Origin of the sequence: Halosimplex rarum (assembly GCF_047715405.1) — an archaeon.
In the GTDB taxonomy this organism is placed as follows: Archaea; Halobacteriota; Halobacteria; order Halobacteriales; family Haloarculaceae; genus Halosimplex; species Halosimplex rarum.
On record NZ_CP180412.1, the window covers coordinates 3,296,398 to 3,354,068 of the forward strand.

Sequence of the window (57,671 nt, forward strand, 5' to 3'; positions counted from 1 at the left end):
GCCGCTCGTGGGGGGGACGGCGGTCGGAGGTACCGGGGCAGTTAAGGGGGACTCGAATCGCGGTCACACCGCAGTCGCATCGGCGGGCAACCCCGCCGCGACCGAAACGGACTCCGGGACCGCGTCGGTGAACCTGACGATACGGGACGGGGCCGTCCGGCAGCCGTACGACAATTCGACGTACGTCTGGCAGCAGTCGGCGGTGACGCTGGTGGCCGAGACGAACGCGCGCAACCATCGGAGTTTCAGCGTCTGTCTCACCGTCGCCGGTGAGAACGTGACCGACGGTTGCCGGTCTCACTCGCTCATCACCGACGACTACACCGTCACCGACGAGTACGCGTTCGACCACTGGCCGACGAACCGGACCGGGGAGCAGACGGTGACGGTCACCGTCGAGAACGAGACCGGCGGCGCCGTCATCTCGTCCGTCAACCGCACTGTCGTCGTGATACGGCCCGAGGGGGACTTCGACTCCGACCGCCTGACGAACGAAGAGGAGGTCAAGCACGGCACTGGACTCAACCGGACGGACACCGACAAGGACGGACTGGAGGACGGGTCGGAGGTCATGGAGTACGGGACGGACCCGCTCGACAACGACACCGACGACGACGGACTCACCGATGCGACCGAGGTCAACGGCAAGACGAACGCCACGGACCCCGACACCGACGGCGACGGGCTCGAAGACGGGGCCGAAATCGACGAGTACGACACCGATCCGCTCGACAACGACACCGACGACGACGGCCTCTCGGACGCAGTCGAGGTCGACGGACCGACCGACCCGACGCTGGCCGACTCCGACGACGACGGCCTCTCCGACGAACGCGAGGTCGACGGGCCGACCAACGCGACCGTGCCAGACACCGACGACGACGGCCTCTCCGACGGCGCGGAGGTACACACCTACGGCACCGACCCGACCGAAGCCGACACCGACGGCGACGGCCTCTCCGACGCGACCGAGGTCTCCATCGGGACGAACCCGACCAGTCCGCTGACCACCGTCTTCATCGTCATCGGCGTGATCGCCGTCCTCGCGGTGCTCCGCCTGATCCAGCGGAAGATGCTTCCGGACGTGTCTTCGATCGGGCGCGAACCCGATCCGCCGGCGAACGACGCTGCCGACGGGGGCGAAACGCTCGACGCCCCCCCGGATCCCGTCCCTCCGCGAATACTGAGCGACGAGGACCGCGTCCTCCAGTTGCTCCGCGAGGCGGACGGCCGACTGCCCCAGAACGAGATCACGGAGAAGACCGACTGGTCGAAGTCGAAGGTGAGCCGCCTCCTCTCGAAGATGGAAGACAGCGGCGAGATCGAGAAGATAAACGTCGGCCGGCAGAACATCATCGCGCTCGAGACCGCCGTGCCCGACAGCGCGCGGTCGCCGTTCGAAAACGCCGCGCCCGGGGACGACACCTGACACGGCCGCCGATCCCGACAGTTGTCCCCAGTTGCGGCCGTTACTTCGGCGCTAACTCGATCGTTACTATCTGGATAGTAAACTCCGCTCCGCGAGTAGACGGTGCTATGCGACGAGTACGAAACTCTCGAACCGACGGACTCCTCCGCACCACCGGACTCTCCCGACGCGCGACCGGGCGGTCGTCCCCGCTCCGAGGGGTGTCCGGATAGATGTGCGGCATCATCGCGCGGATCGGTGAGGGAGGGACGGTCGACGACCTCGTCACCGGGCTCGAGAACCTGGAGTACCGCGGGTACGACTCGGCCGGCGTCGCCGTCCAGAACGGCGACGGGATCGCCGTCCGCAAGCGCTCCGGACAGGTCGACGAGCTCCGCCGCGCGGTCCGGCGACGGCGCCTCCACGGCGAGGTCGGGATCGGCCACACCCGCTGGAGCACCCACGGGCCGCCGACCGACGAGAACGCGCACCCCCACACCGACGAGTCGGGGGAGGTCGCCGTCGTCCACAACGGCGTCATCGAGAACTACGACGACCTCCGCGCGGACCTGCGCGCCGACGGCGTCACGTTCTCCAGCGACACCGACACCGAAGTCGTCCCGCACCTGATCGAGCGGAAGCTGGACGAGGGGCTCGCGCCCGAAGCGGCGTTCCGCGCGGCCGTCGACGCGCTGGAGGGGAACTACGCGATCGCCGCGCTCGTGGAGGACGACGAGACGCTGTACGCGGCCCGCGACGGGTCCCCGCTCGTGCTCGGCGTCGCCGCCGACGGCTACTACCTCGCCAGCGACGTGCCCGCGTTCGTGGAGTTCACCGACCGGGTGATGTACCTCGAAGACGGCGACGTCGTCGTCGCCCAGCGGGACGAACTCCGCGTGACCGACACGGAAGGGCGGCCCGTCGACCGCGCGGTCGAGGCCGTCGACTGGAGCGCGGACGAGACCGGGCGGGGGTCCTACGACCACTTCATGCTCAAGGAGATCCACACCCAGCCGGGCGCCCTCGCCAACACGATCGAGGGGCGGATCGACGCCGAGCGCGGGACGGTCTCCCTCGAGGACTTTCCGTCGGGAGCCTTCGAGGACGTGCGGCGCGTCCAGCTCGTCGGCTGCGGCACCTCCTATCACGCCGCCATGTTCGGCGAGACCATGCTGAAGCGGGCGGGCGTCCGCGCCGAGGCGATTCGGGCCAACGAGTACGGCGTGGCCGCCGGACCGGCCGACGAGGAGACGCTCGTGATCGCCGTCACGCAGAGCGGTGAGACGGCCGACACGCTCGCCGCGATCGAGGACGCGGCCGAGCGGGGTGCGCGGACGCTCGCGGTGACGAACGTCGTCGGATCGTCGGTGACCCGCGCCGCCGACGACTCGCTGTTCATCCGCGCCGGCCCGGAGATCGGCGTCGCCGCGACGAAGACCTACTCCTCGCAGACGGTCACGCTCGGGCTGCTCGCCCTGCGCCTCGTCGACGACGTCCCGGCGGCCGACCCGCACTTCGACCGCCGCGAGCTGCTCTCGGCGCTCCGGGACCTGCCCGACCAGGTGGAGTCCGTCCTGCAGACGAACGAGGCCGAGTCCCTGGCGCGCACCTACAGCGACCACGACTCCTACTTCTTCATCGGTCGCGGGCAGGCCAACTCGGTCGCCAAGGAGGGCGCGCTGAAGTTCAAGGAGATCACCTATGAGCACGCCGAGGGGTTCGCCGCGGGCGAGCTGAAACACGGCCCGCTCGCGCTCGTGACGCCGAACACGCCGCTGTTCGCCGTCTGTTCCGGCGACGAGGAGCAAGACGAGAAGACGCTCACGAACGCGACCGAGGCGCAGGCCCGCGGCGCGCCCGTCGTCGTCGTCGGCCCGGACCAGTCCGACGACGTCGCCGACGCCCGCCTGCCGGTCCCCGACACCCATCCCGTGTGGGCGACGCTGCTCGCGAACGTCCAGCTCCAGCTCGTGTCCTACCACGCCGCGGTCCAGCTCGACCGAGCCATCGACAAGCCCCGGAACCTGGCCAAGAGCGTCACCGTCGAGTGAGGCGGCGGCGCGGGCGGCTTCTCCACGCGCGGCTTCCCAGAGTGTCGACCTGATTTTCGCCACCGACAGTGCGGCCGACGATAGACCCGAGCGGGATCCGCGGACTCCGAGCGGCCGCCGTCAGCGAGCGCGCTCCCCAGAACCGCGCCCCAGTGACCGCGCGTCGACGGACCCGTCGAGACCGTGAGCGGGGCCGTCGCTCCAGGCCGCTTGCGGGGCACCGGGAACGTCGACGCTCCCGAGATTGCGGGGAGGAGAACTGATGCGAGCGAGGACGACGTCGCGGGCGAGTGGCGACGACCGGGGGGAGACTCGACCGCAGAACGACGTCGGTCGTCTACAGGAAGAAGTTCGCGAGCGAGGGGAACAGGCCGCCGTCATCGTCGTCGTCCGTCGGCGTTGCCGTCGACGTCCCGGTCGGCGTTGCGGTCGACGTCTCGGTCGGCGTTGCCGTCGGGGACGGGGTTTCCGTCGGCGTCTCGGTCGGCGTTTCCGTCGGCGTCTCTGTCGGCGTTTCCGTCGGCGTCTCTGTCGGCGTTTCCGTCGGGAATGGGGTTTCAGTCGGTGTCTCCGTCGACGTCTCGGTCGGGGACGGGGTTTCCGTCGGCGTTTCGGTGGGCGTTTCAGTATCGTCCCACGCGTCCGTCGGGGTCGGGGTCTCGATTTGTCCCCACCCATCCGTCGGCGTGGCCGTCGCGGTCGGCGTGGCGGTCGGCGTCGAAGTCGGCGTCGCGGTCGGCGTCGACGACGCGGTCGGCGTCGAAGTCGGCGTCGGAGCGCCAGTCGCTGTGGATGACCTGTCTGTGGGTGACGTGGTGGCCGTTCCGGCGGCGCTCGTTCCGGGCGGGTCCGCCGACGCGCTCGTCGCCGTGGACGGGTCGGCCGGCGACTCCGTCTCGTTCGCGGCGCCGAATCCGGGAGACCCGCCGACCGTGTCCCCGGCGATCGCGAACCCGATCCCGGAGAGAAAGAGGAGGACGCCGACGCCGGCGAGGACGATCTGGAGCCTGTCGGCGAATCGTGCGCGGCGTTCTTGCCGGTCCGGTCCGCGCCGGGCGGCTCCCGCGCGGGCTGGGCTGGCTGTCACGAGTCGCACCTCCGGTGCGGACGGCGACGGCGGTCGGTTCTGCCCGGTCGGTCGGGACTGACGGGTTCCATGGGTAGGACACCGTAGACCGCCCGGACGGTTTATTATCGACACGGTAAGTCGACCGCCGCGGCGACGCCCGGTCGAACGACCCTGCGACGGCGTTTACCATCCGCATAATAAACCCGCTGGCCGCCGTTCGTCCAGTCGGCCGGTCGGTACCGCGGGCCATCCGACGGGCCGTTCGTCACTCCACCCACCCCCGTCCGCCTTCATTTTTCGCAGTTCGGACGAGATAGTGGGCCCGTTAATCGCGGCAACGATCGCGACGGTATATACTGGTCGTCACCCACTGATGGTGCATGAGAACGATACACGAACTCCGCGGCTTCCAGCGAGACCTGCTGTTCGTCATCAGCGGCCTCACCGACCCGAACGGGCAGGATATCATGGCCGAGATGGAGCGGTCGGTCGACGACGAGATCCAGCACGGCCGCCTGTACTCGAACCTGAACGAGCTCGTCGAACTCGAACTCGTCGAGAAGACGGCGAAGAACGGGCGCACGAACCGGTACACGCTCACCACCGCGGGCTGGCAGGTGCTAGAGTCCAGACACGAGTGGGAGAGCCACTACCTCGAAGCCGGGTCGCCCTGAGCGGAGCGGGCCGCCCGGTGGCTGGCGCCGCAGGCGGGACGCGCCGCGACGAGGGCGGTGGCGAACCGAGCGAACGACTGTCGGTACCGACCGCTGTGGCTGCGAGACGGCCGTTTCTGCGACGGAGTCCGCCATGGGGGTTTGAGTGTCAGCCCGACAGCGCTCGGCGGCGCGTGCGGGAGAAGAACTGGCTCCGACGGCGTCAGCGGCGGCGGTCACTCGAGGTATCCGAGGTCGGCGAGGCGGCCCTCAACGCCGGCTTCGATGTCGGCGGCTTCTCCCTCGTAGGGCGGGTATTTCCTGGACGGAACGGTGTCGGTAACGGGTAGCACGTCGCCGTCCATCCGGTCGCTCGGTTCGATCCCCATGCTCGCGAGGATGGTCGGTGCGACGTCGAACAGGTGCGGGTCGACGGCCGCGGTCTCGTCGATCCCGTCGCCGCAGGCGACGAAGACGCCGTCGCGCTTGTGGTTCCACTGGGTCTTGCGCTCGCCGAAGGGGTCGCCCGCGAGCTGGTCCGAGAGGAAGTGCTGGAAGTCGTTGGGGACGACGACCACGTCGACCGCCTGTTCGAGCTCCGGCCCGTGGAAGTACTCCTCGCGGGGACCGACCTCCTCGAAGACCGGCTCGCCGCCGGGCGCGGTGACCGATCGCAGCGCCTCGATGAGGTCCGCGCGGACGGCGTCGTACTCCGCGGGCGAGACGACGCCGTCGGGCTCGCGGCCGGCGAGGTTGATGCGGACGCCCAGCTCCGTCCGGGCGCGCAGGTACGCCGTCGACGCCGCGAAGTCCACCTGCTCGGTGGCCGTCCGGGAGACGTTCGCGGAGAGGTGCTGGCTGACCGTGTCCGCGAGGTTGACCCGTTCGAGCGCCGAGCGGACGCGGTCGGCGGTGAGGCCGACGGCGGCCGCGCTCGCGGCGGCCCGCTCGACCAGCGACGGTTCCCACGACTCCGTCGTCTCGCCGTGGCGGAGCCTGTCGCGGATCGGCGACCAGCCGGGCATCCCCTTGCCGCCGCGCGTGCCGACGACGTGGCCCTCCTCGCGGAGGAAGTCGTTGACACGGAACTGCGGGCGCTCGTAGGGACCCATCCCGTGGTCGCTGGCGAGGAAGACGCGGTCGGGGTCGCAGTCGTCGAGCACCCGACCGATGACCTCGTCGGTGGCCTCGTACACCCGGCGGACGGCGTCCCAGTTCCCGTCGAACTCGTGGAAGACGGTGTCCGGGCGCTGGAACTGGACGAATCCGAAGTCGGGGTCGTAGCGGTCGGCGAGGTAGCGAAAGGCGTCGCCCCGCATGCGCACGAGGTCGGCGTACTCGCCCGTCTTCTCGTCGACGGTGTAGGAGTCGTCGTCGGTGTGGTACGCGGGGTAGATGCGGTACTCCCCGATCTCTTCCCGGACGTCTTCCAGGAGGCCGGGCGGGTGACAGTCGGGGTCTTCCGGGCCCATGAAGCCGGGGATCACGGCGCCGTCGATGGCCGGCGGCGGGGCCGTCACCGGTCCGTTGACGACGACGCTGGTCTTGTCGTGCCGGTCGAGCAGTTCCCAGAGCGTGAACTCCCTGACGTCGCCGGCGGTGACGACGCGCCAGTCGTATCCCTCGTAGGTGACGAAGCCGTAGACGCCGTGTTTGCCGGGGTTGACGCCGGTGTACAGCGACGGCCACGCGCTCGGCGTCCACGGCGGGATCTGCGACTCCATCGGCGCGGCGACTCCGTCCGAACAGAGCGACTCGAGGGCCGGGAGGCGCCCCTCGTCGAACAGCCGTCGGAAGACCGGCAGACAGCCGGCGTCGATGCCGATGAGGAGCGTGTCCACGTTCGCGCCCGTCACGGCAGATCACCCGACGGGAGCCGTGGTGACCGGCGACTGGCGCCAATCCGGTCGCTCGAAATCTGTCGGACCGTCAGTGCTCGCAAACTCATGAAACCGGGTTGCGGTGCCGTCCATTTCGTTATGAATCAGGTAAACGACGGCGGAATCGACGGCCGGGCCGCGCCGCGAGGACCTACTCCGTCGCGGCCGTATCCGCCGATTCCGTCGTCGTGTCGTCTTCGGTTCCGTCACCGAATTCGGAGTCGCTCTCGGTGTCCGTTCCGGCCTCGGTGTCGTTTCCGGCGTCGTCACCCACGCCGACTTCGGTGTCGTTTCCGGCGTCGTCACCCACGCCGGCTTCGGTGTCGTTGGCCGCGCCGGCCTCGGCGTCCGTCTCTTCGTCCATCAGATCGTCGTCCTCGCTGGTCTCGGTCTGCTCGTCGACCGGTTCGTCCTCGTCCGGGCTGTCGGTGGCATCACCGAACGGGGCGTCCGTGGCCGTGCCCGCGTCGATGCCTCCGTCGTCCATCGGCTCTGTGCTCGTGCCTGCTCCCGGGCCCGGGCTCGAACAGCCCGCGAAGACCAAGAGCAGTGCTAGCAGCGGAACCAGTAGCAGTTTGGGCTTCATGCGGCGAGTTCGGCTGGCACTCGGCCGATGATAAACCGGCTCGGCCGTCCCGTTCGTTTCCCACAGTTCCGGTCATTTCCAACGGTCGCAGCGCCGTGCCCTCGTCGCGCCCGACTGCCGATTTCCCCACAGAGAACCGGTGGTCCGCCGACTAGCACACCGCTAAACGGTAGCCCGACGCCGCTCGTCCCGGCCGCTCCCCATCGCCGCCGGGACTGCGGCAGACGTGCGTCGAACAAGGAGACGGGCGCCGTCTCCGAGCGCGTGCAGGCGGGCGACTACCGGTGCGCGCGCCGGAAGTCGCGAGGGGTTCGATAGCCGGACCACTCGAATCGTCGATGCGGGTGGAAGAACGGGGATGGGCGCGGGAGACGTATCGACTCGCTCGGGACGCAGCGGGCCCGCTGGCGCGATCAGAACGCGCCGAGGTTGTGGGCGACGAGCTTCCCGGTGGCAGTCCGGAGGCGCTGAGAGATGGCCGACGGCGAGACGTCGAACATGCTCGCGAGGTCGTGCTGGGAGATGCCGCGGGGCGTCTCGAAGTAGCCGTGGTCGATGGCCGCGGACAGCAGTTCCCGCTGGCCCTCGCTGAGGACGACGTCGTCCACGTCGTCGACGGCGCCGAGTCGGGAGAGCCGGGCGAAGTCGAACGACAGGTCCTCGGCCCGGAACCGGTCGGTCAGCGTCGCGAGCACCGACCGAGAGGAGAGGTACGCGCGGGTCGACCAGCCGTCGCGGGTGGAGCGGACCTCCCGGACGACGGCGTCGACCGCGTCGAACGCCGGCATGAGTCGCGTCGCATCGGGTGAGACGGTCACGCGGTAGAGTCGCTCCGTGTCGAAGGCCGCGACCGTGCGGTAGTCGGCGACGGTCGCGTCGTCGTCGAGCGCCGTGTCTATCCCGTCGAGCGCTCCGCCCGAGGCGGTGACGAACACCTCGTCGGTGCCGGTTCCTGCCCAGGAGTGGACGTCGAAGCTGAACGAGACCGGCGGGAGGGAGGTTATCGTCGGCGTCAAAACGAGGTCGGATCGTGAGAGGCGGATCTCCGCGTCGATGTCGTACGTGTCGGCTCCGCTCCCGTCCGCCGGCGCCGAGCGAGAGGTGGCGACGCCGGACGGCGTAGAAATCGACGAATCGTCGGCAGCACGCATTGCCGCGTCGTACACCCGACGGGTGGAAGGGTCTGTTCGCTATTATCAGTGGGATCCGCGACCGGCCGGGTGCTAGATGGCTAGTGCAGGCCGCGACGGGGTCGCGCGGACCAGCGCGCAGTCCCGCGAATCTGGTGACTTCGGACCGGTCGTCGAACGGGGAGACGCGCCACCAGTGCTCACGGCGTGTCGTCGGGGCCGTCGCGCGTGGCGAGCCACGCCGACCGACAGACCGCGCGACAGAACGGATATACCCGGTCGCCGTCCGGCGGAACCGCGGCCGAGTGCCAGGCCCCCAGCGCGATCCCAGTCCCGCAGTTCGCACACCGGGCGCGCCGGTACGAGCGCACCGGTTCGGGCTGACCGTCGGCCCCCGGGCGGTGAGCGGCACTGTCGACCGACGGACAGTCCATAGGCATTCGTCGGTGCGGACTCACATCTCATCACTCGTTCACATCTGGCCCGCTTAAGTGAGCGCTCGGGAGCCCGTCGGGACGGGCGACGCGGTCGTCGACGTCCGGATCGGCGAGGCGGGCAGGGTCGACGGGCGGTCGCTCGGAGAGAATCAGCGACGAAGAACGAGGGGTCGACGGCCCCGTGGACGGAACCGAGTCGCTCAGGACTGGCGGGACTCGTCCGGGTGGAACACGTCCGGTTCGGTGCCGTCCGCCGGTTCGGCCTGGTACCGGCCGCTCGATTTGATGATGGAGAGGGCGGTCATGATGTCGGTCCGGGTGAGGAGACCGACGAACTCCCCGTCGTCCATGACGAGCAGGCGACCGACGGCGTGCTCGTCGAGTTCCTCCAGCGCCGTCATCACGTCCGTGTCGGGCGCGACGGTGAACAGCTCCGTCGACATGATCTCCTCGACGCGGTATGCGTCGCGCTCGACCTCCCGCACCGCGCGGGCGTCCTCCAGGGCGACGAGGCCGACGATCTCGCCGTCGCGCTCGACCGGGTAGCCCGTGTGGCGCTCGCGGAACATCGTCTCGATGAGGTCGGCGACGGACTGGTCGGCGTCGACGGCCGTGACGCGGTCGGCCGGCGTCATCACGTCCTCGACGACCACGCCCTCGAAGGCAGCCCGCATCACCGTCTGCTGGGCCTCCGAGGCCGCGCCGATGTAGATGAAGAAGGCGATGGCCACGAGGAAGAGGCCGCCCCCGCCGAACAGCCCGAACAGGCCGAGGGCGATCGCGAACAGCTTGCCGACTTCGGCGGCGATCTCGGTCGCCCGCGCGTAGGGCCGGGTGCGGTTGAGCAGCGCCCGGAGGACCCTCCCGCCGTCCATCGGGAAGCCCGGGAGCATGTTGAACGCCGCGAGGACGACGTTCATCAGGGCGAGGTAGCCGAGGACGAACTTCGCGGCGGCGACGGCGAGCGAGCCGCCCGCGGGCACCGCGAGGAAGGCGACGTAGGAGATCACGCCGAGCGCCACGCTGACGACGGGGCCGGCGATAGCGATCGCGAACTCCTGTCGCCAGTCCTCGGGCATCTCTTCCATCTGGGCGATGCCGCCGAAGATCCACAGCGTGATCGACCCGATGGGAAAGCCGTAGCGCATCGCCACCAGCGAGTGGCCCAGTTCGTGGAGGACGACGCCGACGAACAGCCCGAGCGCAGCGGCCAGTCCCAGCCCCAGCGACAGCTCCGTCGAGGAGGTGAGCAGGTCGATGGAGATCGACGAGCCGAACAGCTCGTTGACGATCCCGACGTACCGGCCGAGCTGTGACCCGATCGCCCACGCGAACAGCGGCAACACCAGGAGAAAGGTGAGATCGACGTTTATCGGGATGCCGAAGGCGCTCCCGATTCGAAATCGTCGCATACCGGATATTGTGCGGGCACGCCCTTAAGCCCGTGCGTGAGTGGGGCACGGTCGGCCCTAGGAACCGGGGTGCGTGCCGGCCCGCGCGTCCGGGAGTGACTTCACGGGTCCGTTCGTACGCGCTCGTATGAGTGATACCGACGCGACAGCCGACCCGCAGGTCCCACTGATTCGCCGCGCCGGAGACGTCGAGTACGAGGAAGTCGACGCCGCCGAGGGCCTCCAGAAGGGCGTCCTCGTCGGTGAGGAACACGGCGCGCCGAACCTCGCCATCCGCCGGTTCACCCTCGCTCCAGGCGCCGAAGTGCCGAAACACACCAACGAGGTCGAACACGAGCAGTACGTGCTCGCGGGCGAGTACGTGGTCGGGATCGACGGTGAGGAGCACACCGTCCGCGGCGGCGACTCGCTGCACATCCCCGCCGGCGCGGTCCACTGGTATCGCAACGAACGGGACATCGAGGGCGCGTTCCTCTGTGCCGTCCCCACAGGCGACGACTCGATCGATCTGATCGAGGAGTAGCGGCGTCCCCCGAGTGCGCAACGGAGGCGACTCACAGACACTCCCGGAATCCCCATATCCGTCGCCCACCTACTGCCACACATGAGCACGCAGGAACCGGAAGACGACCGCGCCGAACCCGTGGCGACCAGGATCGAACTGTCCTTCCCGGCGGACATCGGGAAACACGGCCGCAAGCGGATCAGCTCCGAGTACTACAAGACCTATCTCAAGAAGGTCCACGACAGCGCAGCGGTCGGGGACGAGTGGGACGAGTTCACCGACGTCGGCTGCTGCGGCAGTCAGATGGACGTGCCGCTGGTCGTCGAGGGCGTGGAAGGTGGCGCCCGGATCGATTCCGACACCGAGATCGAGTACACCGAGCGCGAGGCCTGCGGCGTCAACCCCGGCTGGTCGGTCCAGCACGACGAGCCCGAGGCGCTCGACGACTGAGTCGAGTTTGCCGTTCGGTATCGAGTGCCACGACAGTCCGAATCGCTGATATACCTCGATGGCGGAGAGAGACGTGTGTCACAGCAGGTCGGCGAGGTCGGGACGCTGTTCCTCCACGAGTACGGCGACGACGTGCGGGTCGCCGTCGTCAAGGACGGGGAGCGGCGTCTCCACGCGGTGCTGGAACTCAAAGAGACCGACGCCGGGCCGCGACCGGCGCGGCTCCGCGTCAAACGCGGCTCCAGCGAGGAGCCCCGCCCGCCCGACCTGTTCCTCGAACTCGCCCGCTCGGCGACGCGGATCCGCATCTCCGAGCAGACCTCGTCGGCGACTCGCCGGCGCATCCTCGACCTCCTCGACGCCTACCAGCTGGAGGCGAAGGCGGTCCGGACCTGTCGGTACTGCGCCAGCGACGGCCACTACTCGCCGATCACCTCGGAGACGGCCATCGCGGCCGACGGCGAGTACATCTGCGTCGACTGCGCGAAGGCCGAACTCGACCGCGAGCTCGCCTACAAGGGCGAGATCACCAGCGGCGCGCGCGACCGGCTCTACGACCTCCTGCTGGAGGTCCAGGACCTCGAACGCGTCTCCAATCTCCTCAAGGGCAACCTGGACCCCGACCTGACGAAGTTCGACGAGATCTCCGCGACCGTCGACGAGGTCGACCCCGTCCGCGTCGACTCGCTGAACCTCCACCCGGGGATGCAAGAGCACCTCGAAGGCCGGTTCGACACGCTCCTGCCCGTCCAGAGCCTCGCCGTCGAGCACGGCGCGACCGAGGGCGAGGACCAGCTGGTCGTCAGCGCGACCGCGACGGGGAAGACGCTCGTCGGTGAGATGGCCGGCATCGACCGCGTGCTCAACGGTGAGGGGAAGATGCTCTTCCTCGTCCCGCTCGTCGCGCTCGCCAACCAGAAACACGAGTCCTTCGAGGAGCGCTACGGCGACATGGTCGACGTGTCCCTGCGCGTCGGCGCCAGCCGCATCAACGACGGCGGCGGCCGCTTCGACCCCGGCGCCGACGTCATCGTCGGTACCTACGAGGGCATCGACCACGCGCTCCGGACCGGCAAGGACCTGGGGAACATCGGGACGGTCGTCATCGACGAGGTCCACACCCTCGGCGAGGACGAACGGGGCCACCGCCTCGACGGACTCATCTCCCGGCTCAAGTACTACTGCGGGGAACTGGCCGACAACCGGAGCACCCACGGCACCCAGTGGATCTACCTGTCGGCGACGGTCGGCAACCCGGAGGACCTGGCGCGCAAGCTCCGCGCGAAGCTCATCGAGTTCGAGGAGCGACCGGTCCCCATCGAGCGCCACGTCACCTTCGCGGACGGTCGCGAGAAACGGCAGATCGAGAACAAGCTAGTCAAGCGGGCCTTCGACACGAAGTCGTCGAAGGGCTACCGCGGCCAGACCATCATCTTCACCAACTCCCGGCGGCGCTGTCACGAGATCTCCCGGAAGTTGCAGTACGACTCCGCGCCGTACCACGCCGGGCTCGACCACGGTCGGCGGAAGAAAGTCGAGCGGATGTTCGCCGATCAGGACCTGGCCGCGGTCGTCACGACGGCTGCGCTCGCGGCGGGCGTGGACTTCCCGGCCTCGCAGGTCATCTTCGATTCGCTCGCGATGGGCATCGAGTGGCTCACCGTCCAGGAGTTCCACCAGATGCTCGGCCGCGCCGGTCGCCCGGACTACCACGACAAGGGGACCGTCTACGTCCTCGTCGAACCGGACGGCCACTACCACAACAGCCAAGAGATGAGCGAGGACGAGGTCGCGTTCAAGCTCCTCAAGGGCGAGATGGACGCCGTGATCACGCGCTACGACGAGGGCGCGGCCGTCGAGGAGACCCTCGCCAACGTCACCGTCGCCGGCAAACACGCAAAGCGGCTCAACGACCGGATGATCGGCGAGGTCCCGACCAAGCACGCGCTGGGCAAGCTCCTGGAGTACGAGTTCATCGACGGGCTGAAGCCGACGCCGCTCGGCAGGGCGGTCACCTCCCACTTCCTCTCGCCAGACGACGCGTTCCTCCTGCTCGACGGCATCCGAAAAGGGAACGACCCCTACGAGATCGTCGCGACGATGGAGCTACGCGACGAAGAACGGTAATCGGGTCGGCCGCACGGCCTATTCTCTCCGACCGTACGCGACGCCGGAGTACCACAGCGTAGCGAAGCCGCCGAGATACCCGAGCGAACGGACGGCGCCCACAGACCAGCCCGGTAGCACCCGCTTGAGGGGGTTGGTCTCGCGGTCGTCGACGCTCCGCTGGCGCAACTGATAGAACTCGCCGTCGTGTTCGAGGTAGGTCCGTGGCAGTTTGTCGGTCGTGGTCCCGGTCCCGTTCTCGATGGCGTTCACGGCCGCGGGAAACTCGGCGGCATCGGTCGCGAGTTCGTGCTGGACCGTCTCGAACGAGACCCGCTCCATCCCGAGGACGACGGTGTGGTTCTCGACGGTCGAGACCGGGCGGTAGTACCCGTCCGGAACGGCGACGAACTCGTGCTCCGAGGCGAGGCGCTCGGAGACGCCCGTCTCGCTCCCGAAAGTGATCGTGTTGCCGTCGGTCAGATGGCGGGCGATCGCACACTCGCGGGACTGCATCGGGTGCCAGCCACACTGGGCGAACTGGGAACTGTCGGGTTCGCCCGCAGTCTCCGCTTCGTAGGTGTAGACGCGTTCGGTCGTGTCTCCGGCGGGGACTGCCAGCGGCGCCCCGGCGAGAAGGGCCACGCCGAGTATCGCGAGCAGCGTCACGCGACGATCGGGCATCAGTCGACAGTTCAGCTACCTCGGTAAGTGCTTGATGGTCCCCCCGGCGACCGGCATCACATCCGCCGACGGCGACCCGCAGCACATCCGCCGACGGCGACCGATATCACATCCGTCGCGGCGTCGGACCGACGCCGCGGACAGCACCGTTCGACCCGATTCTCACCGCGGAGAACTCATCGCGCCAGTTATGCCGGTCGGCGATCTGCTAGGTGCAATGACCGCCGCGACCGGGTCGGACCCGACCCGAACGATCACCCTGGACGCGCACGTCCACACCGACGCCTCCCACGACTGTTCTGCGACGCCCGACGCCGTCGTCGCCGCCGCCGTCGCCGCCGGCCTCGACGCGATCGCGATCACCGACCACGACGCCGCCGGCGGCGCCCGCCGAGCCGTCGCCGCCGCAGAGGGGACGGACCTGCTGGTCGTCCCCGGCGTCGAGGTGTCGACCGCCGACGGCCACCTCCTCGCGCTCGGCGTGGCGGAGACCCCCGACCCCGGACTCCCGCTCGCGACGACGACCGAACTCGTCAGGGACGACGGCGGGGTGGCCATCGTCCCGCATCCCTTTCAGGTCAGCCGCCACGGCGTCCGACGGGCGGCGCTGGCCGATTGCGAACCGGACGCCGTCGAGACGCTGAACGCGGTCGCCGTCACCGGCGCGCAGAACCGTCGCGCCCGTCGGTTCGCGGCCGCAGCGGGATACCCAGCAGTCGGCGGCAGCGACGCGCACAGGCCCGACTTGATCGGGCGAGCGTTCACGAGCGTCGAGCTCCCCGCGGGCGTCGACTGGACGACGATGACCGCCGCAGACGTGCTCGACGGGATCCGCTCCGGTGCCGCGACCGCACAGGGGACCGTCACGACGCCCGTCGAGTTCGCGCAGACCTACGCCTGGCACGCCCGCGATACCGCGGCGACGGCGCTCGGTTCGGCCGGTACCGCGGCCGCGACCGGCCGGGAGGCGATCGGGTCGCCGACGGCGGTCGGTCGTCTCCCCGACCGATTCACGGCGCGACCGAGATAACCGGCCGGCCTTCTCGGGCGGCGGATCGACGAGTCAGACCGGAGCGCAGCGATGAGTGACTTTTTTCTCGCCCCCACCAGTCGAGTTGGACGTGCCATTCGGGATCTCAGCGGCGACGGCGTTCGTCTTCCTCGTGATCCTCGCCGCGCTGATCCTCTTCGCCACCGAACCGGTCCCCGTCGATATCACGGCCATCGGCATCCTGATCGCCCTCCTGCTCGTCGAGCCGCTGTCGGCGGTCGCGGCCGATCTCGGCCTGCTCGCCGAGGGCCTCGTCGTGCTCTCGAACCCCGCCGAGGGCCTCTCGGCGACCGACAACGGTCTCTCCGGGTTCGCCAGTTCCGCGACGCTGACCGTGCTCGCGATGTTCATCCTCTCGGACGGCGTCCAGCGGACCGGCGTCGTCCAGATCCTCGGATCGAAGATAGCCGGGTTCACCCGCGAGAGCGAGGGCCGACAGCTGAGCGCGATCATCGGCCTCGTCAGCCCTATCTCCGGGTTCATCAACAACACCGCCGCGGTCGCCATCCTCCTCCCGATGGTCACCGATCTGGCCCACGAGGGCAAGACATCGCCGTCGAAGCTACTCATCCCCCTGTCGTACGCGTCGATGTTCGGTGGGATGCTCACGCTCATCGGCACGTCGACGAACATCCTTGCCTCGGAACTCTCGGGCCGGCTCATCGGCCGCACGTTCACGATGTTCGAGTTCACCCAGCTGGGGATCGTCGTCTCGATCGTCGGGACGGTGTACCTGCTGACGGTGGGCCGCTGGCTCACGCCCGCGCGCATCCCGTTCGCCGAGGACCTCACCACGGAGTTCGAGATGGGCGAGTACCTCACCGAGGTGGTCGTCCGCGAGGACTCGCCGCTCGTGGGCGAGACGGTCAGGGACGCCCTCCAAGAGACCGACTTCGACATCGACTTCGTCCAGTTGATCCGCGGCGACCGCGCGTTCACCGAGCCGCTCGACCCCAAGACGATACGGGCGGGCGACGTGTTCGCGGTGCGGACCGACCGTGACACCCTCGTGGCGCTCTCCGACTCCGAGGGGCTGGACCTGCTCCCGGAGGTCGAGGTCGACGAGGACGAACTCGAAGCCGCCAACGAGCGCGACAACCTCGTCGAGGTCGTGATCGCACCGGGGTCGAACCTCGTCGGCGAGACGCTCCGGACGACGAACTTCCGCCAGCGCTACGACGCGACCGTCCTCGCGCTCCGTCGCGGACAGGAGCTGTTCCGCCAGCGCATGGACGACGTTCGGTTGCGCGTCGGCGACACCCTCCTGATCCAGGGGCCGCCCGACAGCATCGAGCGCCTCAACGTGAACCGCGACTTCATCGTCGCCCAGGAGATCGACCGCCCGGACTACCGAAGCTCGAAGATCCCCGTCGCCATCGGCATCGTCGCCGGGGTCGTCGGCGCGGCCGCCATCGGACTTCTACCCATCGTCGTCGCCGCACTCGCCGGCGCCCTCGGGATGGTCCTCACCGGTTGCCTCAAACCCACCGAGATCTACGACGCCGTCCAGTGGGACGTCATCTTCCTGCTGGCCGGCGTCATCCCCCTCGGCATCGCCCTGGAGAACACCGGCGGCGCGGATCTGGTCGCCGACTTCGTCGTCGGGTCGGCTGTCCTCCTCCCGCCGCTGGGCGTGCTCGCCATGCTCTATCTCGTCACCGCGCTCCTGACGAACATCATCAGCAACAACGCCAGCGTCGTGCTCATGGTCCCCGTCGCCGTCGAAGCCGCCCAGCAGCTCGGCGTCAACACCTTCTCGTTCATCCTCGCCGTGACCTTCGCCGCCTCGACGGCCTTCATGACCCCCATCGGCTACCAGACGAACCTCTTCGTCTACGGCCCCGGCGGCTACCGCTTCTCCGACTACCTCCGCGTCGGGACGCCCCTCCAGCTTCTCTTCGCCGCCGTCACGACCCTCGGGATCAACTTCTTCTGGGGGCTGTGAGGACGCCGCACGGCGTTCCGGTTCGCCCCGACGCGCAACGAAACGTTTTCCACAGTTCCACCGTAACGTCTACCTGCGGGACCGTGGGGTAGCTTGGTATCCTTTCGGCCTTGGGTGCCGATAACCTCGGTTCAAATCCGAGCGGTCCCATCTCTCCGTCGCGATCCGATTCTGCGAGCGACAGCAGCGAACCCCGAGAGCGGTCGCCCGGTACTAAACGCCCACAGCACTGAGGACAGCCACTCAAGCCCTCACAAGCCGGATATCTACTCGGCCGAGGAGCACTCGGCCGCGGGGCGGACAGCGAGGGCGACGATACCCGTCGGATCTCTCTCCTTTCAGGGACCCCCGGACGCGTTTCCTAACTGGTTTGGCGGGGGTCATTTTACGCGAGCCCCCGTAGGACGGGTATGAGATCCGCGCGGGAGGACCGCCCGGTCGCGGAGATGGAAGTGGCCGGGGAGCTCGTCGCGGCGGTCGTCGACGGCGTCGAGAAGTTCTCCGCCGACGCTCGCGAACCGGCCAGGGACGCGTTCGGCGACCGCGATCTCGGGACCGCTCGGCCGGGCGAGTGGTACTCGCTCTCGGCGTACATCGAGGCGATCGACGCCGTCCACGACTTCGTCGGCGACCACGCGATCCACGCCCTCGGCCAGCGCATCGCCCGCGTGGTCGACTTCCCCGACGACGTCGACGGCGTGCCGACCGCGCTCGCGGCGCTGGACGCGGTCTATCGCGCCCAGCACCGCGGCGGCGACGCCGGTGGCTACGGCTTCCGACAGATCGGTGACGAGGACGGCCGCGTCGAGTGTCACACTCTCTATCCCTGTGCGTTCGACCGCGGCGTCGTCGAGGGCGTCGCCGTGGCCCACGCCGACGGGTTCGTCTGCGTCTGCGAGGTCGGCGCCTGCCGGGCCGAGGGCGCCGACCGCTGCACCTACGACGTGAGCTGGTAACAGTCGGGCGAGCGGGACGGAGCCGCTGCCTACAGGCCCCAGTTGTCCGTGACGACGTGGTCACTCCCGGCGGTGATCTCGTTGTACCCGCTGTCGGCCGAGAACTCGTTGTCGCGGATCCGACCGCTCACCGGGGCGTCCTCGGGGCTGTCCCAGGTGAGCTGTCCGGATTTGAAGCGGTTGCCGACGACCCGTGCGCGCGTCCCGTTGACACGCAGGGCGGTGTGATCGACGTCGAACGTGCAGTCCTTGACGGTGAGGAACTCCACGGAGCCGTCCGGGGCGACGACTAGCCCGCGTCGGTTGTTCGACGACCCTTCCGAGCGCCAGTAGACGTTTTCGAGTGTCAGGCGCCCGCTATTGAACGTGCCGGAGTAGTAGTCTCCGCCGCTGTTGACGATCGTCGAGTCGGCGATCGTCATGTTGCAGGCGTTCTCGACGGCGAGGACGTGGCCCGCCCCCTCGTCGTGGACCGTCAAGTTTCGGAACGTGACCTCCGACCCGGTGTTGCTGCCGCGCAGCAGGTTGTTGACGCCGCTCTCGCGGTGGACGTAAATCCCGTCGAACAGGGCCGGCCCGTGTTCGGCGTAACAGGCCAGGGCACTGGTGTAGGGTTTGCAGTCCATGTCGATCTCGACCCGACAGTTCCGGGCCGTGTCGCCCTCGCCGAGGCGGATGTTGGCCAGCCCGTTGTTCCGCGCGACGCAGTTCTGGACGTGGACCTCGCCGCTGGAGTCTATCCGGTCCGCGCTGTCGTGGCGTTTCAGGTAGAACCCGTTGTTCGGGAACCCCTGGACGACGCAGTTTACGAGGTGGAGGACGCCCTCGTGTCGGTCCGGGTACGTCCTGATGCCGATGAACTCGTCGGCCTGGCTGGCCTTGTCGGCGAACTCCCCGCCGTCGGGCAGGCGCACCTCGACGCGGCCGACCCCGTGGGGATCCCGTACGGAGAGCGTGACCGTCTCAGTCGTCGGGTCCGCGGCCCCCGCCCAGGTGCGCTTCCCGACCACGTCGACGTTCCTGACGTCCATGTACCCGCCGGCGTGAGCAGCGAGCGCGGGCGCGTTGACGTCTCCGATGTCGATGGTGAGGCTATCGACGAAGATCTTCCCCGCGGGGTCGCCGCTGTCCCGGTCGTCGATACAGATGCCCTCGTCCGGCGTGTCGGACGGGACGCCGCGCAGACTGAGCGCCGCGTGTTCGAGCGAGTTCGCGACGTCGATCGTCGCCTCGGGCTTGCCGACGAAGGCGATCGACTCGAAACTCGACGCCTGGAACCCTTCGGTCAGTCGGTAGGTCCCGCTAGGGAACGCGAAGACCGTCTTCGGACCGAGGTTCTCCGCCAGGACGTCGCCGACCGGTTCCTCGCCGGTCGGGTCCCCGCCGGCCTCGACGACGTCAACGACGTTCCAGCCATCGATCGACGGGTGCTCCAGCGACACGCCGCCTCTCACGTCGAGACTACCCGGTTGCTGGACGCCCGGATCGGACGCCGGCGCGCCCCGGATCGGCGACTGGAACTTCACCGGCCCCGGCTCGTCCTCGACGCCGCTCTCGGTGGCGCGCATGAACCACGTCTGCGCCGTCGCATCGAGGAGCTGGACGTTCCCGGCCTCCCCGTCGTCCGTGCCGCTGGTGATCAGCGAGAAGTAGTTCCCGACGGGATCCCCGGAGGCGACGATGTCGTTGACGTTCTCGATCGTCCGCGCATCCTGGACGTCGGCACCGGCGCCGGCGTCCCCCCCGTTCGCGCTGACGAGCCCCGGTATCGAGAGGCCGAGCCCCGCGGCCCCCGCCAACGACATGGCGCGTCGCCGCGTGACACCCGTCGCGTCGACTTCCCCCTGGTTTCGATCCCCCTGTTCGTGACCGCTGACGTCATTCTCTGATGACATCGGTAAAACAAGAATCCATTGATAGTATAGGTTTTCTGGTACTGCTGTCGCTCGCAGTCGCGGTGCCGTCGGGTACCGTCCGACTGCGAATCCCCTCGGCCGGGAGGAGGACTCCGGAGCGCAGGGCCCACCAGGCTGCGGTCGTGCGGTCTTGCCGTGCAGTCGCTGGTCGGTGCGGCGGGTACGGCCGTTCACTTTCGCCCCGGTTTGCGAACCTTCTTATCCGAGGGAGGGCTAAACTGGGTTCACCCAATGGCGCGCGCGGAGAACACCGAACTGATCGACGCCTTCGAGGACCTCTACCGGGACTACTACCGCAACGAGATCGGCGACCTCGCGCAGAAGTACCCGACCGAGCAGAAGTCTCTCTATCTCGACTGGCAGGACATCTACCGGTTCGACCCCGACCTCGCCGACGACGTGCAGAGCCATCCCGAAGAGCTCCGGGACTACGCCGAGGAGGCGTTGCGACTCTACGATCTGCCCGTCGACGTGAAGCTCGGGCAGGCCCACGTTCGCGTCCACAACCTCCCCGACTCGACCGATATCAGGGAGATCCGCGCCGACCACCGCGGCCAGCTCATCAGCGTTCAGGGCATCGTCCGCAAAGCGACGGACGTCAAACCCAAGATCACCCAGGCCGCCTTCGAGTGCCAGCGTTGCGGCACGCTCACCCGCATCCCCCAACAGACCGGCGACTTCCAGGAGCCCCACGAGTGTCAGGGCTGCGAACGCCAGGGCCCGTTCCGCATCAACTTCGACCAGTCGGAGTTCATCGACGCCCAGAAGATTCGCGTCCAGGAGTCCCCCGAGGGGCTACGCGGCGGCGAGACGCCCCAGAGCATCGACGTCAACATCGAGGACGACATCACCGGCGAAGTGACCGCCGGCGACCACGTCCGCGTCTCCGGCGTCCTCAAGCTCGACCAGCAGGGCAGCGACCAGGACCAGTCGCCCATGTTCGACGTCTACATGGACGGCTACTCGGTCGAGATCGAGGACGAGCAGTTCGAGGAGATGGACATCACCGAGGAGGACAAACAGGAGATCATCGAGCTCTCCAGCGAGGAGGACATCTACGAGGAGATGGTCGGCGCCATCGCCCCGTCCATCTACGGCTACGACCGCGAGAAGCTCTCGATGATCCTCCAGTTGTTCTCCGGGGTCACGAAACACCTTCCCGACGAATCCCGGATACGTGGCGACTTGCATATGCTTCTGATAGGGGATCCGGGTACGGGGAAGTGCGTCGCGGGCGATACCCGTGTGACGCTCGCCGATGGACCGGAAGTCCCGATTCAGGATCTCGTAGAGGAAAATCTCGACGATCCGAAACCCGTCGACGACGGCGTCTGGGACGCCGTCGATGTCGAGGTCCCGTCACTGCAGGACGACGGGAGTCTCGGCTCCCAGCGAGCGACCAAGGTCTGGAAGCGGGAAGCGCCGGATCGCATGTATCACGTCCGTACCTCGACGGGTCGCGAACTCGACGTGACGCCCTCACACCCACTGTTCGTTCAGTCCGGCGGCCGGTTCGAGGCAGTGAAAGCCGAGAATCTCGTGGAGGGGGACTTCATCGCAGTTCCGCGCCGGCTTCCGGTCGAAGGTCAGACGGACCTCGATATCGACTTCCGAGAGTCACGTGCACACAACCGGATCGACCTCGATCTCCCCGAAGAATGGACGCCCGACCTCTCGCGGCTAGTCGGTTATATCACCGCCGAGGGATACGTCGAACAGCGGTCCGACAACACCGGCTTCGTCTCGATCACGAACAACGATCGAGAAGTGCTCGACGACGCCACTGAAGTTCTCGGCTCTCTCAACCTGAACATCACCGAACGTTCCTCGCACAACGGTAAGGACGCAAGAGAACTGATGTGTTCTGCCGGCGAGTTCGTGAGTTTCCTCCGGCAGTTGGACGAAACACTACTCGAATCCTCTGCGCAGCGTCGCGTGCCGCGGCCGCTGATGCGAACGACGAAAGAGATCAAAGCCGCGTTCCTCAAGGGATACATCGAGGGCGAAGGACATGTTTCGGCGTCACAGCGAGAGGTCACTGTCGCTTCGATGAGCAAGCGGCTCTTAGAGGATGCCCGTTCGCTGCTACTCACTTTCGGTATCTCTTCCCAGTTACAACCCCGAGAGAACGGGAGCTACCGGCTCAGGATATCCGGTGAGGCGTTCGCAGAATACGTCCACCGAATCGGGTTCGTGACTGAACGAAAAGCGCGCGCGTGCGCTGAGTACGACGGCCACTCCAGTAATCCGAACCTGGACGTGATACCCGATCTCGGTACGGACCTCAAACGGATCCGGGAGGCGCTGGGACTGACTCAACACGAGTGTGGAATCCCCCGGTCGACGTACCAACATTACGAGCATGGTCGGAGAAATCCCAGCCGTGAGAGTCTTTCAGCGGTCGTTCAGGCGTTCAAATCGAAAGTCGAAGAGGTAGAACCGATCAGTAGATCGCCAGCAGAAGTAAACACAGACGGTGGCGGCCTCGTTACGCTAAGACGAGATATCGAAGCACTCGGAGCGTTGGTCGATGGCGATGTCGGATGGGACCGTATCGAGTCGATCGAGTCTGTCAAACCAGACGATGAATGGGTGTACGACCTCGAAATCGAGGGGACACACAATTACGTGTCGAACGGTGTCATCTCCCACAACTCCCAGATGCTCTCGTACATACAGAACATCGCCCCGCGCTCTGTCTACACGTCGGGGAAGGGCAGCAGTTCGGCGGGGCTGACAGCAGCCGCCGTCAGGGACGACTTCGGCGACGGCCAGCAGTGGACGCTGGAAGCCGGCGCGCTCGTGCTGGCGGACCAGGGAATCGCCGCGGTCGACGAACTGGACAAGATGGCCGCCGACGACCGCTCTGCGATGCACCAGGCGCTCGAACAGCAGGAGATCAGCGTCTCGAAGGCCGGGATCAACGCGACGCTCAAGTCGCGCTGTTCGCTGCTGGGGGCGGCGAACCCCAAGTACGGCCGGTTCGACCAGTACGAGCCCATCAGCGAGCAGATCGACCTCGAACCCGCGCTCATCTCCCGGTTCGACCTGATCTTCACGGTCACCGACCAGCCCAACGAGGAGAAAGACCGGAACCTGGCCGACCACATCCTGCGGACCAACTACGCGGGTGAGCTCCACACCCACCGCGTCGAGTCGAACACGTCGAACTTCAGCGACGAGGAGGTCGAGAACGTCACCGACGACGTGGCGCCGACCATCGAGCCGGAGCTGCTGCGCAAGTACATCGCCTACGCGAAGCGCAACTGCTACCCGACGATGACCGAGGAGGCTCGCGAGGAGATCGAGGACTTCTACGTCGACCTGCGGACCCAGGGCGCCGACGAGGACGCGGCGGTGCCGGTCACCGCCCGGAAACTGGAGGCGACGGTGCGGCTGGCCGAGGCGTCGGCGCGGGTCCGCCTGTCCGACAAGGTGACAGCCGAGGACTCCCAGCGGGTCATCGAGATCGTCCGCTCGTGCATGGAAGACGTGGGCGTGGACCCGGAGACGGGCGAACTCGACGCCGACATGATCGAGGCGGGGACGACCAAGAGCCAGCGCGACCGGATCAAGAACCTCAAGACGCTCATCGAGGACCTGGAAGACGAGTACGACGACGGCGCGCCCGTCGACGTCGTCGTCGAGCGTGCCGAGGAGGTCGGCATGGACCAGTCCAAGGCCGAACACGAGATCGAGCAACTCAAACAGAAAGGCGAGGTGTACGAGCCCCGCACCGACCACCTCCGCACGACCTGATCACCGACGACGATGGACCGTATCTCCGCCCTCCGCAACGTCGAGGCCGCCCTCGGGGAGTTCGAGGACGGCGAGATCGATCTCGCGGAGCTGGAGCGTGAAGTCCGCGGGACGCTCCGAACCTACGCGACGGAGTTCGACGGGGATCTCGCCGCTTACCGAGTCAGCAGTGCGGACCGAGACGACCGCGACGACGGGAAGTCCCGCGACGGCCGGGGCGACGGCGACGCCCACCTCGACGACGGAGCGCAGCACGTGGACGGGACGGTCGTCCTCGCGGGGTCGCCACAGGGCGCCCGCGAGCGGGTGCGGGAACTGCTGGACCGACCCGGGGAGTTCACGGTCGAGCGGTTCGACGGGTCGTAGCGGACGGCCGGGCCGCGGCCGACCCGTGCGGAACGGAAGGATTTTGGTCGCGCCGCGGATACACCGAGTGAACAGACCGACCAGTGATGACCGATCTCAGCTCCGAACTGGCCGACGCCAGGAACGTGTTGCTGTGCGCGCCGTCGATGACCGGCGGGGAAGGCGAGGCCTGTACCGACCTGTTGATCCCGTCGGACCCCGGCGGGGCGAACGTCCTGTGGGTGACCTTCCGCGGGAACGCGAGCGACTGCCTCGACCAGTGGGCCGCGGCGACCGACGAACAGCCCGCTCACGCGGCGGTCGTCGTCGTCGGCGAGTCCCGAGGCCGGATCCCCGAGGGCGTCACCGTCGAGCACGTCTCCTCGCCGAGCGACCTGACCGGGCTCGGCATCGCGATCGGCGAGTTGCTCTCGGAGTGGGAGGAAGCGCCGGTCGTCTGCGCCGACTCGCTGACGGCGATGCTCCAGTACGTCGAAGCCGAGACGGCCTACGAGTTCCTCCACGCGATCACCGGTCAGCTCTACGCCGCCGACGCCCGAGCGCACTTCCACATCGATCCGACCGCCCACGACCGGAAGACGGTCGACAGCATCGCCTCGCTGTTCGACGCCGTCGTGGAGTTCGGCGACGGCGAACCGAAGATCCGCAAACGCCACCTCCTGCGGTGACCGCGGTCGCGACGAACACCGCGCCCGACCGATTCCTCGATTTCCGTGGACTGCCGGCTGCTCTATCACGACTACCGGGAAGTCGAATCTAGAATCGACACTGACGGGCGGACCCTCTCGACTCCTGTGAACCGTACGGTACTTCCCTGGAACCCGAGCAGGTCGTTCTACACCACCGTGAGCGGCTGTCGTCGCGGATGTGTGCGATCTGGTCGACCAGCTGGCAGAAGTAACGGTATTCGAACATATCAGACATGCCATCAGATTTCACATATGTGTTATTCTAGTCCGAGCCCCCAACCCATAATATTTGCAGAAGGGAGAAAATATACAACTACAGTATAGATCCAGTAAATATATCGCGAATTTCGCCATATCGTGAGTGATCTACCCCATATGACCCCAATAACCGTGCATCCGGTCAAGCCACCGAGAGTGGGCGTGGTTTGATAGCGGCTTCGGAGCCAGTATCGGTATATATCCCGATATCCGCCGTTATGGATGGTAGTCTGATTGCCGAAGACGTCGAGTTTCACACGACGCCAGTATCGACGCGGATGCCGCCCGTCTGCATGAAGTAATTTATTAATATATTATTGGATTCTGAATGTTTCGTTTTCGATCGAGGTCGACGACGGTCCGGTCGGGACTACGAACCCGGTCGAAGTTTGACCTGCGCCCGCATTGATTACACGACTACGAGTGTAATTACAGTCCGTGGCTCCGCCAGGGAAGCTGGCCGTGGACTGTCGCCGTCGGCCACCGCACGCCGAGTCCACCCCGAGCGTACCGACGGGGACGTTGTGTCCCTCAGAATCGACCTCCCGACCCAGAGAGCAGCGAAAGACGAGCCGACGTCCTGACGATCGTTCTCGATCGGAGAACGATCCGGCATTCAGGGCCGGGAAAGTTATCCAAAGATAGTGATCAAATGGTGTCGGTCTACGTGCCAGCGCTAGCTCCGGTCCCCGGGCGCGTTCTCGATACGGTAACGTTCCGCAGAGAGGAGTTCGTTTTCGATCGACCTGGCGGCGCTGATCACGAGGCCGGTGACGTCTTCTTCGAGTCGCTTGCCGGACATCTGCGAGATGTCCCCGGAGACGCTGATAGCGCCGAGCGGCTCCCTGTTCCGGTCGAGGACCGGGGAGGCGACGCACTGGTGTCCGTCGAGGTACTCTTCGCGGTCGAAGGCGACGCGCTGGTCACGGACCGTCTGGAGCTCCCGTTCGAGGTCGCCGCGGTCCGTTATCGTCTTGTCAGTGTACTTGGGCAGGCCTTCTCGCTGGAGAACGAGATCTCGGTCGTTCTCCGGGAGGAACGCCAGGATCGCCTTTCCGCCGGCGGTCGCGTGGAACGGCGCCGTGTCGCCCTCGGTGTTGGCGGGATCCGAGTCGGAATAGGCGTTCACGCACACGACGTAGATCCCGTTCCGACCCTCGTGTGCGATGAAGTTCGCGACGTGGCCGGTCGTTTCAGCGAGGTCCTCGACGACGTCCCGGAGCAGCGCGACCGGGAACCGTTCGCTCGCGCGGGACGCGAGGCTGAGAAATCGGTTGCTGAGGTAGTAATCGTCGCCGTGCCGGACGAGATAGCCCAGCTGCTCCAGCGTCTGGACGTGCTTGTAGACTGCGCTCTTTGACAGGTCGACTGCCCGAGCGAGTTCGCTCACCCCCGCACTCCCCTCGCGTTCGAGGGCCTCGATGATCCGAAAGCTCGATTCGGTGGCCTTCACCGAGGGGCCGTCGTTGTTCATGATACGTGGACGCAACCCCCACGGTAATAGTTGTTCGTAAATGGTAAACTTGATACTGTCTTCGGGGCCGGTCCCGGGGTCGTCAGCGTCGACTCAGATCGGTCGTACTGGTACCCGAAGACCGTGCCTGGAAGCATCGCTCCACACCGCTCGAACGTTAGCGGCAGCGCGAAGGGGGCTGTGAGAGTCTCTGAGTGCTGAGCGTCGTGGGGCCTCTTCGCGACTCGGTCACGTTCCCGACGGGCCCGTTTCGACCACCGTCCGAGATCCCGTGGGTCGATTTTACATGAGTGGCACGTGATCACATCACTAGATAATCGCCAATGAGCCGGATAGTAAATTACGAGCTGTTCGAGGTTCCCCCGCGGTGGCTGTTCCTGCGGGTCGAGACCGACGACGGAACCGTCGGCTGGGGAGAGCCGGTCGTCGAAGGGCGCGCTCGGACCGTGCGGACCGCGGTCGAGGAGCTGATGGACAACTACCTGCTGGGGGCGGATCCGGGCAGTATCGAAGACCACTGGCAGACGATGTATCGCGGCGGCTTCTATCGGGGCGGCCCGGTCCTGATGTCGGCCATCGCCGGTATCGACCAGGCGCTGTGGGACATCAAGGGCAAACAGCTCGACACGCCCGTCTACGAACTGCTCGGTGGCGCGGCGCGCGACCGGATCCGCGTCTACCAGTGGATCGGCGGGGATCGGCCGTCCGACGTCGCCGACGAGGCGACGACGAAGGTGGACGCGGGCTTCTCGGCGCTCAAGATGAACGCGACGGGGAAGATCGAACGCGTCGACGACCCCGAGACGATCGAGACCGCCGTCGAGCGGCTCCGCAAGGTCCGGGAGGCGGTCGGCGACGGCGTCGACATCGGGGTCGATTTCCACGGTCGAGTCAGCAAACCGATGGCGAAGAAACTCGCCAAGGCCCTGGAGCCCTACGAGCCGATGTTCATCGAAGAACCCGTCCTCCCCGAACACAACGACGCGCTCCCGGCGATCGCGTCGCACACCACCGTCCCGATCGCGACCGGCGAGCGGATGTACTCGCGGTGGGACTTCAAGGAGGTCTTCGAGGACGGCGCGGTCGACGTCATCCAGCCCGACCTCAGCCACGCCGGCGGGATCACCGAGGTCAAGAAGATCGCCGCGATGGCCGAGGCCTACGACGTGGCGCTTGCCCCGCACTGTCCGCTCGGGCCCATCGCGCTGGCCTCCTGCATCCAGGTCACCACCTGCTCCCCGAACACACTCATCCAGGAACAGAGTCTGAACATCCACTACAACGAGACCAGCGACGTGCTGGACTACCTCACCGAACCGTCTGTGTTCGAGTACGAGGAGGGATACGTTCGCGTCCCCGACGCGCCGGGGCTCGGCATCGACGTCAACGAGGAGTACGTGCGCGAGCAGTCCGAGAAGACCGTCGACTGGCACAACCCCGTCTGGCGCCACGAGGACGGGAGCGTCGCCGAGTGGTGAGGAGCGGCGTCACCGTCACTCGTCGGCCGCGATGCGGCCGAGGACCGTCTGCGCGGTCGTCTGAACTCGTTCGTCGGGATCGTCGGTGGCGACGGTCCGCAGGTCCGCGAGTGCACGCTCGGTCCCGGCGTCCCCGAGCGCGAGCACCGCGCTCGCGCGGACGTCCGGGTTCGCGTCGTCCAGCGCCGCCACGAGCGAGTCGATAGCCGGGTCCACGGCGTCGGGTCGGTTTTCGGCGACGTACGCGAGCAGCGTCGCGCTCGCGACGCGTGCGCCGGGCGCTTCGGCGTCGAGGAGGGCCGCGAGCGCGTCGACGTCGGCGGCGACCGCGTCGGCGACGCGCTGACCGTGGGTGTCCGCCAGGATGCCGAGCGCCCAGGCGGCGCTCGTGGCGACCGCCGCGTCCGCGTCGTCGAGGAGCGCAGCGAGGTCGTCGGTCGTTCCGGCGGCGGCCGCGGGATCGGATTCGGCGACCTGTCCGAGCGTCTCCGCTAGCGTCGCCCGGGCGACCCCGACCGATTCGGACCGGAGAGCGTCGACGAGCGCCGGACGGACCGACGAAACTGCCTCCGGTCGCGCGCCGAGCGTCTCGTTCACGACGCCGACGATCCGGTCCCGCTGCCGGCCGAGTTCCGTCGCCTGGCGTCGCCGGAACTCACGTGCCGCGGGCGAGCGAGCGGTCACGTCGTCGGAGCCACCGGACTGACCGGCCGCCGAGTCCGCCAACGCGTCGAGGGCGTCGAGCAACGGTGGAACCAGCGGGACGGCGGCGTCGGGATCCGACTCGGCCACGACGGCCGCGATGTCGAGGCCGACGCTCAGCAGATCCGGGCTGGCGGGATCGAGCAGTTCCGGGAGGGAGTCGACGGCCGCGTCGGCGGTCTCTGGGTCCTGAACCGCGACGTCTCGGAGTGCCGTCCCCGCGTGCTTTCTGACGACGTGGTCGTCGTCCGCCAGGGACCGGGCGAGTTCGGTCGCGACAGCCGGATCGGTTTCCGGATGCACCTCGAAGCACGTTCGGAGCGCGAGCGCGGCGCCTCGCCGAACGATGACGTCGTCGTCGGTGAGACGGGCGGCGACGGCGGCCACGGCTGCGCTCCGACGCTCCCCCTCGAACGAGCGGAGCGTCTCGCCGACGACGCCCGCCTCGCGAGGGAACGCTTCGAGCGATCCGGCGACGGCTTCCGGGGCGACGGTAGCGCGGTCTCGAAGCTGTTCGGGTCGCTCGGTCATGTGAGAACACCGGAACGGGGACGCGTAAATCGTTTCGGGGGATGACGCGCGAATCCATCATCATAATTCCTAGACAAAATTTATCAGTTGCGCACGTTTGGGTCGACCCATGCCAACAGATGGCAAGCTCGGTAGTGAACCGTACTCGCGACGAGAGGCGCTCAAGGGGCTCTCGGCGGTGTCGGGGCTCGCGATCCTGGCGGGGTGTTCGCAGAACGGCGACGGGAGTTCCGACGGCGGCTCCGACGGGGGTTCCGACGGTGGCGGTGACGGCGGCTCAGACGGTAGCTCCGACGGGGGCTCCGACGGCGGGTCGAACGGCGGTTCCGACGGTGATTCCGGGACGGGATCGACGCCCCAGACGGTTGATACGCCGCTTCGGTGGGCGGCGGCCAGGAGCGGTGACCCGCTCACCGAGCACGAGACGAACCCGTTCAGTCCGAAGAACTACGACGAGACGATCCGCCTGGTCTACGCGCGGCTGGGCGGGCAGTCGCTCACGACCGGGCAGTGGATGAACCTCGACGAGGTCAACCTCTCGGAGGAGCAACCCTCCGAGATCGACGCGGAGAACAACGAACAGCGTCTCACGATCAGAGACGGCGTCCACTGGCACCGGGGCACCGAGATCGTCGACCCGGTCACCGCGGAGGACTTCAAGGTCTCCGAGGAACTCGCCCGACGGATGACGCCGCAGGCCAACAGGGCCGAGAATCCGATGGTCGTCGGCTGGGAGGTCGAGGGCGACAACGACAAAACGCTCGTCCGAAAGCTGAACCCGGACGGGTGGAACGCCAACCTGGCGACCGGCCTCTGGCGCATCCAGATCGACCAGTACCGGGACGGGTGGTACGCCGGGAAACTCCAGGAGATCAAAGACGCCTCGACGGTGGACGCGCGCAACTCCATCAGGACCGAGGTCCAGGAGCACTCGGAGACGCTCGCGGACGACCCGCTGCTCTCGGGTCCCTGGATGCTGAAGAACGTCAACCAGAACAAAGCGACGTTCGAGCGCAACCCGGATCACTGGTCGGCCGGGGAGACGAACTTCAACAACTTCGAGCTCGTGCGCCTGGGCGGCGGCGGAAACTCCGGCTACCAGGGGCTGGCGAGCGACCGGATCGACATCGAACAGGGCGGGCTCCCGTCGGCGATCTCGAACGCCCCGCAGACCGTCACGGAGGTCTCCTCCGCGCCGGGCGCGAGCTTCGGCTGGACGTTCGTCATCAACTACGGCGGGGACAAGGTCGACCCGTGGCTCAAGGCCGACCACGACAACGGCGTCGTCCCGGCTCGCGCGGGGAAGATCCGCCAGGCCATCGCCCACGTCATCTCGGAGCAGGACATCATCCAGAACCAGCTCGGCTCCCGCGCGGCGAGCGCTATCAGCCCCTGGGAGAAGCAGACGCTCATCGGCACGCCGGCGGCCGCCGAGCGCTTCCCCGACGTGGTCGGCAAACTGGAGACGACCGCCGGCGAGAACACCGACGTCGCCACGAAGCGCATGGAATCGGTCGGGCTCACGAAGGAAGACGGGATGTGGGTGAAACCCAACGGCGAGACGCTCTCGCTGACCATCCAGTCGTACGCGAACAACCGCGCGATGTTCGAGACGATCAAGGAGGACCTGAACGCCTTCGGGATCGACGTCGAGCACTCGACGCCGGAGTCGTCGGTCGTGTTCAGCGAGCTGAGCGAGGGCTCGTTCGGCGCGGCCCAGGTCTGGACCAGCGCCAACGGGCCGTTCGAAGGGGAGGTCGACACCCGGTTCAGTCCGGGCGCGTGGTACGACAGCAGACGCGTCATCGACTACGAGATTCCGCCGGAGATCGGCGACTACGGGGGTGAGGCGTCGGAAACATTCAACGCCGGCGAAGCGTGGAAACAGCTCAGAACGCAGTCCGTCGAGGAGAACAACGAGGTCCTCCCCAAGATCCTCTGGACCTTCGCGTACCACATGCCGAACATCATCTTGTTCCCGTACCCGAACCAGACAATGGTCAACACGCGCCACTTCGAGTGGCCCCAGCCCATGCCCGAGAAGGGGAGCAACGGCGTTGCGACGGCGACGGACGAACACCACCCGGTGTGGGGCGCCACCGAGAACTGGCGGCAGCTCCGTCGCGGCATCCCCTCGATCACCGCCAAGACGCAGTGACCTGACCGCGACACAGCCGTCCCACCGAACTCGTATTCTCCGCAGCCCGTCGCGTTTTCGGTGCTATCACGATTCTACGCGGCGTACTCGTCGTGATCGGCCTGGATCCGGTAGCGGTACACCGCGTAGATGACGACGAAGTTGATCACCAGGAAGCCCGCCGAGAAGTACATCACGTACCGGGTCGCCGGGCTGATCTGGACGTCCGTGAACGCGATCGCCGCCGCGGAGAACAACAGCAGCGCCGTCAACATCACGTTGACCGGGACCGCCCTCCGGGCTAGCTCCTCGAGTTCCATACTCGACGTTCACGATAGATCGCCGTATAACTTCCCCCGGCCAGGCGACGGTCGCGGCGACCGGCCAGCCGTTCAGACGAGTCTGGAGAGGATCGCGACTGGGAGGAAGACGAACAGCGCCGAGACGACCGAGAAGAGGACGACGTACGAGACGAGCATCCCGGCGACCGTCGGGAACCCGACGAGGTCGGCCACGACGGCGGAACCGAGGATCAGGGCGACGAACAACGCGTAGTAGAGTTTGAACCGGTGGTCGTTGAGCAACCGCTGGACCGATGTCCCCGTCTGGTAGTAGCTCTCGTACGACATTAGTTCACGTTCCTCATTGCCAGCTATTAAATTTTCCTCCGGAGCGACCGCCGACCGACGGCCGCCGTCGCCGTCAGTCGTCTGGTCGAACGCGCGGAGCCAGCAGAGAGACGGAGCGGCCGTCAGCGGCAGTTCAGGACCGCGTCCATCGCCGCCTCGGGGTCGCCCGTGGGTCGGAACTCGCAGCCGACGTAGCCGTCGTAGCCGGCCTCGTCGAGCGCCGCGAAGACGTTCGCGTAGTTGAGTTCGCCAGTCCCCGGTTCGTGCCGACCGGGCACGTCCGCGATGTGGACGTGACCGATCCGGTCGACGTTCTCGGTGACGGTCTCGATGACGTTCCCCTCGGTGATCTGCTGGTGGTACACGTCGTAGAGGAGGCGGACGTTCGGCGAGCCGACGTCGTCGACGATGTCGAAGCCCTCCGCGGAGGTCGTCAGGAAGTAGCCGGGATGGTCGACCTCGGTGTTGAGCGGCTCCAGCGCGAGCGTCACGCCGGCGTCCTCCGCATCGGCGGCCACGTCCGAGAGCACGTCGACGACGGTCTCGTACTGCGTCTGGCGGTCGAGCCCGTCCTGGTCGGGGCCGGTCGTCGCGATCAGCGTTGAGCAGCCGAGGTCGCTGGCGGTCTCGATCGACTCGCGGATCGTCGCGGCCGCCTCGTCCGCCTGGTCGGGGTCGGTGAGGGTCCCGCCGGCGCCGAACGCGGCGACGGGCGCGTTCGCCTCCGCGGCGGCCGCTTCCACGGCGTCGAGGTCCTTATCGCGCCACCCCCAGAACTCGACGGCGTCGGCGCCAGCGGCGACCGCACGCGGGATCCGGTCGTGGAACGGCTCGTCGTCGAAGACCATCTCGACGCAGACCGAGATGTCGGGCATCTATCCGTCCCTCGGTTCGGGGTTCAGCTCCCCGGATTCGACCATCTCGACGAGCGGGTTGTCGTCGATCTCCAGGGGGAGGTCGACGCGGCCGCGCTTCCGGGAGGACTCCCACGTCGCGAAGATGAGCTCCGTCGCGTTCAGCGCGTTCTCCGCGCCGAGTTCCGGGGTCTCGCCTTCGCGGAGACAGCGGACGTTCTCGGCGATCGCGCGGTCGACGAACTCCCAGCTGTGCAGTCCGTCTTCGGTCTCGACGGTCTCCCACTGCGCGTCGCCGTGGCGACGGATCCGCAGCGGGGGCGTGTCGTCGCCGGCGGGCCCGACTTCGATGACGCCGTCGGATCCGACGAGGCGGTTGTGACAGGCGATCGCTTCCGCCGGCCCGCCGGTGCCGGTGCCGTCGGTGCCGGCCAGCCCGTGGACGCCGTTCTCGTACTGCCACATGACCATCGCCTGGTTCTCGTTGTGCGAGCCGAACAGGACGTTCTCCTCGCGGTAGTCGATCTGGCCCATCACCCACTCGCCGGGCGTCTCGTCGTTGAAGTAGTTACAGAGGTCGAACGAGTGGCTGCCGTAGTCGAAGATGCCGACGCCCGCCGAGAACTCGACGCGTTCGAGGTCGCCGATCTCGCCGTCGTCGAGCAGCTGCTTGGCCGTCCGGACCGCGTCGCTGAACCGGCGCTGGTGGTTGAAGGTGAGCTGGACGCCGTGGCGGTCAGCCTCCTGGGCCATCATGCGCGCGCCGCCGTAGGTCTCGGCCATCGGCTTCTCGCAGTGGATCGCCTCCACGGAGTCGGCGCGGATGCAGTCGATGCAGATGGGCGCGTGGATCGACGGAGGGACGCAGACGGAGACGATGTCGGGTTCGACCGCTTCCAGCATCGCCTCGTAGTCCTCGTAGATCCCCCCTTCGTCGATATCGTACTCCGCCGCGAACGCCTCGGCGTTCTCGCGGACGATGTCGGCGCACGCGACCAGTTCCGCGTCGTCCAGTTTCTCGTAGCCGTTCGCGTGGTGGTAGGCCATCGCGTAGCCGTCGCCGCCGGGGTCGTCGGGCTCCGCGCCGGTACCTATCACTGCTACCTGGTAGGACATGCTCGCACCTTCAGAAGATCTAATAATAATGGTTTGCGTTGCGGATCATCTCTCTGCACCGGACGGCCCCGACGGCGAACGGGATCCGCGCCAGTCGAGCGGCAATTCACGGCCGTCGAGCGAGGACATCGGTTGCGGCTCCCCGTAAAATCATGCGATTCAGTGTCGTGGGTGAGGGTAACACTTACAGAGGGGCGCCGAGGAGGTAGCCACACATGTCCACGGAGACTCTGGAGCAAGCGCGTAGCGACCGGGATCACATCCTCTCGGTCGAGGACGTGACCGTCGAGTTCGACATGGATCGGGGCGTCTCCACCGTGCTCGACGGCGCGACGATCGACGTCCGCCGCGAGGAGATACTCGGCGTCGTCGGCGAGTCGGGGTCGGGCAAGTCGATGTTCGCCGACTCGCTGCTGGACGCCGTCGTCGAACCAGGGCAGGTCTCCGGCAGCGTCGAGTACTACCCGCCCGACGGCGGCGAGTCGATAGAGGTGCTCGAACTGTCCGACGAGGAGCTCAAGGAGTTCCGGTGGGAGAAGATGTCGATGGTGTTCCAGGGCGCGATGAGTTCGTGGAACCCGACGATGAAGCTCCGTGCCCACTTCGAGGAGACGATCGAGGCCCACGACACGCCGATCGACGTCGGGATGAAGCGCGCCTACCGCCTGCTCGAAGACCTCTACCTCGATGCCGACCGGGTGCTCGACTCCTACCCACACGAGCTGTCCGGGGGGATGAAACAGCGCGCGCTCATCGCGCTGTCGCTGGTGCTCGAACCCGAAGTGCTGGTGATGGACGAGCCGACGGCCTCGCTGGATCTCCTGATGCAGCGCTCGATCATCAACCTGCTCAACGACCTCCAGGAGGAGTACGGGCTGACGATGGTGTTCATCAGCCACAACCTCCCGCTGGTCGCGAACCTCTCGGACCGCATCGCCGTCCTGTACGCCTTCCAGCTGGCCGAGGTCGGACCGACGCGGGAGATCATCGAGAACGCCTCGCACCCCTACACGAGACTGCTGCTCGAATCGACGCCGAACCTCGACGCGCCGCTCGACGAGATGGACACCATCTCCGGGTCGAGCCCGGACCCGATCAACATCCCCGAGGGCTGTCGGTTCCACACGCGCTGTCCGCTCGCGACGAACCGCTGCCGGGACGCGGAACCCGAGATGCGGGACGTAGATGGGACGCACACGGTCGCCTGTTACCACTGGGAAGACGCCGCGCGCGAGATCCCCATCAGCTTCGACTACCGCGAGCAGGAACACAGCATCGACGAGGCGGTGCCGCCCGACGGCCGCGATCCCGTGGTCGAACTCGACGACGTCAGCATCGAGTTCGAGATGAACGAGGGCGTCCACAGCCTGCTCGGCGGGACCAGCACGCTCCGGGCCGTCGAGGGCGTCGACCTGGACGTCTACGAGAACGACGTCGTCGCGGTCGTCGGCGAGTCCGGGTGCGGGAAGACGACGCTCGGGAAGACGCTCATCGGGATCCACCGGCCGGCGAAGGGGTCGGTGTCCTACCGCGGACAGGACGTCTGGGAGGCCCGCGACGGGAGCGACGACGCGACGATCCCGTTCGAGGACATCCGCCTGGCGCTGCAGATGATCCACCAGGACCCGGGCAGTTCGCTCAATCCCAACAAGCGCGTCAAGCGAACGCTGTCGAAGCCGCTTCACAAGATGCACCCGCAGATGTCCCGGGAGGAGCGCCAGAGCCAGATCCTGACGATGCTCGAACACGTCGGGATGACCCCGCCGGAGGACTACGCCGACCGGTACCCCCACCAGCTCTCGGGCGGCGAAAAGCAACGCGTCGCGCTCATCCGCGCGCTGTTCATGAATCCGGACCTCATCCTCGCCGACGAGGCCGTCTCGGCGCTCGACGTCTCGCTGCGCGTCGAGATGATGGACCTCTTCCTCGAACTGCAGGACGTCTTCGACACGTCGTTCGTGTTCATCAGTCACGACCTCTCGAACGCCCGGTACCTGGCCGAGAAGGCCGACGGTCGGATCGCCGTCATGTATCTCGGGGAGATCGTGGAGATCGGGCCGGCCGAACAGGTCATCCAGAACCCCCAGCATCCGTACACGAAAGCGCTCATCTGGGCCACGCCGGACTTCGACCCCGGGGACGACGCGGGGGAGCTGCCCGTCCGCAGCATCGACATCCCGGACCCGGCCGACCCGCCGTCGGGCTGCCGGTTCCACACCAGATGCCCCGACGCCCGGGAGATCTGCGGCCGGGAACGCCCCGACGGGTTCGCCGGAGCGAACGATTTCAACGTCGTATCCTGCTTCCGCGCCGATCCCGACCACGAGTACTGGGACAGCGCGCCGCTCCCCGAAGACGCCGCCGGCGAGGAGACCGGCGGGGACGCCGGAGCCGAGAGTCCCTCGTAGCCCACACCGCCATCGACCGACCGCTCCGCCTGTCTCTCCCGTTCCACCGAGTAACCGAGCGCGCGAACCGCGACCGACCCGACGACCGAGTGGAGCGGGAGGTCGGGAACGGGTGCGCCGTGCACGGAAAGAGCGGTCACGAGCGGGCGGACAGGTTCTGTCCCTGTATCTGGGAAACGGAGCGACGTGGAAGAAGTAGGCCGCGGCGTCGACCCCTGTTCCGGGATCCAGGGGCTCGGTGGGGCGCTCCTTACCGATTCATCGCGTCGGTGCCGTCGGTATCGATCGAACTCGCGTACCTGGCTCGCACCTTCGGGTTGAACAGGCGGTCCATCCCCTGTGAGAACAGCGTGATCCCGAACCCGAGCAGGCTGATCGCGACGATCGGGATCAGCAACCAGTGGGCCGCGTTCCAGGTCAACAGGCCGCCCCGGTTGTAGGCCATGTTGATCATCACGCCCCAGTTCAGCGTGGTGAACGGGAGCACGCCGAGGAAGTACAGCCCGACGGAGGCGTGGATCACGCGGATCGAGTTCCCCATGAAGTTGATCATCACGTACGGCATGATGTTGGGGAGGACGTCGTCCCAGATGATCGGCGGCGAGGAGAATCCCATCAGGCGCGAGGCCTCGACGTAGGACTCGTTGCGGAGCGACAGCACCTGCGAGTGGAGCTGCCGGGCCAGCCCCGCCCAGGCGTCGACGCTGAGGAGGAACCCGACGAGGAGCGGGTCGCGGGGCTGCAGCGCGACGGCCAGGACGATGAGCAGCGGGAGCCCGGGGATCGCCATCTGGATGTCGGCGGCCGTGATGAGCACCTGCTCGGTCCGGCCGCCCTTGTAGCCCGCGACGGTGCCGACGGCGGTGCCGATGAGCGTCGTCACGACGCCGCCGGCGAACGCCATCTTCAGCATCGCCGGCGTCGCGTGGACGGTCATCTCCAGGAGGCTGTTCCCCAGGATGTCGGTCCCCAGCGGGAAGTAAAACTCCGGCCACGGGACCGTCACGTCCCCGATCACCGTCTGGCCGCCCGAGATCCAGGCGTTCTCCCCCGTCGGGACGATGCCGCCGGGGAACATCCCGATGAGCGGTTCCCCTTCGTTCTGGACGGGTGGGCTGGTGACGACGACGCCGACGGTGCCCATCAGGGCGTAGAACGCGATGATCAACGCGCCGATACGCGTCCGGGTGTCTTCCCACATTATCCGGGCCGGGGCGACGACCCACAGGTCGATTTGGGTCCGCCACCGGTCGAGTCGCGAGATGTTGGTGGCGCCGTCGTACTCCTCTTCGAGCGATCGGATCGGACTCGCAGTGTTGTCAGACATGTTGGAAACCTCCGTGGCGTCGGTCGGTCGCGTCAGTACGCTTCACTGGCATCACCCTGTTTGATCCGCGGGTCGAGGAACGAGTACGTCAGGTCCGCCACGTACATCGCGAGGACGACGGTGACGGTGATGAGGATGAACGCGCCCATCATCAGCGGGTAGTCCCGGGCCTGGATCCCCTGGAAGAGGTAGTAGCCGACGCCCGGGTACGCGAAGATCGATTCCAGGTACACCGACCCCGCGAACACGAACGCGATCTGGATCAGCATCTGGGTGTACATCGGGAGTATCGCGTTCCGGCCGACGTACAGCAGGGCGATGCGGTCGGAGTCGATCCCGCGGAGTCTGGCGGCTCTGAGGTAGTCCTCACCGAGCACCTGGATCGAGTTCGCCCGCATCGCGAGCGCGCCTTGTCCGAACGAGACCCACACCAGCGAGACGATGGGGAGCGCGGCGTGCCACAGTATCCCCTGGATGAACGGGACGTTGAGCCCCGGTGTGGCGTTCGCGTTGACCCGGCCAGAGATCGGGAACCAGCCGTACTGATACGCGAACACGTAGATCAGGACGATGGCGATGATGTAGAAGGGGATCGAGTGGCCCCAGATTAGCGCCGTCGTCCCGCCGAGGTCGAGCTTCGACCCCTCGATGTACGCAAGGAGCGCGCCGATGACCACCCGGGTCGTGAACGAGACCGTGACAGCGATCGATCCGAGGAACACCGTCCAGGGGATCGCCGGGAACAGGACCTGCGCGACCGGCTCGCCGTACCAGATCGACTGACCCAGGTCGCCCTGCAGGAGGCGTACCATGTAATCGGCGTACTGGAGGTAAATGGGCTTCGACGGGTCGATGCCGACGTACTCCTGGGCGAGCTGGGAGAACTGCGCCATGTCCACCGACCCCGACCCGCCGCCACCCGACCCGGGCCCCAGGTTCCCCAGGGCCATCTGGGCCTTGATGAAGTCCAGCGGCCCACCGGGCATGTAGCGCGTCAACACGAACGTGAATGTTAACGTCGCCCACACGGTGAAAAACGCCTGGAACGTACGTTTTACATAGTAGTTCATCGGGTATATAGTGGCAAAAGTGAATCCACCTTCAATTTTTTGGTTATATAAATATTTGGGTGCTGCGGCGTTCCGTGAGACGCCCCGGTTCGGACAGTGACCGTTGTTCATGGTCCGGCTCGACCGGGCCAGAAAGTTCATAAGTCATATTATGTTTTCGTAGAATTATCTGTCTTTGAATATTGTCTAAACAGGATTTCTCGTCTGCCCCCACGGTCGTGAAGCCAGTGGTTATGGCCGTGGAATTCGACCCAGAGATCGGCTGCTTCGTCGGCGAGAACACCCGAGTATTCGCACCCGCATCACTTCGCGAAAACGGTGATAGATACGCGAGTCACCTGTTCTCGTTTTCGGGAGTTACGTACTACCGACCGTCGATCCGAGACCGGGAAATTCACGCCGAGTAATCGCTGTCGACGGGAAACGATCGGCGAGATCGAAACCTGGGGGCATTTTTGTACTATTGATAGAGTATATAAGATTTTGATAGGTGTCGATACTGGAGCCGAACTCCATCGGCGCCGCTACCTGCTGCAAGCGGCCGACGACGACTCGTTAATTCTTAGCGACAAGTTTATCTCGTCAGGGAGTGCAGTCGCCGGCCGTGCTGCTGGTGGTGGCCTACTCGCGGGCGGCGCGGGGGACGCTCCGGAACGTCTGTCGGACCCACGAGGAGGTCGTGGTCCGTCGGTTCGGGCGCGTCGCGCTGCTCGCCGAGACGGAGTTCGCCGCGTTCCAGGCGCTACGACTCCGAGAGAAACACGGTGGGGACGTACAGATCGAGCGGACGCGACCGTTCAACGAGTTCGAGGCGCTCGACGACTCCGTGCGGGAGGCCGCGGCGGCCTACGAGCGTCGCGAGGAGCCCGCACTGCCGTACGCGACCTTCGCGGACGGGAGCGAGCACCCCGGCCCGGAGCAGATGCGCGACAGCGAGCTATGAGCGCAGCCGGAGAGCTAGTCGTTCGGGTCGGCGACGAGTGCGAAACCGGCGGGGCCCTCGACCTCCGGGACCAACGGATCGATCCCGAACGGCTCGTCGGTGCGATCCGCGACGAGAGCGCAGTAGACAGGGGGGAACCGGAAGACGGCGCGACGAAGCCAGACGTGGACTGCGCGCCGCCGCGACCGGTCCACGACCACGTCGGATGGGTTCGACCCTCGATGACGCTCCGGGTTCGCACGGCGCTGGCGGCGGCGGCCCGCTCGCGCGGTGGCGAGGCGCCCCAGGACGACGACCTCGCGGAGGTCCGTGAGCGGTTGACCGACCTGACGGTGCCGTCTCCGCCGGACGTCGAGGGCCCGCGCGAGCGCCTCGCGGGGACCGACGCCGCGGTCGACCGGATCCGCGAACGGGTGGCGGCGCTCCGTGGCCGGGTCCAGGCCGGACGCGAAGCGGGGCGGGACGTGAGCGACCTCGAAGCCGAACTGGTCGAGGCGACTCGCGAACTCTCCGAGCGCGAGACCGAGCGAGCCGCTGCGCGGGAGGCGTTGGAGCGGGCCGAGCGACAGGCCCGTAAGAGCCGGGACGCCCGCGAGCGACGCCGGCGACTCGAAGACCGGCGGGCCAACCTCGAACGACGCGCCCGCGCCCACCTCGTCGAACGGATCCGCGGGGAGTACGAGACCGCTGTCGAAACGGTGCCCGGGGCGCCCGCGGGAGCGGCCGACGACCCGTTCGACGTCGACGGCCCGACAGCCGCTCTCGCTGTGGGTCGCGTGGCCGCGTTGCGCGCGCCGGTCGTGCTGGCCTGCGACCGGTTCGAGACGGTCGACGCGGCCGCCGAGTGGCTTGGCGCGCCGGTCGTCAGGGTGTGAGCGCCGGCGGCCCCGGCGGAGCACGAACGTCGGTCGGTCCGCGAATTTAAGTCCGAACGGGCGACCACCGCCCCCATGGTCACGCTGGACTGGAGTCTCGAACGGAGCGACGGGGTGACGCTGGTCGGCCTCGTCGTCGCGGCGGAGCGGCCGTGCCGGGTGCGTGTCGAGAACCGCCTCGACGGCCCGGTCTGGCCGCCGCGACGCCGCGGCCAGCCTGCCGACGGCTGGGAGGACGGCGCGTTCACGGGCGAGGTGTCCGCCGATGGGCGACTGACTATCGGGTACGCCACGCCCGCCTCGCCCGAGGAACCGCCGGCGGAAGTCGTCGCGACCGAACCTGCGACCGATCCCGGTCGCGGAGGCACCGACGAGACGGCGCGCGCGAGTCCCGTCCCGGCGGTCGATTCGACCCCCGCCGGCGTCGTCCGCGCGCTGGGGAACCCGGTCGTTCCGCGGGACGGCGTCCCGGTCCCCGACGCCTGCGGCGCGCGACCGGGCGGAACGTCGGACGGGAGCCTCGACAGCGAACGGACTACCGGTCGGGACGAGGACCGCGAGCCCGTGGACGGACCGGACTCCGCGACGACGAGCGCGCACCCCGGGAGTCGACGATCGGAGTGTCCGGGCGCGTCCGACCGAGCTCCCGAGGCCGAGCGGCTGGTCGTCCCGAGCGGCGTCCGGGCCTGGCTCCGGGACGTCGAGGCGCGACTGGATGCGGCCGAGGGCGAGCGGGGATGCGGCGCAGACCGGCAGACGGCGGAATCCGCGCTCGCGTCGGCGCGGGCGACGGACCGGCAGGCGCTCCGGCGGGTCCGACGACGAGCGGACGCGCTGCTCGCACGGGTCGGGGAGGGTCCAGACCGAGGGAGCACGAGGAGGGACGGGACAGATGCTGACGGCGACGCTGTAGGGCGATGATCCTCGCGGTCGTCGGCGGGAAGGGCGGCGTGGGAAAGTCGACGGTCGCGTACAATCTGGGCGCGCACCTCGACGCGGTCGTCGTCGACGCCGATCTGGCGATGGCGGACCTGCCCGCCGACCGCGGCCCGGACCTGCACGACGTGCTGGGCGGGCGGGCGGACCCGACCGAGGCCGTCCGGGAGGGCGGCCCGGTCGCGCTGCTGCCCTGCGGGCGGTCCCTGGCGGGCGCGCGGGCCTGCGAGCCGACGGCGCTGGTCGAGGCCGTCGAGCGCGTCAGGGACGAGTACGGCCGCGTGGTCGTGGACTGCCCGGCCGGGATGTGCGGCGACGTGGGCCTCGGACTGCTCGCGGCCGATGCCTGCGTCCTCGTCACCGAACCGGCGCCGCCGGCGCTGGGCGACGCCCTCCGGGCGCGAGCGCTCGCCCGCGAACTCGACGCCGGGCTGGCGGCTATCGTCTTGAACCGCGCGAACGAGGCGACGCTGACCGAGCTGGTGGCGCGCGAACTCGGCGGCCCGGTGACGACGGTGCCCGAGTCCGACGCCGTCGCCGAGGCACAGGCCGCGGGCGTGCCGGTCGGCGAACACGCTCCGGACTCACCCGCGACGGCGGCGTTCGCGGATCTGGCGGGGAACGTCGAGCAGGCGTGCCGGTACGCCGACCCGGTGGCGTGATCCGGGGAAACGGAAGGGGCAGCGTTGCCGTCGCCAAGCTGCCTCAGTCGCCTGCGTCGAGCGCGTCGGCGCGGCGTTCGATCCGGTCGACGAACGCCGACGGGAGCGACTGGACGTCGCCCACCTGCACCTGCCAGAGCGTGGCGTACAGGCCGTCTCGGTCGAGCAACTCCTCGTGGGACCCCTGTTCGACGACGCGGCCGTCGTCGAGGACGACGATGCGGTCGGCGTCTTTGACCGTCGAGAGGCGGTGGGCCACGACGAGCGTCGTCCGCTCGGCGGTCAGCGCCTCGATCGACCGCTGGATCAGCGCCTCGGTCTCGTTGTCGACGTGGCTCGTCGCCTCGTCGAGGACCAGAATCTCGGGATCATGGACCATCGCGCGAGCGAGGCAGATCCGCTGGCGTTGCCCGCCGGAGAGCTTCACGCCGCGCTCGCCGACCCGCGTGTCGAGGCCGTCGGGCAACGTGTCGACGAAGGCGGTGGCCTCGGCGCGGTCCAGTGCGTCACGGACGGCCTCTTCGTCCGCGCCGGGGCTCGCGGTTCGTTCCTCACCGCTCGCTCGCTCCGAGGGCTCCCGGTGGTCGCCCTCGCGGGTCCCGTAGAGGACGTTCTCGCGGATCGTCCCGGAGAAGAGGAACGGATCCTGGCTGATGAATCCGACCGCGCCGCGGAGGGTGTCGACGGTCAGATCGCGTACGTCGGTCCCATCGACTCGCACGGTGCCCCCGTCCACGTCGTAGAAGCGGACGAGGAGTTTGAGGAGCGTGGACTTGCCGGCGCCGGTCGGGCCGACGATGCCGACGGTCTCGCCGGGTTCGACGTCGACACTCACGCCCTCGACGACCGGCCCGTCGTCGGTCGGCGCGGTCGGGTCGTCGGGACGCTCGCTCTCGGGGTAGCCGAAGGTGACGTCGTCGTAGGTAACGCGGCCGCGGACGTCGGTCAGTTCGGTCGCGTCGGGCCGTTCCTCGACGGACTGGGCGGCCCGCTGCACCCCGAGGAGTCGGTCGGCGGACGCGGTGGCGCTGCTATAGCTCTCGATGACGCCGGCGATGTCCTGAAGCGGCCAGCCCATGTGCTGGGTGTAGATGAGGAAGGTGACGAGCGTCCCGGCGGTCAGCGGCGCCGTGAAGGGGCCGGGCGGTCCGTTCATCACCCAGAACCCTCCGACGCCAAAGGTGAGAGCGAGTCCGGCGCCCGTGAGCCCGCGCATCGTCGGGTAGTGCAGCGCCCCGAGGCGGATCGCGTCCATGAAGGCGTCGACGACGGTCCGCGAGGACGACGCGACGCGCTCGCGCTCGAACGGCTCGGCGGTGTAGGCCTTGACGACCGAGATGCCGCTGATCGAGTTGCGCAACTGGGCGTTGAGTTTGCCCTGGGTCTCGCGAACCCGGCCGTAGATCTCGTCCATCCGCGCGGAGAAGTAGTAGTTGGCGAGCGCGATGACCGGCGCGACCGACAGCGCGACCAGCGCGAACTGCCAGTTGAGCCAGAGCATGTAGACGGAGATCCCGAGCATGAACGCGACGATGGTCATCGCGTCGTCGATGGTGTCGGTGAAGAAGGTCTCCATCGCGTCGACATCGTTGTTGAGGATGCTCATCACCTCGCCCGTCTGGTGGTCGTCGAAGAATCCCATCTCCAGGCGCTGGACGGTGTCGTAGCTGCCGACGCGCACGTCGTGCTGGAGGCGGAAGGCGAACGCGCCCCACGACAGCGTGCGCAGCCAGTTGACCGCCTGCCCGACCACCGACAGCCCGAGGACGAGCCCGGCGACGAGCCACACCTGCCCGACCTGGGTCTCCGGGATCCACGCCGGCGGCACGAGCGGGAGCGTGAACGGTTTGGCGTCGCTGAACACCGCGTCGAAGGCGTAGCCGATCAACGCCGGCGTGGCCTGTCCGGGCACGATCCACAGGAGCCGGATCAGCAGTCCCGCGACGGCGAGGTGCCAGTGCGAGCGGCCGTACTCACGGAGGAGCGCGAGCACCGGCCAGTCGGTGTCGGCGCGGTACGGATTCTCGTCGGTATCCTCGCTCATGCGGTATCACCTCGGCGCACGCGCTGGAGGAACGAGTCCGGCAACGCGGTCACGTCCCCGACCTGCACGTTCCAGAGGTTGGCGTACAGGCCGTCGCGGGCGAGTAAGTCCTCGTGGGTACCCCGCTCGACGATCTCGCCGTCGTCGACGACGAGGATGCGGTCGGCGTCGCGGACCGTCGAGAGCCGGTGGGCGACGAGGTAGGTCGTGCGGTCGGCCGCGAGTTCGTCCAGCGTCCGCTGGATCAGGACCTCGGTCTCGTTGTCGACGTGGCTGGTCGCCTCGTCGAGGACGAGGATCGCTGGGTCTCGGACGATGGCGCGAGCGATCGAGACGCGTTGGCGCTGGCCGCCCGAGAGCTTCACGCCGCGCTCACCGACCTGGGTGTCGTACCCGTCTGGAAGTTCGGCGACGAACTCGTGGGCGCCCGCGAGCTTCGCCGCCTCGACGACGGTCTCCTCGTCTGCATCCGGGTCTGCGTAGGCGATGTTCTCGCGGACCGTCCCGTAGAACAGGAACGGGTCCTGCGAGACGTAGCCGATGGACTCGCGGAGGCTCTCGACGGTCACGTCGCGTACGTCCGTGCCGTCGACGCGGACGGTCCCCGAATCGGGGTCGTAGAAGCGCAGCAGGAGCTTGAGGATCGTCGACTTGCCCGCACCGGTCGACCCGACGATGCCAACGGTTTCGCCGCCCTCGACGTCGAAGGAGACGCCGTCGAGCGTCGGGTCGTCGCGGCCGGGGTAGCTGAAGGTCACGTCGTCGTAGGCGACCGCTCCCTCGGGGTCAGCGAGTTCGGCGGGGTCGCGGCGCTCGGCGACGCTGTCGTTGGCGACGATGTCGCGCAGGCGAGTGGCCGCGGCCTTCCCGTTCTGGTAGCCGTCGACAATCTCGGCGATGCCCTGCATCGCGGTCAGCAAGGATCCGGCGAACATGTAGAAGGTGAACAGCGCGCCGGGAGTCAGCGTCCCCGTGAAGAACAGCGGCGGGCCGGTGAGCACCCAGATCCCACCGACCAGGAGCGTGACGACGCGGGCGAGCTGCGAGACGGTGCGGGAGACCGGGTCCATCGTCGCCTGCGCCCAGTGGGCGTCCCACTGGGACGTGCGGAGGTCGCCGGAGGCGTCGCGGACGCGCTCGCGCTCGGCGCGCTCGGTGCCGAAGGTTTTGATGACCGAGACGCCGTCGACGTTGTTGTTCAGTCGGCTGTTGAGGTCGCCGACCCGCTCGCGGACGGCCATGTGCTTCGGCTCGATCCAGTTCGAGAACCAGTAGCTCAGGGCGAACAGGACCAACGGAACGACCGCGAGGACGACCGCCAGTTGCCAGTTCAACCAGAGCATGTACGCGTAGGTCGCGACGGCGGTCATCGTCGTGGTCGACCCGCGCGCCAGGACGCCGAAGACGAGTGTCTGGACCTCCTGGACGTCGTCGTTGAGGACGCTCATCACCTCGCCGGTGTCGTTGTCGTCGAAGTAGCCCATCTCCAGGCGCTGGACCGTGTCGAACACCTCGGTCCGGATCTCGTGCTGGAACGACTGGCCGAACCGCCCGAGGACCCGCCGGCCGAAGTAGTTCACCAGCGCCACGGCGGCGAAGCTTCCGATCAGGAGGGCGATCAAGAGGATCAGCTGATCGGCCATCTCCGTCGGGAGCCACGCGTCGGGCACCAGCGGCAGCCGGAAGGGGCCGGAGTCGAGCAACACCGCGTCGATGGCGACGCCGATGAGCACCGGCGGCAACCGCGCCGGGATCTGCTCGACCGTCGAGCAGCTCAGCCCGCCCACTAGCTGTTTCCAGTGCGGCCGCGCGTACTCGTCGAAGAGCCAGACGACCGGGTGGCCCGGTTCGGCGTCCGACCCGGCGCCATCACCGCTACCGCTGCCGCCGCCGACCCCGTCCCCGTTCGCAGTTACACCCATAGATCCACTCCGTTGACATCCGTCCGGTATAGAACGATCGGTGGTGTGTCACTTTCTCCCAGCCCGTCGGGGCGACCGGACCCCGCCGAATCGGAACACCCGAGCACGAACGGAGCGTCTCACCGCCGACCGATAACTGTTTTCAGAACTACAGTTCAGAAAGCGGTCTGATATGTGCGATAGTCGAGATATATCCGACGCAAGTCCCGTCAGTCACCGTTTTCGGACGACGTACCGGCTGGATTCGGCTTTGGCGACGAGTTCACGAAACGAGAGCAGACATTCAGCGTGCTCTTCAAGTCCGTACCGACTTTCGCACCCAACGTCAAAACAGGCAAATCATACGTAACATCATACACTTTTACAATAACTGGTAACTGAGGGAGGCCATGGGTTCGCTTGGGAAGATCGGGGCGCTCGGGTGCGTTCTATTGATTGTACTGGCGGCGGTTCCTCCGGTCGCCGGAGGTTCCGGGCAGGGAGTGGCGTTCACCGGCGTCGGTGCCGCAGGTAACGATACACCGCTCGCGGCCGCGGGCAATGTCCCGTCGGCGACACCGGTCGAGCTCAAAGGTGACGCGGCCACTGCAGTCGCCGGAATCGACGTCGAAAAGCGGCAATACCAATCGGCGCGCGACCGGGCTCACGACCGGCTGAACCGAACACTCACGAAGTACCGCGACCCGGTTCGCGTCGAGTCGATGGACGCGTTCACCGACGACGCGGTCGCCGTCCAGGCGTTGTCGAAACTCGCCGACACGGACGCGAATACGACCGCACTGCGGGCGAGTTACTACGTCGCGATCGCCGATAACAGCACAGCTCATCAGGCGATTCTCGACGCCGAGCGGGCGCTCAACCAGACAGAGGGGAAATTGGATAACCGTGGACAGCGCCGTAGCGCCGAGGCGCACGTCGAGAACGCGAAGCGTCAGTTCGACCGTGCTCAACGGATACTGGATCGGGCCGACCGTTCGGAGGGGCGACGAGCGATCCGACAACGCGCACAGGCGATCCGGACGATGCGGACCTCTTGGCAACAGGCCGAACAGGCACTGCACATGCTCGACCAGGGTAGCGCGACGACCGTTGCGATAGTCAACCGCGACGACCCGATCCGCAACGGGTCGACACCGGTCAATCGGACGTTGGACCTGCGATTCAGCGACGTCCGTCCGTGGACGCTCGGGAATCTCTCTGTGACCGTCGACGGCGAGCAACGGATCGACGCCCCTCTCGGGACGGGTGCGGCCGGACCTATCGAGAACGGGTCAAGCCGTCTCTCGGTTCAACTGGACGAACGAGTCACGAACATCACAGTGACAGTAACGGACGAGGACCGCAAACCGGGCGACGAGCGGAGAAATTCAGGTGGAGCCACCGCTGCGCGTGCGACACTACAGCTGGACGGCGACGGCCTCAGCGACAGGACCGAGCGTCGACTCGGTACCGACCCCCTGGACCCGGACAGTGACTCCGCGGAAACAGCAGGTGACGAAGCCGCCAACGGGACGATAGACGGGCGAGAGGACTTCGACAGCGACGGACTGGGGACGCTGACCGAACTGAAGTTGGGGACGGATCCGCTCGAACCGGACACGGACGGCGACGAGATCACAGACGGCAATGAGCGGATCTGGACCGAAACCGACCCACTCGCCCCCGACACAGATGGAGACGGCACCAGCGACGCCGACGAAGATCCCGACGGCGATACGCTGACCAACGCCGAAGAACTGGCCGAAGGCACCGACCCGCTGTATGCGGACGTCGACGGCGACGGGTTAGATGATGCCGCAGAGCTCGCAAACGGGACGGATCCGCTGAATCCCGACACAGACGACGACGGGTTGCTCGATGGGAAGGAAGTCCAGCCCCTGTTCGACACGGACCCGCTGGATCCCGATACCAACGACAACGGGGTCGAGGACGGTAACGAGACGTACACGACCGCGGCCGAGAACGAATCGCTGGGTGCGACAGTCGACATTACTGGCGAAGGAGACATCGCTGGGAAGACGACTATCGGCTCGCCGGACAACGTCCGGTATCGCGACGAGTACGCACCCAACGCGACGGTCGCACCGTTCGTCGAGTTCGACTCGCGGGCGAACTTCTCGACCGCGGCGATCACCGTCGAGTACGACGAGTCGCTGGTCCAGAGTTCCGAGGAGAATCTCTCGGTCTATCGGTTCAACGAGACCCACCAGCGCTACGAGCACGTCAACTCCACGGTCGACCCAGAGGCGAACACCGTCTCGGCGAACACGTCGCACTTCTCGACGTACACGGTCTTCGACGACAGCGCGTGGCTGGAGCACCTCCGCCACCGCAACGACATCCTCTCGTTGCGACCGAACGGCAGCAACACCGAGCGGATCGAGAACTGGACGTTCGAGTCGATGCCGTCGTCGATTGAGGACAGCAAGTGGTCCTGTAATGTCGAGCCGCGTGGCGATGGTTACAAGGACGAACCGGCGAACGGCGACTGCGAGATCGAGTCCGACAGCGACTCGATCCGCGTCTGGGAGAAGACCAATCGCGAGCGGTACCTGAATCGTTCGCAGACGCTGCCCGACGACGGGCCGCTGTTCGTGAAGGTGAAAGTGACGGCGCACGTTCAGAGTTCGTGGTCACATAGCGCGGCGGTATTGACGGTCACCTCCGAGGGCGAGGAGACGGACATCTACCGCCTGGAGACCGACTGGAGTTCGAGTTCGAAGACGCGAACGGCGACCCGACGGCTGAACATCACCGAGTACGCTGGCGAGAACGTGACCGTCTCGCTACGCGCCGATGCCCGCCACACCGGCGGCGACAACTCCTGGCTGCGAGCACACTACATCGACTTCGAAGCGCCCACTGAGGAGGTCGTCCAGCGGGATTCAGACGGCGACGGGATTCCCGACTTCCGCGAAGTGAAGGGTATCCCGCTCGCCAACGGCGACATCGTACATACAGACCCGTTCTCGAAAGACACCGACGGTGACGGCCTCGAAGACGGCGAAGAAGTCGACATCACCTCCCGAGTCACGCAGGAACCGCCGAACAGCCAGGCGCTGGAAACGGGCTACCGGTGGTCGAGCAACCCCGCTCTCGGACACAAAGACACCGACGGAGACGGATTGACGGACCGCCAGGAGATCTTCGGCTGGAACGTCTCGGTGGTGGAGCGATTCGGGCAGCCCTATCGCTGGGCGGCCGCGCCCCGGCATCAGACCGATAACCTCTCGGTGAGTTCTGACCCGACCGAACGAGACACCGACGGGGACGGATTGAACGACACGCAGGAGAAACTATACACCCACACTGACCCCGAAGCCGTTCAGACCTACAACATCACGACCGAACGTGAGCAGACGTTCCAGAACGTCTTCCAGGGACAGAAGTCCCTCGAAGAGTGGCGCCTCAAGGCCGAGATGGGTATTCGGAGCGATCAGCTACCCCTGATCGACGACGTCGAAGACCCGGACTTCACCGACGGCACGGACGACTTCGACTTCGTCACCGTCAACAGTGCACCTGGGCTTCATAGATTCAATTTCACGGCGCTAGATGGTCGAAATCGGACGGACTACTGGCTGTCGAACAAGATGGAAGTCGGAAGGTACGACGACCCTCCGCGGGAGGCGACCGTCCACGACGCCTACCAGTACCGGACTGATCCCTGGGACCCCGACACGGACGACGACGGGCTCACCGACGGGCAAGAGATTGACGGGGTGAAAACTGAAATAAACGGAGCAGATGAGGTCTTCGCTACTGATCCTACGGAGGCAGATACCGATGGAGACGGTTATTGGGACGGTTGGGCTGGTGTTTATAATTTGAGTTCTGACCGCGGGATACCAATCACAGATAACGTGGTTCTCTATCGAGAGCATCTCCAGACAGGTAGTGGTATCTCCGGTAACGAAGTCGTCCAAAATCAGATTGGTATCCACGAAGCGTCCAGCGGGACAATGGGCGCTGAACTCTACGATGACGGAACTCAATACCACTCAAATATTCATATAGGCGAACTACAATGGGAAGCGTCACCAACGGACGAAAGCGAAACTCCGGATCCAAGCGTCGATATCGAAGTCGACTATCACGCAGATAGTACCAATCCAGTTGAGAACGAGCAGTGGCGCAAGACTATCGAGGAAAATTATGCGATGTACAGTATCGAGGTCAACTTTGTCGCTACCCAGCATACGGATATTATCGACGGCAGCGACCTCTCTACATGTCTCTCTGGCGTGTGCCTCACTGATCATAGGCAACCATTCACAGTTAAGGACATCTATTGGATACAGGACAACTACCATGATACAGATACACTCTATATGTTCGTTGGAAACGTCACTGACGACCCCACCAAAAAGTTACACCATCCTAATCAAGGAGGTGTCCGTCGTCACACAGGGAACCGCGATGAGACAACTTGGGTGAGTGCATTCATCAACGGAAATACTGAACAAAGAGATTTCAATGAGATCCCTGCTAACAGATGGGGCATCTCACGCGATGAACAGATACGTTCAATGATGCTAAAAACATCAGTCCACGAGATCGGCCATGTACTGAACATGGGCGAGATCGACGATAACGGGGGCTCAGAGGTGTATAGCGGCGGTGGAAGCGATCGAACTCAGGAAGTCGTCTTTGACCACGCGCAGGGTGGAGTCGGAGTCACAGAGTGGAGTGTTATGTCTGGCGATACCTTAGAGGACCAGTTCCTCCCGCCCACCAACGAGACGTACTTCGCATTCAGTATTGAGGAAGTCTTGAGTGTAAGCACTGATGATTGGCAGGTAGAGGGGCGATGAACAAACGTCTCGCCGTCGGTACGGGTATCGGCCTCGTGATACTCGTAACTGCGGTACTCATTGGACTCGGCGGCGGGATACTACCGGCTGCTGTCGACGAGACGAAAACACCGACAGCCAACCCCTCAGCGGAAACGATGAAACCCGAAACGGATGCTGGCTCCCCATATCAGACCGCGCGCGTCGGAGTTGATCTCGTGGACTGGGATCAGTGGCCGGCGATCGATGAGCCTATCGGTGTGAATGTCAGCGCGGAAGCACGCGGATACACCAATCTCTCGTACGACGACCTACGGCTGTGTGCCTACGACGAGAATGGGAGCGTCCTCTTCGCGAAACCGCTCGGGTCGCTGCGCTCACCTGATAGTGGGACGTTCTATCGCGTCTACACTGTCAACATGACCACCACGACTCCACCTGCGTACGTGACTGTCGACCATCCCGGTCTCCGCAACGACACGCGGGTTATGGTCGACGTTCTAACCTGGGACGCTGAGACTGAGCAACTAAACCGGCGCACGTCCAACAACTATACCTCGCTTGTAGAGGTGATCAACCGGAATCAGGATGAATTCTCGTTCCCGCGCACACACAAGGTCGGAAGATGTGGTTGACACGGTCGGACTCGGTGGCTATAGAGCGTGACCAGTGAACGCGTAATCCAAGAGGCCAGTCATCAGCGTTGGCGATTCACCAACCCGGACGAGTATTTCATGCTCACCGCGGTTCACGAAGTCGGCCACCTCCTCGACGCCGGGTTCAACGACGAGACCGAGTCGATGGGCGAAGTATATTCGGGGGACCCGTCCGACAGTACATCAGAATACGTGGAACTTCCCAGTGGATCGAGTCCAGATAGTTGGAGCGTGATGGCCAGCGGTTGGCAACAGTACTACGGCAGCGCTCCGATGAATGGAAACTACGTGGCGTTCAGCGTCGAAGAACTGTTCACTGTCGATATCGAACACGTCGACAGCAGGGATCAAGACCCATGAATAGACGTGTCCTGACGCTTGTCGTAGCGATATGCGTCGTGCTGTCCGGGTGTCAGGGCTTCACCGGCGGACCCTCACCGCCCGAAACATCGACAGAAACGACGACTCCCGCAGTCGAGGCTGCAGCCGCGCAGACGGGGACCCCGACACCGCAGACGGACACTGTACCGGTGGTCACCGAACAGGTCAATCCGACGTGGAGCTTGTCGCTGTTGATCGTAGATGCGACCCCTGAACCCGGCGGAACGTTCAACGCAACCGTCGCCACCGGTGGGAGACATACTGGAGTGATCTCTGGTGTAGTGGTGCAGTTTATCGCCGAGAACGGTACTATTATCTCCGAAGTCCCTATCGGAAATATAACTCAACTCGGCACCCGGCACTGGATCAACACGACGATACCCACAGTCCCCGTATACATCGTTCCGAAAGTTGAAGAGTGGGATACGCCTGAGTCGGAATTCGTTCAGATACAGGGGACTTACATCACGGAAGATGGTGAGTTCCGCCCGTATACGGTGACAGACCCGGCGAACTTCACGCGGTGATCACCGCGTTCGACGGACCATCGATAATCAGGAGACCGTGATGAATTATCGCAAACTGTTTGTATTCCCGATCGTTTTACTCATCCTCTTAGGCGGATGTACGTTCCAGTCAAGCCCAACCCCTTCTATTCCGGAGACTTCGACTGGCAGTGGCGGGGGCCACGATACGAGCACTGGAGAGATTTCTCTAACGACCCAGAAACTGGTCACAGATAACGGGACGTTCGAATACGAGGCTCGTATCTCTTTAGATTTCTACATCGAAGAACGAACGTTTTCGAACGTGACCCTCTGTCTCTACGACGCCGAGGGGGCAGTGTTAAATTCGACTGTCATTGGTGATCTCAGTCCACCAGTAGATCACGAGACTGTCCGAATATCGGCTAACACTACTCCGAAGTATGTTGTAGCGGATCATATCGGATTTCACCAATACAGAAAGATGCAGGTCATGTTTCTAGTTCACAAGTCCGGCGATTTCACTTCCGGCTTTTCCTACGACGCGATCAGCTTTGATTATCCGCGGCCGAATAGATCAAGAACGTGCCTCTGATAGGATGGTGGCGAATCCTTCGGCGGTAATTAGCGATCGGTACTGTGATCGAATATGAAAACATAGGGAATCTGTACATATCCACTGATGTCTTCATAGCTACCGACAGGACTCCAAAATACGTGATAATATACATACCGAGTTTCTGGACAGACGTAAATATCGACGTAAGCTATGTTGTTCAGGAGGGTGGCCGTGTACTGGACGTCGTTGACGCCGGCGACTATCGTCGTGGTCGCTCCGCTGTCTGAGACGCTTTGATAGAATGTCTCCGGAAGTCAGACCGACGCCCGAGTCGGCCGCCGGTACAATGAGGATGTGTGATTACTGAAGTCGAGTCACTCTAGTGAAGTAGAAGTCAGTCGCCGCCCTCGATCAGTGCCTGGTAGGTCGCCCGGAGGGTGACCGGCGTCACGCCGGCGACGTCGGCGGCCTCCTGCTGGGTGAGCGGGTAGGCGCGCTCGTCCGCGGCGGTGTAGAGACAGCCGGCGGCGACGCCGGCGGGGTTGCGCCCGGTGACGTGGTTTCGTTCGCGAGCGTCCTCGACCAGTTCGCGGGCGCGGCCCTCCAGGTCCTGCGGAAGGTCGAGATCGCTGGCGAACCGGGCGAGGTACTCCGCAGGGTCGATGGGGCCCGTCGGGAGGCCCAGTTCGCGGTTGAGCGCGTCGTAGGCCGCCGAGAGCTCCGCCTTCGACGCGCGGGCCTCGCCGACGACTTCGTCGACGGTTCGCGAGACGTCGGCCGTTCGGCAGGTGGCGTACACCGTCGCCGCGGCGAACCCCTCCAGCGAACGTCCGCGCAGGAGGTCCTCGTCCTGGGCGGACTCGAAGAGGACGCAGGAGCGGTCGCGGATGTGGTCCGAGAGCCCGAGCGCACCGACGAGCCGACGGATCTCGGTGAAACCGTACACCTGATTGCGTTCGGCCTTCGAGCCGATCTTCGTGCGGTTGTGCTGGCGGCGGAGCCGCGCCATCCGCCGGCGCTTGCGGCCTTTGAGGCGGGTCGAGTGGCCGATCTCTGTAGAGAGGCCCCGGTCGTGGCGCGAGCGGGTCAGCGGCGCGCCCGTCCGCTCGCGGTTAGTGTCGTCGTCGTCGAACGACCGCCACTCCGGGCCGTGATCGATGTTGTCCTCGGCGACCACGAGGCCGCAGCTCGCGCAGACCGTTTCGCTGTCGTCGCTTCGCAGGCGCCCGTCGCATTCCGGGCACGCAGTGACTGTCGTGCTCATATGCGACGCTTCGCCCGGAGGACGGTTAATAAACGGTGCGGTCGGCCCGGGTTTCGAGCCCGCTCGCGGCCGATCCACCGACCGGTAACCGGTAGGTTGCAGAAACCGAGGTCCCGGACCGGACAGTCGCGGTGGTCCCAGCCGTCGATCGGCGCGTGCCGTCCGGCGACCGGCGTTCGGGCCTGTGTGGAGACGCGATTACTACGGATCGGGTGACGCCTCCACCGACACCGATATCGAACTCGACGCGATCGCCGCGGCTACGATCGAACGAGCGAGATAACGCCGAGGAACGCGAACAGGGCGCCGAACCCCATTACCTTCAGCGGCGCGTTCGACGTCTCGGCCTTCAGAAACCCGGTGGCCGGCGAATCGGGGTCGACGTACGCGGTGACGGTCTCGCCCGTCTGGTACTCTTCGAGGACCGATCGAGCGGCGGACCGCGTGTCGAGATTCGACTCCGTGTTCGCCGGATAGATCCTGTCTCCGGTGTAGGTCGCTCCCTGATAGGAGTACTCGAACGAGACCGCCGGTCTGTACTCGGTTCCGCCCCGCCGCGATGCGGACGCCTCGATGTCCGTGCCGGTGATCGTCGCCTCGACTTCGACGGCGTTGGAGACGGCGTCGGACTGCTGGACGTGGTCGTAGCCGCCGTAGCCGGCGATCGCGACGCCGACGACGATCACGAGGACGGAGAGACGAGCGGAGTTCTCCCCGTCGCCGCCGATGGAAACTCTCGGGGACATACCGAAACCCGACTCCCCGAACGGACGTAAAAAGAGGACCGCCGTCTCACGGACAGAAACAGGTGCCGCCGAGGGACCCATTCCGATGGCTCCCGGCTGGCAACCCGTACGGCGCGGGACCGGAGTTGGCACAGGGAGACCTACAGGTCCGAGAAGTCCTCGCCGACGCGGAAGTCGATCGGAGCGTCGAGGTCGGCGGCACCGAGCACGATCGCGAGCCGGTCTTCGTCGGGCGAATCGATCCGCACCGTCTCGCTGGCCGCCGACACACCGTCGATCTCGACGTCGTCCAGTTCGACGGAGACGTCGCACGAGCCCGCTTCGGCCCATATCTCTCTGTAGACCGCGACCGACGACTCGTCGTCGTCCGACGAGGCCAGCTCGAAGTCGTCGTCGAGCAGCGTCGCGTCGGCGGGGCCGACGACCTCGACCGACCCGCGGACTCGTCCGTCGGTCTCGTTGAACACGTTCACGTGTTCGAGCAGTTGGTTCCCGACAGCGTCGAGGGCGACGGAACACCCGGCAGTCGCCGCCAGCGCCGTTACGCCGAGGCCGGCGAGCACTGTCCGTCGAGAGAAGCGATCGTCGCGGGGAGGGCAGGCGGTCATGATTGGTCCCGTTCGGACGTTCGATCCATTCGCCGGTAAACGGCGAGTCGCTCTCTCCGAGCGTGAAACGCGAGGCGAACCGTTTTACCGATCGACGAGTCGGATCTCGCCGTCGGAAACACCGCGGGGGGCTCTTTGAACGTCCCGTCCCAAGCTATCGGTGCCCGCACGACACCGTGCGGGCGCCGACGGTTCCCCGATCGGAGTGCCGCCCTCCGACTGATCTGCCCGTCGGTACTCCCGCCCCACCCACGTCCCCGCTGTCAGGGGGAGGCGGCCGCCTCGTCTCCGGCCGCGTTCCCGTCCTCCGTTTTCACCCGGCCGCGTTCCCGACCTCCGTTCTCACGCTCGACGTTTCCGTCCGTGCGCTATCAGCGACTGGTCGGCCGCGGCGCCGACGCTCCGTGCCGTCGGCTGCAGGAAAACGAGCGGGGAGACCACTCTACGAGACGGACTCGACTCCGTAGAGCCGGACGGTCACGACGCTGCCCCGTGGGTCGTTCTCGGCGAACTCGAGGTCGCCGCCGAGTTGCGTGACCGCCCAGTTGACGAACCAGAGGCCGAGCCCCCGGCCGTGTTCGAACTGGGTCTCGGTGCCGTCGTCGACGACCCGTCGTTCCCGTTCGGGGATCCCCGGCCCGTCGTCGGCGACGGTGAGTTCGGCGACCGTCTCGGGGCCCGAACGGACCCCGATCTCGACCCGGGGCGAGTCGCCAGCGTGCGTGAGCGCGTTGTCGACCAGTTCGGAGAGGACCTCTTCGAGGACCCGTCGGTGGGACGTGACCACCAGTTCGTCCGGGCAAGTGAGCGAGACGTCGCCGTCGCGGTCGGCCGTTCGATACCGTTCGACGACGGTGCGGGCGGCCTCCGCGAGGTCGACGGATTCGGGCGCCCCGGTCGCAGCCGTCATGACGTCCTCGGCCTCCCGGGCGCGTTTGCTGAGGGCGACGAGGTCGGTCGCGCTGTCGCGGATCCCGGCGCGCAGTCCGTCGTCGTCGACGCGGTCGGCGTGCGCGAGGACGACGTCGAGTTCGTTGCGGACGTTGTGCCGGAGGACGCGATTGAGGACCGCGAGGCGCTGCTCGCGGGTCCGGCGGTCCGTCACGTCCCGGAACAGGACGGCCCGCGCGACGGGATCGGTCCCGTCGTCGGCCGCGTCGGCGTCGTCGACCGCCGAGACGCTGAACCGGAACTGGCGGCGCCCCTTCGTCGTCCCGAGGGCGACTCGCCCGGTCGCGTCCGCCGAGAGGTCCGTCCCCTCCAGCCCGTCCGCGACCGACCGGATCGGCTCGCCGATCATCGCTTCCGGCGACGTGTCGAACAGTTCCGCCGCCGTCGCGTTGGCGTCGAGGACGCGCCCGTCCCAGTCGACGACGACGACCGCCTCCTGGAGCGCCTCCACGACGCGGGTCCGCGCGACGTAGTCGGCCTTCGGGAACCCGGTCAGCAACGGATACCGCCGGACCGCCACCGCGAAGAGACCGCCGGACAGCAACAGTCCGACGGTGAGACCGTCGGCGATCCCCTCGCCACCGGCCGCGCCGGCGAGGTACGGCGCCGAGACGGCGGCTATCGGGACCGCGATCTGCGGGAGCGAGACCCGGTCGTGGTTCCGCGCGAGGTCGAGCAGCAGGTACGTCGCGTAGCAGATCAGCGCGAACAGGTACATCATCTCCGTCGCCAGCAGGGAGGCGAGGACGCCTTCTGCCGCCGACACCGAGGGGCCGCCGTCGGCGAGCCCGACGGCGATGGCGACGGCC

General features: G+C 66.5%; 44 protein-coding genes and 1 tRNA gene (2 of these 45 only partly in view). 25 read left to right on the top strand and 20 right to left on the bottom strand.

Annotation, left to right across the window (positions count from 1 at the left end; genetic code table 11):
- The 4 genes from ACMGFH_RS15760 to ACMGFH_RS15775 form a co-directional block, all read left to right on the top strand.
- Positions 1–1,429, top strand: partial view of a helix-turn-helix domain-containing protein gene (locus ACMGFH_RS15760; protein WP_415379399.1) — the 3' portion only. 62 nt of this gene lie to the left of the window's left edge; only the last 1,429 of its 1,491 coding nucleotides appear in the window; its start codon lies beyond the left edge, outside the window; the stop codon is at positions 1,427–1,429.
- A gap of 212 nt (positions 1,430–1,641) precedes the next feature.
- Positions 1,642–3,459, top strand: a complete 1,818-nt coding sequence (gene glmS / locus ACMGFH_RS15765; protein ID WP_415379400.1) for a glutamine--fructose-6-phosphate transaminase (isomerizing) — start codon at positions 1,642–1,644, stop codon at positions 3,457–3,459.
- A gap of 290 nt (positions 3,460–3,749) precedes the next feature.
- Entirely contained in the window at positions 3,750–4,607 is an 858-nt protein-coding gene (locus tag ACMGFH_RS15770) for a hypothetical protein (protein WP_415379401.1), read from the top strand.
- Between the two features lie 310 nt (positions 4,608–4,917).
- Complete coding sequence (locus ACMGFH_RS15775; RefSeq protein WP_415383269.1) at positions 4,918–5,202, top strand: PadR family transcriptional regulator; 285 nt, start codon at positions 4,918–4,920, stop codon at positions 5,200–5,202.
- A 215-nt stretch (positions 5,203–5,417) separates the two neighbouring features.
- Here ACMGFH_RS15775 and ACMGFH_RS15780 read toward each other — a convergent pair whose 3' ends face one another.
- The 4 genes from ACMGFH_RS15780 to ACMGFH_RS15795 all read right to left on the bottom strand — a co-directional run bounded on the left by ACMGFH_RS15780 (position 5,418) and on the right by ACMGFH_RS15795 (position 10,626).
- Complete coding sequence (locus tag ACMGFH_RS15780) at positions 5,418–7,037, bottom strand: alkaline phosphatase family protein (protein ID WP_415379402.1); 1,620 nt, start codon at positions 7,035–7,037, stop codon at positions 5,418–5,420.
- A 175-nt stretch (positions 7,038–7,212) separates the two neighbouring features.
- A complete protein-coding gene (locus tag ACMGFH_RS15785) occupies positions 7,213–7,548 on the bottom strand; it encodes a hypothetical protein (protein WP_415379403.1) in 336 nt (111 codons plus the stop codon).
- Between the two features lie 512 nt (positions 7,549–8,060).
- Positions 8,061–8,798 carry a helix-turn-helix domain-containing protein gene (locus ACMGFH_RS15790; protein WP_415379404.1) on the bottom strand — a complete coding sequence of 246 codons (738 nt, stop codon included), beginning with the start codon at positions 8,796–8,798 and terminating at the stop codon, positions 8,061–8,063.
- A 616-nt stretch (positions 8,799–9,414) separates the two neighbouring features.
- Positions 9,415–10,626: a site-2 protease family protein gene (locus ACMGFH_RS15795; RefSeq protein ID WP_415379405.1), complete on the bottom strand. Its 1,212-nt coding sequence runs from the start codon at positions 10,624–10,626 to the stop codon at positions 9,415–9,417.
- Positions 10,627–10,753: 127 nt separating this feature from the next.
- Here ACMGFH_RS15795 and ACMGFH_RS15800 point away from each other — a divergent pair, with 127 nt between their 5' ends.
- From ACMGFH_RS15800 to ACMGFH_RS15810, 3 genes are all read left to right on the top strand, one after another.
- The gene (locus ACMGFH_RS15800; protein WP_415379406.1) at positions 10,754–11,149 is read left to right on the top strand and encodes a cupin domain-containing protein; all 396 of its coding nucleotides are present in this window, start codon (positions 10,754–10,756) and stop codon (positions 11,147–11,149) included.
- 81 nt (positions 11,150–11,230) lie between these two features.
- Positions 11,231–11,581 (top strand): hypothetical protein, encoded by a 351-nt coding sequence (locus tag ACMGFH_RS15805; protein ID WP_415379407.1) that lies wholly within the window; start codon positions 11,231–11,233, stop codon positions 11,579–11,581.
- Positions 11,582–11,656: 75 nt separating this feature from the next.
- A complete protein-coding gene (locus tag ACMGFH_RS15810; protein WP_415379408.1) occupies positions 11,657–13,708 on the top strand; it encodes a DEAD/DEAH box helicase in 2,052 nt (683 codons plus the stop codon).
- 18 nt (positions 13,709–13,726) lie between these two features.
- Here the strand turns inward: ACMGFH_RS15810 and ACMGFH_RS15815 are convergent, their stop codons facing one another.
- Positions 13,727–14,371, bottom strand: coding sequence for a hypothetical protein (locus ACMGFH_RS15815; RefSeq protein ID WP_415379409.1), 645 nt, complete (start codon positions 14,369–14,371; stop codon positions 13,727–13,729).
- Between the two features lie 217 nt (positions 14,372–14,588).
- Here ACMGFH_RS15815 and ACMGFH_RS15820 point away from each other — a divergent pair, with 217 nt between their 5' ends.
- The 4 genes from ACMGFH_RS15820 to ACMGFH_RS15835 all read left to right on the top strand — a co-directional run bounded on the left by ACMGFH_RS15820 (position 14,589) and on the right by ACMGFH_RS15835 (position 18,323).
- Positions 14,589–15,401 (top strand): CehA/McbA family metallohydrolase, encoded by an 813-nt coding sequence (locus ACMGFH_RS15820; RefSeq protein WP_415379410.1) that lies wholly within the window; start codon positions 14,589–14,591, stop codon positions 15,399–15,401.
- Between the two features lie 91 nt (positions 15,402–15,492).
- Positions 15,493–17,367, top strand: a complete 1,875-nt coding sequence (locus tag ACMGFH_RS15825) for an SLC13 family permease (protein ID WP_415379411.1) — start codon at positions 15,493–15,495, stop codon at positions 17,365–17,367.
- Between the two features lie 77 nt (positions 17,368–17,444).
- A tRNA-Pro gene (locus ACMGFH_RS15830) sits at positions 17,445–17,517 on the top strand.
- 260 nt (positions 17,518–17,777) lie between these two features.
- Positions 17,778–18,323 carry a hypothetical protein gene (locus tag ACMGFH_RS15835; RefSeq protein ID WP_415379412.1) on the top strand — a complete coding sequence of 182 codons (546 nt, stop codon included), beginning with the start codon at positions 17,778–17,780 and terminating at the stop codon, positions 18,321–18,323.
- Between the two features lie 29 nt (positions 18,324–18,352).
- Here ACMGFH_RS15835 and ACMGFH_RS15840 read toward each other — a convergent pair whose 3' ends face one another.
- Entirely contained in the window at positions 18,353–20,218 is a 1,866-nt protein-coding gene (locus ACMGFH_RS15840; protein WP_415379413.1) for a hypothetical protein, read from the bottom strand.
- A 252-nt stretch (positions 20,219–20,470) separates the two neighbouring features.
- On the opposite strand from ACMGFH_RS15840, the gene ACMGFH_RS15845 reads away from it, so the two are divergent.
- The 3 genes from ACMGFH_RS15845 (at position 20,471) to ACMGFH_RS15855 (ending at position 25,032) form a co-directional block, all read left to right on the top strand.
- The gene (locus ACMGFH_RS15845; RefSeq protein WP_415379414.1) at positions 20,471–23,998 is read left to right on the top strand and encodes an LAGLIDADG family homing endonuclease; all 3,528 of its coding nucleotides are present in this window, start codon (positions 20,471–20,473) and stop codon (positions 23,996–23,998) included.
- A 12-nt stretch (positions 23,999–24,010) separates the two neighbouring features.
- Positions 24,011–24,364, top strand: coding sequence for a hypothetical protein (locus ACMGFH_RS15850; RefSeq protein ID WP_415379415.1), 354 nt, complete (start codon positions 24,011–24,013; stop codon positions 24,362–24,364).
- An 86-nt stretch (positions 24,365–24,450) separates the two neighbouring features.
- Complete coding sequence (locus tag ACMGFH_RS15855) at positions 24,451–25,032, top strand: hypothetical protein (protein ID WP_415379416.1); 582 nt, start codon at positions 24,451–24,453, stop codon at positions 25,030–25,032.
- 955 nt (positions 25,033–25,987) lie between these two features.
- On the opposite strand, the gene ACMGFH_RS15860 is transcribed toward ACMGFH_RS15855, so the two are convergent.
- Positions 25,988–26,785 carry an IclR family transcriptional regulator gene (locus ACMGFH_RS15860; protein WP_415379417.1) on the bottom strand — a complete coding sequence of 266 codons (798 nt, stop codon included), beginning with the start codon at positions 26,783–26,785 and terminating at the stop codon, positions 25,988–25,990.
- Between the two features lie 323 nt (positions 26,786–27,108).
- Between ACMGFH_RS15860 and dgoD the strand changes: the two genes are divergently transcribed.
- A complete protein-coding gene (gene dgoD, locus ACMGFH_RS15865; protein ID WP_415379418.1) occupies positions 27,109–28,263 on the top strand; it encodes a galactonate dehydratase in 1,155 nt (384 codons plus the stop codon).
- 15 nt (positions 28,264–28,278) lie between these two features.
- On the opposite strand, the gene ACMGFH_RS15870 is transcribed toward dgoD, so the two are convergent.
- On the bottom strand, positions 28,279–29,496 hold the full coding sequence (locus ACMGFH_RS15870) for a HEAT repeat domain-containing protein (protein WP_415379419.1): 1,218 nt from the start codon (positions 29,494–29,496) through the stop codon (positions 28,279–28,281).
- A 109-nt stretch (positions 29,497–29,605) separates the two neighbouring features.
- Here ACMGFH_RS15870 and ACMGFH_RS15875 point away from each other — a divergent pair, with 109 nt between their 5' ends.
- Positions 29,606–31,654, top strand: coding sequence for an ABC transporter substrate-binding protein (locus ACMGFH_RS15875; protein WP_415379420.1), 2,049 nt, complete (start codon positions 29,606–29,608; stop codon positions 31,652–31,654).
- 74 nt (positions 31,655–31,728) lie between these two features.
- Here the strand turns inward: ACMGFH_RS15875 and ACMGFH_RS15880 are convergent, their stop codons facing one another.
- From ACMGFH_RS15880 to ACMGFH_RS15895, 4 genes are all read right to left on the bottom strand, one after another.
- Complete coding sequence (locus tag ACMGFH_RS15880; protein ID WP_415379421.1) at positions 31,729–31,953, bottom strand: hypothetical protein; 225 nt, start codon at positions 31,951–31,953, stop codon at positions 31,729–31,731.
- A 72-nt stretch (positions 31,954–32,025) separates the two neighbouring features.
- Positions 32,026–32,262 (bottom strand): hypothetical protein, encoded by a 237-nt coding sequence (locus ACMGFH_RS15885; RefSeq protein ID WP_415379422.1) that lies wholly within the window; start codon positions 32,260–32,262, stop codon positions 32,026–32,028.
- A 122-nt stretch (positions 32,263–32,384) separates the two neighbouring features.
- Positions 32,385–33,137 carry a hydroxypyruvate isomerase family protein gene (locus tag ACMGFH_RS15890; RefSeq protein ID WP_415379423.1) on the bottom strand — a complete coding sequence of 251 codons (753 nt, stop codon included), beginning with the start codon at positions 33,135–33,137 and terminating at the stop codon, positions 32,385–32,387.
- Complete coding sequence (locus ACMGFH_RS15895; protein ID WP_415379424.1) at positions 33,138–34,232, bottom strand: Gfo/Idh/MocA family protein; 1,095 nt, start codon at positions 34,230–34,232, stop codon at positions 33,138–33,140.
- A gap of 215 nt (positions 34,233–34,447) precedes the next feature.
- Between ACMGFH_RS15895 and ACMGFH_RS15900 the strand changes: the two genes are divergently transcribed.
- The gene (locus tag ACMGFH_RS15900) at positions 34,448–36,640 is read left to right on the top strand and encodes an ABC transporter ATP-binding protein (protein ID WP_415379425.1); all 2,193 of its coding nucleotides are present in this window, start codon (positions 34,448–34,450) and stop codon (positions 36,638–36,640) included.
- Between the two features lie 250 nt (positions 36,641–36,890).
- Here ACMGFH_RS15900 and ACMGFH_RS15905 read toward each other — a convergent pair whose 3' ends face one another.
- Together ACMGFH_RS15905 and ACMGFH_RS15910 are read right to left on the bottom strand one after the other, a co-directional pair.
- Positions 36,891–37,967, bottom strand: coding sequence for an ABC transporter permease (locus tag ACMGFH_RS15905; protein ID WP_415379426.1), 1,077 nt, complete (start codon positions 37,965–37,967; stop codon positions 36,891–36,893).
- 32 nt (positions 37,968–37,999) lie between these two features.
- Entirely contained in the window at positions 38,000–39,037 is a 1,038-nt protein-coding gene (locus ACMGFH_RS15910; RefSeq protein WP_415379427.1) for an ABC transporter permease, read from the bottom strand.
- 604 nt (positions 39,038–39,641) lie between these two features.
- On the opposite strand from ACMGFH_RS15910, the gene ACMGFH_RS15915 reads away from it, so the two are divergent.
- The 4 genes from ACMGFH_RS15915 to ACMGFH_RS15930 all read left to right on the top strand — a co-directional run bounded on the left by ACMGFH_RS15915 (position 39,642) and on the right by ACMGFH_RS15930 (position 42,453).
- A complete protein-coding gene (locus ACMGFH_RS15915) occupies positions 39,642–39,980 on the top strand; it encodes a hypothetical protein (RefSeq protein WP_415379428.1) in 339 nt (112 codons plus the stop codon).
- Positions 39,977–40,855: a hypothetical protein gene (locus ACMGFH_RS15920; protein WP_415379429.1), complete on the top strand. Its 879-nt coding sequence runs from the start codon at positions 39,977–39,979 to the stop codon at positions 40,853–40,855. Before ACMGFH_RS15915 ends, ACMGFH_RS15920 begins: the two co-directional genes overlap by 4 nt.
- A gap of 75 nt (positions 40,856–40,930) precedes the next feature.
- The gene (locus tag ACMGFH_RS15925; RefSeq protein WP_415379430.1) at positions 40,931–41,776 is read left to right on the top strand and encodes a hypothetical protein; all 846 of its coding nucleotides are present in this window, start codon (positions 40,931–40,933) and stop codon (positions 41,774–41,776) included.
- Positions 41,773–42,453, top strand: a complete 681-nt coding sequence (locus tag ACMGFH_RS15930) for a MinD/ParA family ATP-binding protein (RefSeq protein WP_415379431.1) — start codon at positions 41,773–41,775, stop codon at positions 42,451–42,453. Before ACMGFH_RS15925 ends, ACMGFH_RS15930 begins: the two co-directional genes overlap by 4 nt.
- Positions 42,454–42,496: 43 nt before the next feature.
- On the opposite strand, the gene ACMGFH_RS15935 is transcribed toward ACMGFH_RS15930, so the two are convergent.
- Both ACMGFH_RS15935 and ACMGFH_RS15940 read right to left on the bottom strand, forming a co-directional pair.
- Entirely contained in the window at positions 42,497–44,497 is a 2,001-nt protein-coding gene (locus ACMGFH_RS15935) for an ABC transporter ATP-binding protein (protein WP_415379432.1), read from the bottom strand.
- The gene (locus ACMGFH_RS15940; protein ID WP_415379433.1) at positions 44,494–46,419 is read right to left on the bottom strand and encodes an ABC transporter ATP-binding protein; all 1,926 of its coding nucleotides are present in this window, start codon (positions 46,417–46,419) and stop codon (positions 44,494–44,496) included. The genes ACMGFH_RS15935 and ACMGFH_RS15940 overlap by 4 nt, the downstream gene beginning before the upstream one ends.
- A 389-nt stretch (positions 46,420–46,808) precedes the next feature.
- Here ACMGFH_RS15940 and ACMGFH_RS15945 point away from each other — a divergent pair, with 389 nt between their 5' ends.
- The 4 genes from ACMGFH_RS15945 (at position 46,809) to ACMGFH_RS15960 (ending at position 52,776) form a co-directional block, all read left to right on the top strand.
- Complete coding sequence (locus ACMGFH_RS15945; protein ID WP_415379434.1) at positions 46,809–51,233, top strand: hypothetical protein; 4,425 nt, start codon at positions 46,809–46,811, stop codon at positions 51,231–51,233.
- Positions 51,230–51,847, top strand: a complete 618-nt coding sequence (locus tag ACMGFH_RS15950; protein WP_415379435.1) for a hypothetical protein — start codon at positions 51,230–51,232, stop codon at positions 51,845–51,847. The genes ACMGFH_RS15945 and ACMGFH_RS15950 overlap by 4 nt, the downstream gene beginning before the upstream one ends.
- 99 nt (positions 51,848–51,946) lie before the next feature.
- Positions 51,947–52,228: a hypothetical protein gene (locus ACMGFH_RS15955; protein ID WP_415379436.1), complete on the top strand. Its 282-nt coding sequence runs from the start codon at positions 51,947–51,949 to the stop codon at positions 52,226–52,228.
- Positions 52,225–52,776: a hypothetical protein gene (locus ACMGFH_RS15960; RefSeq protein WP_415379437.1), complete on the top strand. Its 552-nt coding sequence runs from the start codon at positions 52,225–52,227 to the stop codon at positions 52,774–52,776. The genes ACMGFH_RS15955 and ACMGFH_RS15960 overlap by 4 nt, the downstream gene beginning before the upstream one ends.
- A gap of 911 nt (positions 52,777–53,687) precedes the next feature.
- On the opposite strand, the gene ACMGFH_RS15965 is transcribed toward ACMGFH_RS15960, so the two are convergent.
- From ACMGFH_RS15965 to ACMGFH_RS15980, 4 genes are all read right to left on the bottom strand, one after another.
- Positions 53,688–54,557 (bottom strand): transcription initiation factor IIB, encoded by an 870-nt coding sequence (locus ACMGFH_RS15965; protein WP_415379438.1) that lies wholly within the window; start codon positions 54,555–54,557, stop codon positions 53,688–53,690.
- Positions 54,558–54,817: 260 nt separating this feature from the next.
- Positions 54,818–55,303, bottom strand: a complete 486-nt coding sequence (locus ACMGFH_RS15970) for a DUF3592 domain-containing protein (RefSeq protein WP_415379439.1) — start codon at positions 55,301–55,303, stop codon at positions 54,818–54,820.
- Positions 55,304–55,443: 140 nt separating this feature from the next.
- Positions 55,444–55,911, bottom strand: a complete 468-nt coding sequence (locus ACMGFH_RS15975) for a hypothetical protein (protein WP_415379440.1) — start codon at positions 55,909–55,911, stop codon at positions 55,444–55,446.
- Positions 55,912–56,353: 442 nt separating this feature from the next.
- Positions 56,354–57,671, bottom strand: the 3' portion of a protein-coding gene (locus ACMGFH_RS15980; protein ID WP_415379441.1) for an ATP-binding protein. It continues 353 nt past the right edge of the window; 1,318 of the gene's 1,671 nt are visible here — the last part of the coding sequence; its start codon lies off the right edge, out of view; the stop codon is at positions 56,354–56,356.

What these genes read in the sequence shown, in the direction of transcription:
- ACMGFH_RS15960 (WP_415379437.1), top strand. Translation starts at nt 52,225, where the DNA reads ATGAATAGACGTGTCCTGACGCTTGTCGTAGCGATATGCGTCGTGCTG.
- ACMGFH_RS15885 (WP_415379422.1), bottom strand. Translation starts at nt 32,262, where the DNA reads ATGTCGTACGAGAGCTACTACCAGACGGGGACATCGGTCCAGCGGTTG.
- ACMGFH_RS15820 (WP_415379410.1), top strand. Translation starts at nt 14,589, where the DNA reads ATGACCGCCGCGACCGGGTCGGACCCGACCCGAACGATCACCCTGGAC.
- ACMGFH_RS15950 (WP_415379435.1), top strand. Translation starts at nt 51,230, where the DNA reads ATGAACAAACGTCTCGCCGTCGGTACGGGTATCGGCCTCGTGATACTC.
- ACMGFH_RS15785 (WP_415379403.1), bottom strand. Translation starts at nt 7,548, where the DNA reads ATGGACGACGGAGGCATCGACGCGGGCACGGCCACGGACGCCCCGTTC.
- ACMGFH_RS15955 (WP_415379436.1), top strand. Translation starts at nt 51,947, where the DNA reads ATGCTCACCGCGGTTCACGAAGTCGGCCACCTCCTCGACGCCGGGTTC.
- ACMGFH_RS15880 (WP_415379421.1), bottom strand. Translation starts at nt 31,953, where the DNA reads ATGGAACTCGAGGAGCTAGCCCGGAGGGCGGTCCCGGTCAACGTGATG.
- ACMGFH_RS15945 (WP_415379434.1), top strand. Translation starts at nt 46,809, where the DNA reads ATGGGTTCGCTTGGGAAGATCGGGGCGCTCGGGTGCGTTCTATTGATT.
- ACMGFH_RS15835 (WP_415379412.1), top strand. Translation starts at nt 17,778, where the DNA reads ATGAGATCCGCGCGGGAGGACCGCCCGGTCGCGGAGATGGAAGTGGCC.
- ACMGFH_RS15875 (WP_415379420.1), top strand. Translation starts at nt 29,606, where the DNA reads ATGCCAACAGATGGCAAGCTCGGTAGTGAACCGTACTCGCGACGAGAG.
- ACMGFH_RS15940 (WP_415379433.1), bottom strand. Translation starts at nt 46,419, where the DNA reads ATGGGTGTAACTGCGAACGGGGACGGGGTCGGCGGCGGCAGCGGTAGC.
- ACMGFH_RS15965 (WP_415379438.1), bottom strand. Translation starts at nt 54,557, where the DNA reads ATGAGCACGACAGTCACTGCGTGCCCGGAATGCGACGGGCGCCTGCGA.
- ACMGFH_RS15890 (WP_415379423.1), bottom strand. Translation starts at nt 33,137, where the DNA reads ATGCCCGACATCTCGGTCTGCGTCGAGATGGTCTTCGACGACGAGCCG.
- ACMGFH_RS15855 (WP_415379416.1), top strand. Translation starts at nt 24,451, where the DNA reads ATGACCGATCTCAGCTCCGAACTGGCCGACGCCAGGAACGTGTTGCTG.
- ACMGFH_RS15970 (WP_415379439.1), bottom strand. Translation starts at nt 55,303, where the DNA reads ATGTCCCCGAGAGTTTCCATCGGCGGCGACGGGGAGAACTCCGCTCGT.
- glmS (WP_415379400.1), top strand. Translation starts at nt 1,642, where the DNA reads ATGTGCGGCATCATCGCGCGGATCGGTGAGGGAGGGACGGTCGACGAC.
- ACMGFH_RS15800 (WP_415379406.1), top strand. Translation starts at nt 10,754, where the DNA reads ATGAGTGATACCGACGCGACAGCCGACCCGCAGGTCCCACTGATTCGC.
- ACMGFH_RS15905 (WP_415379426.1), bottom strand. Translation starts at nt 37,967, where the DNA reads ATGTCTGACAACACTGCGAGTCCGATCCGATCGCTCGAAGAGGAGTAC.
- ACMGFH_RS15910 (WP_415379427.1), bottom strand. Translation starts at nt 39,037, where the DNA reads ATGAACTACTATGTAAAACGTACGTTCCAGGCGTTTTTCACCGTGTGG.
- ACMGFH_RS15790 (WP_415379404.1), bottom strand. Translation starts at nt 8,798, where the DNA reads ATGCGTGCTGCCGACGATTCGTCGATTTCTACGCCGTCCGGCGTCGCC.
- ACMGFH_RS15795 (WP_415379405.1), bottom strand. Translation starts at nt 10,626, where the DNA reads ATGCGACGATTTCGAATCGGGAGCGCCTTCGGCATCCCGATAAACGTC.
- ACMGFH_RS15930 (WP_415379431.1), top strand. Translation starts at nt 41,773, where the DNA reads ATGATCCTCGCGGTCGTCGGCGGGAAGGGCGGCGTGGGAAAGTCGACG.
- ACMGFH_RS15850 (WP_415379415.1), top strand. Translation starts at nt 24,011, where the DNA reads ATGGACCGTATCTCCGCCCTCCGCAACGTCGAGGCCGCCCTCGGGGAG.
- ACMGFH_RS15925 (WP_415379430.1), top strand. Translation starts at nt 40,931, where the DNA reads ATGGTCACGCTGGACTGGAGTCTCGAACGGAGCGACGGGGTGACGCTG.
- ACMGFH_RS15870 (WP_415379419.1), bottom strand. Translation starts at nt 29,496, where the DNA reads ATGACCGAGCGACCCGAACAGCTTCGAGACCGCGCTACCGTCGCCCCG.
- ACMGFH_RS15975 (WP_415379440.1), bottom strand. Translation starts at nt 55,911, where the DNA reads ATGACCGCCTGCCCTCCCCGCGACGATCGCTTCTCTCGACGGACAGTG.
- ACMGFH_RS15845 (WP_415379414.1), top strand. Translation starts at nt 20,471, where the DNA reads ATGGCGCGCGCGGAGAACACCGAACTGATCGACGCCTTCGAGGACCTC.
- ACMGFH_RS15935 (WP_415379432.1), bottom strand. Translation starts at nt 44,497, where the DNA reads ATGAGCGAGGATACCGACGAGAATCCGTACCGCGCCGACACCGACTGG.
- ACMGFH_RS15895 (WP_415379424.1), bottom strand. Translation starts at nt 34,232, where the DNA reads ATGTCCTACCAGGTAGCAGTGATAGGTACCGGCGCGGAGCCCGACGAC.
- ACMGFH_RS15805 (WP_415379407.1), top strand. Translation starts at nt 11,231, where the DNA reads ATGAGCACGCAGGAACCGGAAGACGACCGCGCCGAACCCGTGGCGACC.
- ACMGFH_RS15840 (WP_415379413.1), bottom strand. Translation starts at nt 20,218, where the DNA reads ATGTCATCAGAGAATGACGTCAGCGGTCACGAACAGGGGGATCGAAAC.
- ACMGFH_RS15860 (WP_415379417.1), bottom strand. Translation starts at nt 26,785, where the DNA reads ATGAACAACGACGGCCCCTCGGTGAAGGCCACCGAATCGAGCTTTCGG.
- ACMGFH_RS15815 (WP_415379409.1), bottom strand. Translation starts at nt 14,371, where the DNA reads ATGCCCGATCGTCGCGTGACGCTGCTCGCGATACTCGGCGTGGCCCTT.
- ACMGFH_RS15920 (WP_415379429.1), top strand. Translation starts at nt 39,977, where the DNA reads ATGAGCGCAGCCGGAGAGCTAGTCGTTCGGGTCGGCGACGAGTGCGAA.
- dgoD (WP_415379418.1), top strand. Translation starts at nt 27,109, where the DNA reads ATGAGCCGGATAGTAAATTACGAGCTGTTCGAGGTTCCCCCGCGGTGG.
- ACMGFH_RS15900 (WP_415379425.1), top strand. Translation starts at nt 34,448, where the DNA reads ATGTCCACGGAGACTCTGGAGCAAGCGCGTAGCGACCGGGATCACATC.